The organism is Paenibacillus sp. ISL-20 (assembly GCF_018613005.1).
Classification (GTDB): Bacteria; Bacillota; Bacilli; order Paenibacillales; family Paenibacillaceae; genus Paenibacillus_AQ.
The window spans coordinates 1-57,671 of the sequence record NZ_JAGGRD010000004.1 but is presented as its reverse complement, the minus strand read 5'-3'; the positions used below and the strand labels follow the sequence as shown (position 1 = coordinate 57,671).

General features: G+C 48.8%; 38 protein-coding genes and 1 pseudogene (1 of these 39 running past the window's edge). 2 read left to right on the top strand and 37 right to left on the bottom strand.

Translation table 11 applies throughout. From position 1 onward, the window contains the following. From J7E85_RS03890 to J7E85_RS03735, 32 genes and pseudogenes are all read right to left on the bottom strand, one after another. On the bottom strand, positions 1–125 hold the 5' portion of the coding sequence (locus tag J7E85_RS03890; RefSeq protein ID WP_215155196.1) for an ECF transporter S component. The gene continues 499 nt to the left of window position 1, outside the view; only the first 125 of its 624 coding nucleotides appear in the window; the start codon lies at positions 123–125; its stop codon lies beyond the left edge, outside the window. Positions 126–139: 14 nt separating this feature from the next. Then, positions 140–2,275 (bottom strand): ADP-ribosylglycohydrolase family protein, encoded by a 2,136-nt coding sequence (locus J7E85_RS03885; RefSeq protein WP_215155188.1) that lies wholly within the window; start codon positions 2,273–2,275, stop codon positions 140–142. Between the two features lie 125 nt (positions 2,276–2,400). After that, a complete protein-coding gene (locus J7E85_RS03880; RefSeq protein ID WP_353049462.1) occupies positions 2,401–3,297 on the bottom strand; it encodes an AraC family transcriptional regulator in 897 nt (298 codons plus the stop codon). Positions 3,298–3,704: 407 nt separating this feature from the next. Then, positions 3,705–3,930: pseudogene (locus J7E85_RS35065) on the bottom strand (transposase); the annotation flags it as partial. A gap of 161 nt (positions 3,931–4,091) precedes the next feature. After that, complete coding sequence (locus tag J7E85_RS03870) at positions 4,092–4,478, bottom strand: YjdF family protein (RefSeq protein ID WP_215155174.1); 387 nt, start codon at positions 4,476–4,478, stop codon at positions 4,092–4,094. Between the two features lie 195 nt (positions 4,479–4,673). After that, a complete protein-coding gene (locus tag J7E85_RS34760) occupies positions 4,674–5,684 on the bottom strand; it encodes an SGNH/GDSL hydrolase family protein (protein ID WP_215155171.1) in 1,011 nt (336 codons plus the stop codon). After that, complete coding sequence (locus J7E85_RS03860) at positions 5,681–7,057, bottom strand: FAD-dependent oxidoreductase (protein WP_215155169.1); 1,377 nt, start codon at positions 7,055–7,057, stop codon at positions 5,681–5,683. The genes J7E85_RS34760 and J7E85_RS03860 overlap by 4 nt, the downstream gene beginning before the upstream one ends. A gap of 44 nt (positions 7,058–7,101) precedes the next feature. Further along, positions 7,102–8,112, bottom strand: coding sequence for a glycoside hydrolase family 130 protein (locus tag J7E85_RS03855; RefSeq protein WP_215155168.1), 1,011 nt, complete (start codon positions 8,110–8,112; stop codon positions 7,102–7,104). A 32-nt stretch (positions 8,113–8,144) separates the two neighbouring features. After that, positions 8,145–9,047 carry a carbohydrate ABC transporter permease gene (locus tag J7E85_RS03850; RefSeq protein ID WP_215155167.1) on the bottom strand — a complete coding sequence of 301 codons (903 nt, stop codon included), beginning with the start codon at positions 9,045–9,047 and terminating at the stop codon, positions 8,145–8,147. Between the two features lie 111 nt (positions 9,048–9,158). Continuing rightward, positions 9,159–10,058 carry a carbohydrate ABC transporter permease gene (locus J7E85_RS03845; RefSeq protein ID WP_215155166.1) on the bottom strand — a complete coding sequence of 300 codons (900 nt, stop codon included), beginning with the start codon at positions 10,056–10,058 and terminating at the stop codon, positions 9,159–9,161. A 173-nt stretch (positions 10,059–10,231) separates the two neighbouring features. Further along, positions 10,232–11,638: an ABC transporter substrate-binding protein gene (locus tag J7E85_RS03840; protein ID WP_215155161.1), complete on the bottom strand. Its 1,407-nt coding sequence runs from the start codon at positions 11,636–11,638 to the stop codon at positions 10,232–10,234. Positions 11,639–11,766: 128 nt separating this feature from the next. Beyond that, positions 11,767–13,392 carry a response regulator transcription factor gene (locus J7E85_RS03835; RefSeq protein WP_215155159.1) on the bottom strand — a complete coding sequence of 542 codons (1,626 nt, stop codon included), beginning with the start codon at positions 13,390–13,392 and terminating at the stop codon, positions 11,767–11,769. Next, positions 13,379–15,142 carry a cache domain-containing sensor histidine kinase gene (locus J7E85_RS03830; protein WP_353049461.1) on the bottom strand — a complete coding sequence of 588 codons (1,764 nt, stop codon included), beginning with the start codon at positions 15,140–15,142 and terminating at the stop codon, positions 13,379–13,381. Before J7E85_RS03830 ends, J7E85_RS03835 begins: the two co-directional genes overlap by 14 nt. Before the next feature lie 184 nt (positions 15,143–15,326). After that, the gene (locus J7E85_RS03825) at positions 15,327–18,401 is read right to left on the bottom strand and encodes a 3-keto-alpha-glucoside-1,2-lyase-like domain-containing protein (RefSeq protein WP_215155157.1); all 3,075 of its coding nucleotides are present in this window, start codon (positions 18,399–18,401) and stop codon (positions 15,327–15,329) included. Positions 18,402–18,828: 427 nt separating this feature from the next. Then, positions 18,829–20,346 (bottom strand): serine hydrolase domain-containing protein, encoded by a 1,518-nt coding sequence (locus J7E85_RS03820; protein WP_215155155.1) that lies wholly within the window; start codon positions 20,344–20,346, stop codon positions 18,829–18,831. Between the two features lie 612 nt (positions 20,347–20,958). Then, entirely contained in the window at positions 20,959–22,530 is a 1,572-nt protein-coding gene (locus J7E85_RS03815; RefSeq protein ID WP_215155153.1) for a response regulator transcription factor, read from the bottom strand. A gap of 76 nt (positions 22,531–22,606) precedes the next feature. Beyond that, the gene (locus J7E85_RS03810; protein WP_251035451.1) at positions 22,607–24,364 is read right to left on the bottom strand and encodes a sensor histidine kinase; all 1,758 of its coding nucleotides are present in this window, start codon (positions 24,362–24,364) and stop codon (positions 22,607–22,609) included. A gap of 167 nt (positions 24,365–24,531) precedes the next feature. Then, the gene (locus J7E85_RS03805; RefSeq protein ID WP_215155151.1) at positions 24,532–26,166 is read right to left on the bottom strand and encodes an extracellular solute-binding protein; all 1,635 of its coding nucleotides are present in this window, start codon (positions 26,164–26,166) and stop codon (positions 24,532–24,534) included. Between the two features lie 49 nt (positions 26,167–26,215). Beyond that, complete coding sequence (locus J7E85_RS03800) at positions 26,216–27,088, bottom strand: carbohydrate ABC transporter permease (RefSeq protein ID WP_215155149.1); 873 nt, start codon at positions 27,086–27,088, stop codon at positions 26,216–26,218. Positions 27,089–27,167: 79 nt separating this feature from the next. Next, positions 27,168–28,124, bottom strand: coding sequence for an ABC transporter permease (locus tag J7E85_RS03795; RefSeq protein ID WP_213647421.1), 957 nt, complete (start codon positions 28,122–28,124; stop codon positions 27,168–27,170). A gap of 224 nt (positions 28,125–28,348) precedes the next feature. Then, entirely contained in the window at positions 28,349–32,206 is a 3,858-nt protein-coding gene (locus tag J7E85_RS03790; protein WP_251035450.1) for a family 43 glycosylhydrolase, read from the bottom strand. A gap of 260 nt (positions 32,207–32,466) precedes the next feature. Continuing rightward, positions 32,467–34,152 carry a sensor histidine kinase gene (locus tag J7E85_RS03785; RefSeq protein ID WP_251035449.1) on the bottom strand — a complete coding sequence of 562 codons (1,686 nt, stop codon included), beginning with the start codon at positions 34,150–34,152 and terminating at the stop codon, positions 32,467–32,469. Positions 34,153–34,316: 164 nt separating this feature from the next. After that, entirely contained in the window at positions 34,317–35,759 is a 1,443-nt protein-coding gene (locus J7E85_RS03780; RefSeq protein ID WP_215155145.1) for a response regulator, read from the bottom strand. 106 nt (positions 35,760–35,865) lie between these two features. Further along, positions 35,866–37,422 (bottom strand): extracellular solute-binding protein, encoded by a 1,557-nt coding sequence (locus J7E85_RS03775; RefSeq protein WP_353049460.1) that lies wholly within the window; start codon positions 37,420–37,422, stop codon positions 35,866–35,868. Positions 37,423–37,553: 131 nt separating this feature from the next. Then, positions 37,554–38,450, bottom strand: a complete 897-nt coding sequence (locus J7E85_RS03770; protein ID WP_215155141.1) for a carbohydrate ABC transporter permease — start codon at positions 38,448–38,450, stop codon at positions 37,554–37,556. Next, positions 38,444–39,394, bottom strand: coding sequence for an ABC transporter permease (locus J7E85_RS03765; protein WP_215155139.1), 951 nt, complete (start codon positions 39,392–39,394; stop codon positions 38,444–38,446). The genes J7E85_RS03770 and J7E85_RS03765 overlap by 7 nt, the downstream gene beginning before the upstream one ends. A gap of 461 nt (positions 39,395–39,855) precedes the next feature. Then, on the bottom strand, positions 39,856–41,097 hold the full coding sequence (locus tag J7E85_RS03760) for a Gfo/Idh/MocA family protein (RefSeq protein ID WP_215155137.1): 1,242 nt from the start codon (positions 41,095–41,097) through the stop codon (positions 39,856–39,858). 76 nt (positions 41,098–41,173) lie between these two features. After that, the gene (locus J7E85_RS03755) at positions 41,174–41,995 is read right to left on the bottom strand and encodes a sugar phosphate isomerase/epimerase family protein (protein ID WP_215155135.1); all 822 of its coding nucleotides are present in this window, start codon (positions 41,993–41,995) and stop codon (positions 41,174–41,176) included. A gap of 38 nt (positions 41,996–42,033) precedes the next feature. Continuing rightward, a complete protein-coding gene (locus J7E85_RS03750; RefSeq protein WP_215155133.1) occupies positions 42,034–43,203 on the bottom strand; it encodes a dihydrodipicolinate synthase family protein in 1,170 nt (389 codons plus the stop codon). A gap of 15 nt (positions 43,204–43,218) precedes the next feature. Continuing rightward, the gene (locus J7E85_RS03745; RefSeq protein WP_215155131.1) at positions 43,219–44,370 is read right to left on the bottom strand and encodes a Gfo/Idh/MocA family protein; all 1,152 of its coding nucleotides are present in this window, start codon (positions 44,368–44,370) and stop codon (positions 43,219–43,221) included. Positions 44,371–44,629: 259 nt separating this feature from the next. Further along, entirely contained in the window at positions 44,630–45,466 is an 837-nt protein-coding gene (locus J7E85_RS03740) for a helix-turn-helix domain-containing protein (RefSeq protein ID WP_215155128.1), read from the bottom strand. A gap of 481 nt (positions 45,467–45,947) precedes the next feature. Next, positions 45,948–46,376, bottom strand: coding sequence for a MarR family winged helix-turn-helix transcriptional regulator (locus J7E85_RS03735; protein ID WP_215155126.1), 429 nt, complete (start codon positions 46,374–46,376; stop codon positions 45,948–45,950). 156 nt (positions 46,377–46,532) lie between these two features. Here J7E85_RS03735 and J7E85_RS03730 point away from each other — a divergent pair, with 156 nt between their 5' ends. Continuing rightward, positions 46,533–47,843, top strand: a complete 1,311-nt coding sequence (locus J7E85_RS03730; RefSeq protein WP_215155124.1) for an amidohydrolase family protein — start codon at positions 46,533–46,535, stop codon at positions 47,841–47,843. A gap of 345 nt (positions 47,844–48,188) precedes the next feature. On the opposite strand, the gene J7E85_RS03725 is transcribed toward J7E85_RS03730, so the two are convergent. Next, positions 48,189–49,535, bottom strand: a complete 1,347-nt coding sequence (locus J7E85_RS03725) for a lytic polysaccharide monooxygenase (protein ID WP_215155222.1) — start codon at positions 49,533–49,535, stop codon at positions 48,189–48,191. Between the two features lie 2,029 nt (positions 49,536–51,564). Continuing rightward, positions 51,565–53,334: a glycoside hydrolase family 2 protein gene (locus J7E85_RS03720; RefSeq protein ID WP_215155122.1), complete on the bottom strand. Its 1,770-nt coding sequence runs from the start codon at positions 53,332–53,334 to the stop codon at positions 51,565–51,567. 135 nt (positions 53,335–53,469) lie between these two features. On the opposite strand from J7E85_RS03720, the gene J7E85_RS03715 reads away from it, so the two are divergent. Continuing rightward, on the top strand, positions 53,470–54,261 hold the full coding sequence (locus tag J7E85_RS03715) for a helix-turn-helix domain-containing protein (protein ID WP_251035446.1): 792 nt from the start codon (positions 53,470–53,472) through the stop codon (positions 54,259–54,261). A 563-nt stretch (positions 54,262–54,824) separates the two neighbouring features. On the opposite strand, the gene J7E85_RS03710 is transcribed toward J7E85_RS03715, so the two are convergent. The 3 genes from J7E85_RS03710 to J7E85_RS03700 all read right to left on the bottom strand — a co-directional run bounded on the left by J7E85_RS03710 (position 54,825) and on the right by J7E85_RS03700 (position 57,282). Continuing rightward, entirely contained in the window at positions 54,825–55,256 is a 432-nt protein-coding gene (locus J7E85_RS03710; RefSeq protein ID WP_215155118.1) for a universal stress protein, read from the bottom strand. Between the two features lie 2 nt (positions 55,257–55,258). Then, a complete protein-coding gene (locus J7E85_RS03705; protein ID WP_215155116.1) occupies positions 55,259–56,494 on the bottom strand; it encodes a CynX/NimT family MFS transporter in 1,236 nt (411 codons plus the stop codon). Positions 56,495–56,715: 221 nt separating this feature from the next. Further along, a complete protein-coding gene (locus J7E85_RS03700) occupies positions 56,716–57,282 on the bottom strand; it encodes a helix-turn-helix domain-containing protein (RefSeq protein ID WP_215155114.1) in 567 nt (188 codons plus the stop codon). Positions 57,283–57,671: the final 389 nt, after the last annotated feature.

Sequence of the window (57,671 nt, the reverse complement as noted above, 5' to 3'; positions counted from 1 at the left end):
ACATCCAAATAAATCGGCATTTTCAAAATGGTCATTAACTGATAAGCCACAACATTAATCGCAACCCCAATAGGAATCATTGTAATCGCCAGCAGTGTAAAATCTTTTTTCAGACCCCGTTTCATAGTTGCCCTTCTTTCTATCGTTTATTGGGATGGATGTGGTAATCGACATAAGCGGTTCGGCTGCTGTCCATCGTTATGAATCCAACTTGACCGCTCATATACGGGTTCTCATGGTCGGTATAGTCCAGCAGAAGTTCTCCGTCTACAGAAATGGAATAACGATTTCCTGCTGCGATGACTGAAATCCGATAATCTGCACCGTGCTGCCAAATGAAAGGAGCCTCCTGCAAAGCACGCCAATTCGTTCCTTCTTTTTTCATCAGAGCCAGCTGGCCTTGCTTGAGCACCGCTGCATAACTTCGAGCTGCCCCCTGAACCCGGAACAGTATCCCGTGGGACGAGCCGATGACCGGACGAATTGCAGCCTCATACGTGTAATCCCTAAAATAATGGGCCCCTGTGTAGGCTTCTGCAGATTCTCCAGCCCCGCTTCCCGTTAGAAGCCCGTCCTCCAATGTCCATAAGCCGCGGAGATGGGTCAGCTGTCTGACCTCCTGACGTAATGTCGGCCATACCTCCAGCTCTTCGGAAGCAAAAGAAATGTCGATCTCAGGCTCGCCCCATAATTGAACATCATCGATATAAGCCGTTAATGACTTCGGTTGCCCAAAAATTTCAGCCAGCGGAATCCATTCCACGCCAACCTCCGACAATACGGCTCCCGGGATCCGCGGAACCTTCCAGGTTAGCGTCGTCCATTTCTCAACTGGCAATACCGTCCGCTCCCCATATACCCGGGTTCCATCCTGAAAGTTGTGCGCATAAAGACGTGCGGCGACCTGCTCCTCATCTCCCTGCGAAATGTACACACTCATGGAAACGCTTTGCCCTGGATAAAATACCGGTGTAAAGCTTGGGTCATAACGGCTGTCATTAAAATCCTCCGGTGTGTAATACGTCTTGAGATAGGTCCGGTAGCTCTCTCCCCCTACTAACGAGCTTATAGTCACCTGAAGAGAACGTTTTCCACTGAAGGCGATCCTGTCCGTATTTTTACATACCATCGTCACAGGCAATCCTTGCGGATAATGATTACGGAAGGCATGCGTGGAGCCCGGAAGCTCGAAATCAAAATGTGCGTATACCCCCGCCTCGTTCGGCAGTTCCAGTCCCAGAAAATACCGTCTGGAAATCGCAGCCGTCTGCCCGGCAACAGAAGCAATGTCCTGAATGTTTCGGGAACCTACGACACTGGAAGCGCATACAAAGTCGTTGATCGGTACTGTCCATTGCTCACCAATACCGGTTAATCCCGTCAAAACTCCCACGATGGCTCCTACATTGCCGACATTGCAATCTGTGTCCCATCCGCACATGTTGGTAATATTTATAGATTTGGAAAAATCGCCATCGCCATACAGCAACCCTAGAACAACTACGGCTGTATTCGGAATAATGTGGCATATGCCCGGATAACGATCATACCCGTAATGGCTTTGAATATAACGGAAGCATGCCCGCCAGTCCTGAGGATGCTCGTTATGAAAACGGATAATATCCTTGACAACCTCACTGTAACTGCTGTCTTCAGGAATCGCTGTGAGTGCCCGCTGAATGACTTCTTTTACCGAGGAAGACTCAAATGCTGCAGCACAACAGGCTGCCACAAATCGCCCTCCATAAATCCCGCTGCGGTCATGGGACACGGATGACATCTTCTCGGCCAGATCCGCTGCTGCCTCTGTGTCACCCGGGGCCAGAAAACCCCAGATATCACTAAAAATTTGACCGCCGATCTGCTCCGCCACCGCTTGCGAATTCTGCTCCTGTGAGCCCGATTGCGGAGCCGTCATTCCATGCTTCAAATTAAGGTAAGCGGTATGCTCTGTGGATATACCATAACCTCCCCACCAGAAAAAACCGTGGCCATCCGGAATGTAGTTCAACCATACCTTGGCCATGTCCTCTGCGGTGACTTTTTGATGAAGAGGCAAATCTGCCAAAGCGTTCATAAAAAAAAGCGGTCCATTAATGTCATCGTCAGCCGCAAAATTTTTAAAATCATATAAATAATCCGTGATCTCTCCAAAAGCCCTTTCAATCCGTTCATACGTCCAGTTTTCAATATTCGCGCCATGACGTACGCCAATCACTTTACCAAGCCATCCCGCATACACTCGTTCTATATAATCCGCATGGTAAGCAACCATCCCCAAGCCCTCCTTGATCTTAAAAGTTTCATATCCTGCTACTGTTCGGTGAATGGTGATTCCCATCACCATCATCCTTAGAATTTTGATAGTAAAGCCTGTGCCCTTATTATAAGTAAGCATTTTTATTTTGACTTCTCATTAGCGTCCCCTAACTTCTCAAAATCCTCACTTAAGCCGTTCATTTCACGATATTCTTTCGGAGATGTACCCGTATTCGCCTGAAAAGAACGATAAAACGAAGCCATGCTCTGGAATCCGCAGTCAAAGCAAATATTCGCGATCAGATCATCGGTGGTGACCAGCCGCTTTTTCACTTCACTCAGCCGAAGCTGCGCGAGATAATCCCGCAAACTTTTTCCTGTGTACTCTCGAAATAAACGGGATGTCCGGGCCTGCGACCAACCTACTGTCTGTGCTACATCCGCAAGTTGAATATTATTGCCAAAATGCCGGTGCACATATTCGAGCATCTGTCTCAGCTCCCGATACGAATGGTTCATTCGTCTCCACTGCTCGCCTGAAATGGAGCCGATATAATTTCTAAGCAGCATCACACTAACATCAATTAATATGCTGCGTGCCCTTGACAGGTAGCCTACATCCTGCTGTGATAGCTCTTCATGGATGGTCATGATGCGGGGCTGCAGCTGATGGGCAAGGCTCGTCTCCGCAGGAATGTGATTCTGAAATTTCTCGGACTGATAGCTATAGGGGAGAAGCAGCTTTTCATCTTCAAGGAGCAGTATACTGGGGTCAAAATTAATGAAGATAAACGTACTGGGATCGGTTTCATCGGATTGCGCGATGTGCAGCTCGGTCTGGTTTACAATGAAAATATCTCCCGGGCGCACGGTATAGCATTTCTGCTCAAAATAAAAAACGCCGCTGCCTGAAATGCAGCAGCCGATTTCCAGACTGGTATGCGTATGGAATGGCTCCAGCGTGTTTTCCGGTGTCCACTGGAACGCAACAATCGGAATATCATGGGGATAGTCAATATGTAATTTCAAGTTAGTCACCCTTTGGTTAAAGCTTATGTACGATTTTATTTAAACTATATCCATATAACTGTTATTTACATTTTCGTTATTGACGAAAGCCAGCAGCGCCTTATTTATTAACGCCAAGTTAATCACCCAATCATATAATATTTTACCGAATTATACCGTAGTTTTATGCTTTAGTGTGAGAAGAGTCTTAGACACTTTGTTCCACTAACCTGCCGTTAGTTTAATGAAAGAGCTGTCGAATTTTAATTGGATATGTGTCAAATTGGTAATCGGATCAAGTTCTTGTCCATTACGGTAATAGGTACAAGTTCTTGTCCTCGGCTCGGGACAAGAACTTGTACCGTTAAAGAAGCCGGTGAAATAGCGACTTTCAATGGGACAATCTTTTTGCCCTCCGACAGATATGGAGCAATAGCTAGCTTGTAGGCGCAAGCGATCATCGTCACCTTATAGTTGCCCTCTTTCCTTTTCTTGTCGTAATATCTTTTAGCCGTTCATTTATCTCTCCCTGAGCCCGCATTGTACCGCAACGTAAAGTTCTCGCCGCAAGCGTTTTGAGCCAAGTTTCGAGATGCGGCTGTTACTTGCGGTGAAATTGCCTGAGCTATGCACTCCTGGATCGTGCCGAGCGTAGGCCACAAGTAGTATTGACTAATATCTCCCATCTCTGCAAGCAGTGATGCTAATTTTTCTTATATCTCTGGGATTATTTATAGATCTGGCCGACTGTCCTATAGAGAATTAAGAAAAAAAGAAGCAAGTCTATAAGACGTGCTTCCTCTAAGACGCTACTTTGTATTTGACTATTTGCCCCTGTGCTTCTTCTTCGCCTTTTGAACTCTAAGTTGATATTTTCTTTCATTTTCTTCAAGAATTTGTTGACGATTATGCACTTTTTGTTGCAATTTCCTGGATTCGAGGTCCAGCTTTATTGCCTCCTGAGCATGGCTAGATAAACCTCGCTCGGCAATCTCCTGAGACGCCTGGCGAGCTAGTCTTTTCGGATTTACTCGAGTGTTTTTACTTCCTTTCGCATCCGTTCCTACCTTCGTAAGGTTCATCATTTTCTCGCTAACGAACTCTAATATTTCCGGATCCTTTGGCTCGTTACCAAAAAAATGACGACAAGCTTTTAGACGTCCCTGTTCTTTCGGTACAAGCACTTGTTCCGATAAAACAAAAAGCCGCATATTATGCGACTTATAAAGTGTTCAAGTTCTTTTCGTCAACCAAGTTAAAAAAGACAAAGACCTCAATGTTCCACCATGAAGTTGGGAAGAGGACTTCAACTTAAGTTGACAATATTGACGTTCGCTCTATCGTTTCTATTCTGGCGTCAAAAGGTCTGAGGCGTTCCCATTGGTCGTACCAAATATAGTAGAAATTCATCCCTGCACGTTTCTGTACACTGCCCGTAACGCAAATTCATGAAGATTGCGGAAACGCCGGCCTAGCAGCTCATACCCCTCGGCTCCAGGGTGCAGGCCATCCGTGAGAAAGGCTTCATCCTCCGGACCGAACCAGTTCAAGCCATCCTGATAGTACAACTGGCGATCACCCCGAGCCCTTAGTAGCTCCACGGTCTCGTGGATAAATTCTCGCATTATGGGTAGGGTGAAACCAAGCGAATTGAGCTGCGTTTCGCGGGCGGTGCCATAGATCGGAGAAATGACAAGCAGCGGGGTATCCCTGTGTTTGTCGCGTATCGACTCCAGCAGTCCAATCAGCAGCGGCTTGAACATGCGAGGGCTTAAAGTGCCTCCGCCATAGATGTTCACGCCCGCACATATCGAGATGAAATCGGCTGGCAAGTCGCGAATCAGCCGTCCGATCATCGGTTCCATGAGGCAGTTGCCGGAGAAGCCGAGATTAATTAAGCTGAAGCCACAGGCTTCGGCAGCAATGGCCGGCCAAGCACGGGAGGGGCTGGAAGCCCCGACGCACTGGGTGATGGAGCTGCCGTAAGTAATCCAGCGGGGCCGGGTATCCGGCAGCGGGATTCCGATAGCATGGGCGCCAATCCGCAGGCCGGTGACGGTCATTCCTATATTTTGCGGGAGCCAAATCTCCAAATCTTTGATTCCGATGGGAAGTCCGCGAAACAAGGCTTCTGTTGCTCCGACGGGCAGGTTGAGCGTCTGACATCGTTCTCCTCCTTCTACGCAATCCATGGCGACGTCGCCCGCAAGTGGTGCAAAAGATACTGCCACCTCGGTGGAGTCCGTGCGCAGCCGCAGACGAACACCAGCACATATCTCGGCTTTGCCATCAATTCCCGCAGGTGGATACAGTTCGTAATCCATGTAAGGAATACGCCAGGGCTTGATTCCATCCTCCCGGTGCTCGAGCGACACGGCACCGTGAAACCACTCATCCGTTAATGAAAGCTGCTTCACGGCGCATTCCCTTCCTTCTGCTTCTCAGTCGGAATGAAACCTTCTCCCAGCCATACATCCTGCTCCAGCAGCCGCTGCTGAAGCTCAGCTACGGAAATGCTGCGCGAGCCGGCGCCATCTCGCAGCGCCAATGCAGCCGCCGTTCCCGAGGCCTGGCCCATGGAGAAGCAGTTCGGCATCACACGCAGGGAGCCTTGCACCGCTCGGTCCGAGGATACGCAGCGTCCGGCAACCCAAAGGTTGTCGATGCCAATCGGCAGCATGATCCGGTATGGTACGCCGTGTGAAACCCCCGGCGGCAGGTGGTTAAAGGTCATTTCGCTTTTGCTGTTGGCGAGATGAATATCGATGTAGTATGCGTTGCGGGCAATGTCGTCCGGGAAGGAGCGAGCAGCAAGGAAATCATCGACCGTTAGGATATAGTCTCCTTCGATACGCCGCGTCTCCCGGATGCCGAGCTGCTCCCCACTCGCCACCATATGGGCGTGCTCAAAACCCGGCACGTAGCGGCGGAAGAACTGCAGCTGGCGTTCCGCCGTGCGACGCCCTTCAATCGCCCCCCGAGTCAAATCCTCGGCAAGGGTGCCGTCAACGCCGAATACATGGCCGAAGTTGACGCCAACCAGATAGTCGCTGACCCAAGCAAGGCCGGAGATCGACTTTCGGCCCTCCGGCAGCGCACCGTCCTCGATCGCCAGCTCCACCGTCTTGTGCAGTTGGCCCGTATCCCCGCTCTCCTCCAGGTACCGGCTGAACCTTGGACGGTCCACATTCGCAAGCAGATAGCACATGCTGCCGGGCTGAAGTTCGCCCGCTTCCCCGCCTTTCTGAAAAGGAACTCCTGCCAGAGAGGCAATATCCCCATCTCCCGAGCAATCGATAATATACCGGCAGGGGATGAAAGAACGTCCCGTCTTGTTTACGACAATGACACCTTCAACCTTCCGGCGGTCGTCAGACAGGATAACTTCGTAAACAAAGGTGTGATACAGCGGCGTCACGCCGCTTTCCAGAATGGCATCGTCATAAACCCGTTTCAGCACCTCGGGATCGATCGGGACCCAATCCAGCATCTCTTGATATTCCTCGCGGTACTGGGGAGCACATGCCTGCTTCATCCGTTCCATCAGTTGAAGGCCGAGACCACGGATAATCGGCTTTCGTTTATCCGTAAAGGGACAGAAAGCCGGAACGAGCGCAACCGTGCCCATGCCGCCAAGGAACCCTCTCTGCTCCACCAGCATCGTTTGCGCTCCCCCTCTTGCAGCGGCAATGGCCGCGGCGATTCCGGAAGCTCCTCCGCCGATGACCAGCACATCCACCTCGCGGGTAACCGGAATGCTGGCGGATGGCAAAGTAATATGTCCGTTCATAAAAACCTCCCCCATTCTGTATAGCTTTAAAATGTCATAATAGCTTATCTGACTGTGCCTTCCAGACAAAGATGCAGCAAATCATCTACATGCGCAGTCGCCAGGCATTCTACGGTATCGGCGGCGCCGTAGTAGATTTTGACTTCCCCGGTATCTTCCAGTATCATGCCCCCCGGAAAAATAACATGATTGCGGAAGCCTCCATTGGTTTCATAGGCAGCTTCCGGGACAAGCAGCGGCGTCTCCGCCCTGCCGATGATCCGGCTGGGATCGGCAAGATCCAACAGCAAAATGCCGGACGTATAGCGCTTCTCCCAACTGTTCTCCCAGCCGTTCTTGCCCCGGCTGCGGTCGATATCCACGGCATGGAACAGGGTTAGCCAGCCTTTGTCCGTTTTGATAGGCGGAGCGCCGGGGCCTACCTTGTCATTGGCATAGGATACATCTTCAACCGTCAGGAGCAGCTTGGAGTTGCCCCAGTATTTCAGGTCAGGCGAGTCGCTCATCCACATGTCAAAGCGGTCTATGCCGCCCCGGCTGTATACAGGCATCGGACGCTCCAGACGGACATACTTGCCCCCGATCAACTCCGGGAACAATACCATGTTGCGATTGTCCGGCAGCGACAGGCTCAACACCTCGAAGGAGCGGAAATCCTCGGTGACGGCGATGCCGCCGCGCAGCCCATGCTTGGTATCGACCGCAAAGCACATATAGCATTGTTCGCCGATTACCGTTAGACGCGGATCATACACGCGGATGACCTCTTCATCATGCCAGGACCAGCACGGTTCCGGCTGCACATCCCACTTTATGCCGTCATCGCTGAAGGCCAGACCAAGATTGGTTGTATGATGAGGGGCAACAGTCCCCTTATGTTCATCGCCGTAGTCATTACGGAAAACCATCACATATTTGCCTTTAAATTTGGCAACCCCGGCATTAAAAACCAACGCCGGACCGTAAGGCACATCACCCGGAGACAGAATCGGATTCGCGGAATGCCGGGCAATGACCGGGCTGGAAAACAAAGGTCCTACTGTAGAATCACTCATTTGCATCATGCTCCTTGTATATGAAATTGAATTTAACCTTTGACTGAACCCGCTGTCACCTGAATAAACGACTTGTTCGCCACAATATACGCGAGCAGCATCGGCAGGATAGACAGACATGCTCCCGCCATCATCAAATGGATCTGCATGGCCGCGGAAGAACCGTAACGGAGATTCGCCAGCCCGACGGTGAGCGTCTGCAACTGCGGATTCGTCATCGTGAACACCAGCGGCAGAATGTATTCGTTCCAGGCATGGCGGAAGGCAAACAGCCCGGCCACACCCAGCCCCGGTGTCAAGAGCGGCAGAATAATCCGGAAGAAGGTTCGGGCGAACCCGGAGCCGTCCACCATCGCCGCTTCATCAAGCTCGCGGGGAATCGCTTTGAAGAAACCCAGCAGCATAAAAAACGTGCTGGAATGAGCGCTGATCAGAATCAGGATCACTCCCCACAGCGTGGTATTCAGGTTCAGCGCGACCATCAAATCAAATTGCGGGCGCAGCACAATGGCGCCAACGGATATAAACATCATAGATGCCTGCGTCGTCACATACAGGGATTTGCCGGGAAAATTACGCCGGTCCACCACATAAGCCGCCATGGCAGCCACCAGCAGGGTGCCTACTGTAACCATAATGCTGACAAAAGCACTGTTCCAGGTATAGCGGGCAAAATTGGCCTGCTTCCAGGCTTCGGCATAATTGACGAACTGCAGCTTGGCCGGCAGCAGGCTGCCGCCGGTCATCATTTCGGCGCCAGTCTTGAGAGAACCGGACAATGTCATCAACAGGGGAAATAATGTCAGTATCGCCGTTATCAATAAAAACAGCCACATGATCGTACGGCCCACAATTCTGCCTGTGTGACCGGAAGCCGGACGGGCTGCGATTTTGCCGCGCCCGTCCGGCTGTTGGGGTAACACCTGTTCGTTCATTTGCTGATCCTCCTGCACGCCTGCAGTCGATCACGTTCAACCGATCTGCGGCGTTGTTGTCAAATCGAAAGGGCCTTCGCAAAATTGTAAAGTGGACTTTTTGAACAACCTTTAATACAACTTGTTCATTTTACGGCTCAATAAGAAATACAAGCCCGTGATCGCTCCGACAATAACAGCGGTTGCAAAGCCTACGGCGCTGCCGTATCCAAGCTGCTGCTCCACAGGCGAACCCGTGGATACCGGGAACAATAGTTTGTACAGATAGAGATACATGACCTCGGTTTTGCCGATCGGTCCGCCTTCCGTGATGAGCATAATGCTCTCATAGCCTTTCAGGGATGCGATAATCGCGAGCATTATGACCAACTGGGCAACCGGAGCCAGCATCGGGAGTGTGATGCTCCAGAACCGTCTTCCCGCGTTCGCCCCGTCCATGGCCGCACTCTCGTACAAATCCTGCGGAATGCTCTGCAGTCCGGCCAGAAACAGCAGCATATAGTTGCCGACTGCGCCCCATACCGCCACAATAATGACCGTAAGCATCGAATGCTTTGGCCCGAGCCAGTCGATCGGCTGCGAGACCAGGTGCAGCTTCATCAATACGGTGTTAACCATCCCATTATAAGAATTGAAGATTGTATAGAACACAACGGATATCACCGCGGTACTGATGATCGTCGGCATAAAATAGATTCCGCGCAGTAGATTTCCGCCTCGCAGCTTGCCGTTCAGGATGACCGCCAGCAGCAGGGACAATGGCAGCGTCAGCAGCAGCTTGCCTCCAGCATAGATAAAGGTATTGCCAACCGATTCCCAGAACAGCGCGTCGCGCATCAGCCGACGGAAATTGTCCAGACCAACGAACAGCGCATCGCCGTATCCGGCATAGTCATAAAACATATAGCGAAGCATCCATATCAAGGGGTAGATGCCCAGGGTTGCCGTCAAAATGATGCTCGGCGACAGAAACAGAGAATTCTCCCCCAGTCGTTTCCAATTAAAGCTCACGATTCGTTCCTCCTTCGGGGAAAGAAAAAGGGCATCTGCCAAGGTGAAACGGCTATCGCCGTTTCTTGGCAGCGATAGCCGTTTCATTCCGGAGAAATATAGAGAACGTATAGGCCGAAATCTTATACTTTCCTATATTTCATAAAAGTGCGCGGCAGCCCCATCCTTGCCTGTTATTCTCCCTGCGGTTTGGTTGGATCAAAGGCAGGGTTCGGCGTTACAGTGACCTCGCCTTTCTCCACCGCTTTGGTCAATGCGGCGTTATATCTTGTGTTCAAATCCTCCGTAATCGCTTTCACATCTTCATCGGTGAGAATGTATTTAAAGAAAGCGTCCGCATAGGTTGAACCCTCCGGAGTAACGTTTGGCGAAGCAGGCCAGAGCGAGTCGTGCTCCCCGACGAGGAAGCCTTCCATGCCATTAATCTCCGGATCTTTAGCCTGTTCCACAATGCTTGGTACAATGGCAATCCCGAAGCCTTTCTCATGATAGGTCTTCAGAACCTCGTCGCCGTACATATACTGCATGAATTTCCAAGCCGCTTCCTTATTGGCCGATTGGGCGCTGATGCCGAGCCACGTTCCGGCGGACACGATTTCGGAAGTTCCCTTGATCTGCCCGTCCAGCGTTGGAGCCAAGGCACCCCCCCAGTTGATTTCAGTCGGGAATTGATCCATGTACACGCCCGGCTCCGTCGAGAAGGAAAGATACATACCGATTTTGCCTGCGGCGAATTGGGCGCGCAGCGGGTCGATGTCTAGCGCTTCCGCGCCGGGAAGAATGCTTCCGTCTTTATACATTTGCTTGAAATATTCGATGACTTGCGAGTAAGGCTCGAAATCGAACTGGCCTGTCTTCAGATCAAAGCCAAGTCCCTGATGACCGCTCAAGGAAAGAATCTCCCGGACGGAACGGTCAAATGCTTGCTTCGGATTCTTAAAGTTCAGCGCGAAACCATAGATGCCTTCGGCTTTGCCGACTTCGGTAATTTTCTTGGCATCGTCCACCATTTCCTGCAGCGATTTCGGAGGATTCTCGATGGCCGCTTTGGCAAAAAGATCCTTGTTGTAGACCAGACGCATAGTGAGGCCGGTATTGGCGAGCGAGTACACCTTGCCGTCAAAACGGTTGACATCGTCGATCAGCAGGCTGTCGAACTTTGCTTTCAAGTCATCGGTAAGATACTCGTCAATCGGCGCGAGATAACCTTTTTTGACAAAACCGGACGTATTGGCGCTCTTTAGACGCAGCACATCCGGCGCCTGGTTGCTGGAAAATGCAATATCGACGCTTTGCGCGTAATTCTCGGACATGACCGTCAATTCCACCTGGATGTTATCGCCGTTTGTTTCATTGAACTTGTTGATCAATTCCTTGATATACTCCTGGTCATGACGGTCGTCAGTCCAGTATTTCAACTGTACGGGTTGGCCCGTCTCGGTTGATGGAGCTGCCGTGCCGCCGTCAGACTTTCCATTCGTCGTACCTCCATTGCCATTGTTGTTGTCATTCCCGCCGCAGCCTGTGATTCCGGCGGCCAGAATGAGGCTTAAGCCGAGACCTAACCATTTTTTTCGCATACATTCTACCCCTTTATTTGACGTATGTATTGTGAGCTCGTTTTTATTATAGATTCCCGTACTTAGAAAAGGAGTGAGGCAGATTCACTCTCGAGGGATAGAATTCTATGGTCTATACAGCACGTGCCTCACGCCTCGGGCCGGTCCATGTGATAGCCCGCCCTGAACTCCGACGGCGTCTGGCCGGTGATCTTCTTGAACATCTCGCTGAAATATCTGCGCTCCTCATACCCTACAGCCGCAGCCACCTCCTGCACTTGCGCACCCTCCACCAGCAGCAGCCTCGCTTTCTGAATGCGTTCCGAGGTGATATATTGTGTGACCGTCATCCCGATCACCTGCTTAAATAAGCTGGAAAAGTAGCTGGCGCTGAGATGCACATGAGCGGCGCATTCGCCGACAGTAATATCCTCGGACAATCGGCCCTTGATAAAGCCAATGGCTTTATAAATCACCTTCTGCCCTTCGGATAAGCTGTTCCGGCGCACCAGCTCGGCTCCCTCCATGCACAAGGCAAGCAGTTGACGCTGCAAAGAGGCCAGCGGCAGCCCCGCCGTCCCTTGCACTGCCCTGCATCTCTGAATCAGCGGCTGAATGTCCGGATACGGAACCATTTCGTAAAGAGTGCGGATCGCTGAAGCGGCCAGCTCATCGTACAGGCTGAGGAGATAATCCGGATTTTGCCGGGAGATCCGTTTCTGCAACGTATCCGAAATGGCGGACAGAATCGCGTCCGTCCGGACGGCGTTCCCGGAACGAAGGGCAAGCAGAAGCTCGTCCTTGTACTCCAGAGCCAGCGGCTCCTGGCTTCCGCTCTGGTGGATATCGTCATACATAATGGCCGCATTGCCTTCGGTGAACAGGTGATGGGAGAGCGCCCGATGAGCCTGGCGATAGGAATCCGGCAGCCCACTGATCTCCTCCACTCTACCGCCGACCCCGACCGAGACCGTGAACTTGGTATATCGTTCAATATTCCGGCAGCACTGCTCGGCAATTTCGATCGGACTGGACGGTCCTGTATCGTTCAGTACGGCCAGGTACTGGTCATGACGGACGCGAAAAAGAACGCTGCGCGCATAATGGGCAAGCGTCTCCTGCATAATATTCAACAGCGAGAACCGGATCAGCTCCATCTCCTGGATGGACTGCTGTGCAACCTGCTCCCGGAAACGGTCAATTTCAATCAGCATCACCACGAAGCCCCGCAGCTCCAACTCAATATTCAGAAACTCCCACCGTTCCGAGGCCTCTTCCCATGAAGTGCGGTGGCTTACGAGCAGCGTAAAGTATTCCTGCCGCAGCGCCGGCATACTCTCGCGGAGCTTGTTCTCCATTTCCCTCAGACTTAGCCGCTTGGACCTCTCTTCCATAATCTCCGCTTTGGCTCGCAGCACAGCCGATATCATTTCTTCTTCTGTGAAGGGCTTCACTACAAAATCAAACGCCCCCAGTTGCACCGCCTGCTGCGCATATTCAAAGTCGGCATAGCCGCTGATCAGAATGACCTTGCAGCTGGGGTTCACTTCCAGAACCAAACGCAGCATGCTCAGCCCGTCCATGATTGGCATTCGGATATCGGTTATAACCAGATCCGGCCGCAACCCGTTGATCAGCTTAAGCCCCTCTTCCCCATTGCCCGATACACCTGCGACCCGAATCCCCTGCTCTTCCCAGTTCATCGCCGTCAGTCCGTCCACCACGCTTTTAATATCGTCGATAATGCAGAGACTGATCGCCTCAGGATTGCTCATCCAAATGCTCCCCTTTCTTGGGCAAAGAAATCCGTATTTCGGTTCCGCGCGCTAGCGCACTATCCACATGAAATTCCGCACCATCCCCATAATAGAGCCGGAGCCGCCGAATCAGATTGGACACCGCATATCCCTTCTTCGATTCCCGCCAAAAGAGGGCGCGCACTTGGGTCTCGTCCATGCCGCTGCCGTTATCACGTACGGCAATCGTCCAGCGTTCCCCGTCCCCGGTAATTTCGATCTCGATCCGGCCGCCGTTCTTCAGGTCGCGGAAACCGTGCAAAATGCTGTTCTCCACCAGCGGCTGCAAAATGATACGCGGAATCGAAAGCGATGACACCTCCAGTTCGCGCACATGGATCTCATAAGAAAATAAGCCTTCATAGCAGCTTAACTGCAGCTCTAGATACTGGCGCACATGCTCAAGTTCTTTTAACAATGTCGTAATTTCCTGACCATTGTTCAGCCCAAGTTGGAACAGGCGGGAGAGCGACACGACCATTTGCTGCGACGGCTCGATCTGCTTCAAGTTCAACTTCCAGTAGATGGTGTTGAGCGTGTTGTACAGAAAATGCGGGTCCATCTGCGCCGACAGCGCCTTGATCTCTGCAGACCGCTTATGCGTCTGCGCCTCCGTGACCTCGTCAATCAATACCACGATCTGTTCCAGCATCCGGTTAAACCGGAACCCCACCTGACCCAGTTCATCTCCGCTGCCGCTCTCAAAGCGGGCGGTCAGATCGTTGTTCTCGACCCGCTTCATCACCTTCAGCAGCCCTTGCAGCGGCTTCAGCAAATAGCGTGCAAATGCGCCCGAGATCAGCGTGGTGACGGTAAAAGCAGCCAGTGTAACTCCGGCGATCAGCCATTTGACATACACCATGTCCTGGAGCACATCGGCCCGAGAACGGATGGTGGTCATTGTCCAATCCGCAATGCCGATACGGGCATAATTAAGCAGATAGGTTTGGCCGTCCAGTTCAAAGGGCTGACTTCCCTCCGAGCGGTTCATCATGCCACTCAAATTTCCCGTCGCCACCGCCTGCCTGACCAGCGGTTCCTTCACGGGGTAGACCGTCTCTCTATCAGCGTTCAGCAAGAAGCTGGACGCCCCTTCCGCGGTGTTCCCCTGCACCAGCTTTCGGAAGCCGTCCTCACGGATATTCACAACTATATAAACACCGCTGACCGGTGTGTCAAAGATCGGCTCCAGAATGAGCGAGATAACGCGTTCTTTGCCGGAGAAGAGCATATCCTCATGGCCTTCCACCCACAGGTTCTTTTTCTCCTGTTCGATGCGCGCATACAGAACGGTGTTCTCGAATGCGGTGAGCCGATTGCGGTTCATGGACGAAGGATAAAATTCGCCAATCGGCGTAAATACGTAGATCGATTGGATAAGCGGCTCGGCGATCCGCGCCTGTGAGAAAACGTTATCAAGATCGTTCAGATGCGTGTAATATCTGCTGGCATCCCCGGAGGCGGCATCCTTCAGCATGTCATAGAAAGGCTGGCTGATCATAAACGTCATCATAATCAGCATCAGTTTATCTAGCTTCTCATCCACAATCTGTGCGGATCTGACCACCGTGTCCTGCGTGAGCTTCAGTGCATTTTTTTCCAGCGTGGCAGCCGAGATATAATAAGACAACCCTCCGGTCATCAGGACAGAAAGCACAATGACGGCCAGAAAAGCGACCTTGAGTTTGTTGCGGAACGATTGCCTGCGGAGGTACTCCAAGCTTTTCACGCCTTCCGTTAAATTTCTATCCTTTGATTATGTCACTGCATCCCCTGTTCGACAATGCAAAAAAACGAAGCTGTCCCGAGCAGCCATGTCATGACTTTAGGGACAGCTCCTTCGTATGATCCCATGAACAGTGACCGACCTGTGGATCGGCTTTTTATGGACACAGTACGGGATGCCGTACTAGCTAGATCGGAGCAGGCTCCAGTACCACAGCATCATCAAAAGCTACGCCTGCCGAAGTGGTCCGGAATCCTATTTTCCCTGCTGTCAGTTCCGTTTCGGCATTGGTCCATTCCACTTTTAATTCTCCATCCACATAACCTTTCATTCTGTTCCCTTCAATGGAAGCCTTAAGCGTATACCACTGGTTCGCCTGAGCTGTGAACGGGGTACTGGACACAAGGGTCATGACGTTGTCCACGGATTTGTACAACTCCAACTTTTTAGCTGCTGAATGGATTCGGTACATATAAAAATTATCCGCATCCTGTACCCTGAAGATAATGCCTGCATTTGCATTGGTGATGGGCATTTTCACTTTGGCTTCATACGAATAATCCGTCCATGAATCGCCGGCGGTAATAAGCGCAGTGGCTGAATGATTCTGAGTCAAGACTTTCGTGCCGTCTGTTGCCACGTTCCAGGAACCTGAAGCAGACGCCCATCCTGCCGTGTTTCCATCTTCAAAATCATCACTGAATCGGATGATCGTAGGACCCGGATTCACGGGAGGTTCATTCACATCCGTGACATGGATCGTAAAGGTCTTCTCAATATACAATCCGCCTGAATCTGTGCTCCTCACCCGGATACTGTAGCTCTCCTTTGCTTCGTAATCAGGCGTTACAGCAAGAAACAACTTATTTTCCGATATGGTGAAGCTTCTATTGTCCGCATCCCCGTCTCCTGGTGTCAGCATATAAGCAAATGTTTCCTCCGCGTCAGGGTCGGTAGTGGAGAATGTTCCGACCATGCCTCCTGCAGTTGTGTTTTCAACAACACTGTTGTGTGAAAGGGCAATCTCCTCAGGCACTTTATTGATGAGGCTAACCACGGCATCGTCAAAATGGACACCCGCCGAGGTGGTCCGAAATCCGATCCCCCCAGCCGTCAATTCGGTGACAGGATTGGTCCATTCCATCTTTAATTCTCCATCCACGTAACAGGATATCGTGTTCCCTTGCATAACCGCCTTAACCTTATACCACTGCTTCTCAATAGCCGTGAACGGCGTACTGGTTACAAGCGTCAGTTGTCCATTTATGGATTTGTACAACTCTAGCTTTTGATTCGATGAATTGATTCGATACATATAATAGTTGTTTGCATCCTGCACCCTGAAGACAATGCCCGCGTTGGCATTGGTGACGGGTATTCGCATTTTCGCTTCAAACGCGTAATTCGTCCATGAACCCCCGCTATTAGCGGTAATCAGGGATGTGGTTGTCTGGTTTCCGCTGGACAACACTTTATTCGTGCCGACTGTCGGTACGGTCCAGCCGCCTGTCACTGACGTCCAACCCTCCGTATTTCCGTCTTCGAAATTGTCGCTGAATAGTGGCGGCTTGGAATTGGCAAAGACGATACCATTTACATTGTTATTAACGGTAACATTCAAGTCGTCCAGGGTTGTTGCCAGCTTGCCTCCAACATAAACATCTGTGAACGTGACGCCGTTAACCATTCCGCCTTTCGTGGCATTCCCGGAAATTCTGGATTTCTGAGTGCCGGTCTCGCGAACATTGATGTTCTTGACTACAACATTGCTTACATCGCCGGAAGTGCTGGTGGAAACTCCAAGCCAATAGTTCCCGAATTGATTGATACCGACGCGTTCGATGTCGATATTTTCAAACGTAATATTTTGGGCGTAACCTTCCTCCGGGAGAGTATTCAGTTGGTATCCATGATCAATAAGCAATGCTCGGGCGCTTTGATACACATACGAATTTCGGATGGTTACGCCGATTTGCGGCTGGGCTACGCCCATGCCAATCTTGAAAGCAGCACATCTTGTCCATGCAAAAGCGTCATCAAAGACCACATTTTCCAAATGTTCTAGCTCGCCCGGCCAGTCTTTAGACATCCCCGTCTGCAGCCAGGTTTTAGTGGAATAAGTGTCATCATCCGATATGGCTATCGAATGTTGAACAAGCACGTTCTGACTCTCGTTGATATCGATAACGTCATTCTCGATTTTGTATAAATCCTGGAATCCCTTGAGATTGTTTATGGTCACATTGTCGGAACGAACCACCATAAACGACCAGAAACCGCCATCCCGCAATATTAAGCCGTCAAAAGTAAAATTGGATGTTGCGATCGGAACGAGCAGGTTATTGAGGAACCCTTCATTTTTATTCGGAGCCGGCATCTTTCGCTCTCGCATCGCAATACCTTTTCCATCAATGGTTCCCCGTCCCCGAATCGTAATATTGCTGGAGTCTACGGCAGTACGAATAAAATACGTTCCATCCGCATTTCGTGAATCCTTGCGAAAATCAATCACGTAGTCTTCCCCTTTGCCCGTGCCGACAATGACGGCGCCCCCAGCCAGGTAAAAGGTTACGTTGCTTTTTAATGTCAGGTTCCCGCTTTTATAGACACCGGCCGGAACGAATACTACGCCGCCGCCGGCTTGATGGGCGTCATCGATCGCCTGCTGAATCGCGTCCGATGCCATCCATCTCCCCGTGTTATCGGCGTTGTATGGAGACTGTGTCACATTATAAATCCCGGCACCTGTGGACGGGGGAATATCCGTCTCCAAGGGATCTGCTGCGATGACAATCTTCTTCTTCTGGTCATTGATTTTCACGATCACATAGGTTGATGATGAAAGCGAGAACGTCAGCTTGTTCCCGTTAACCGTGCCTTCGATGCTTTTAGCCTGAGGACTGATGGAGAATGATGTAATCGGCTCATTGTTGGTAACTTCGATACGGACCGTGCCGGAAAAAGAAAATTGGGCATAGTCATAGTCAGCCAGATAACTGATTACAGGAATCGCTTCGTTATCTGCCTTCAATGAAAACACGCTGGATGCGGTATAGATGGATGGCATCGGGTAATTTTGTATCGTGGCCAGGGCAATGGCGCTCTGTGCCAAAGATACCGGATCGGCGGCATCCGTCACATCCAATGAAGAAATATAATAGCTATCAATTTCGGCAGCATGAGCAGTTCGGGGTAAAAATCCTGTGATCATAACAGCAAGCACTATCAACAGACTAACTGCTTTTCTTGTAATGGTAAGCATAAAAGCATAAATACCTCCTCAAGATCATTTAACTACCCACCGATAAAAAGGCAGCTCTGTTCGCCCCATTGTATCCTTGTTTACGGTCTTCTTGAAGGCGCTAACATTTTTTTGGAAGCAAGCAGCTCAATTTCTGATGTTCAATTCCCCCTCCATCAAAACTTTTCACTCACCATGGATTATAATCCCTGCCCATAAAAAAAGGAGTGGGGCAAGCCCACTCTCCAGGGATACATTTTAACTGTTCTCCATGCACGCAGGGCATGTTGAATTCCGAAACGGAGCAAGTTGGTTCTCGTTGGTGAAGACTATCAAAACCTAAATCAAGAAAACCATACGCTGTGTAAAAGTTTGACACAAAAATTTCCCATTCGGAGGTTCCCAAATGTTTACAACAAAATCGAAAATGCAAATTAAATAAGGTCTTTTAATCGGCCAATGTTCTCGTCACGCAGTCGTTCTTGTCATCATCTTGAGTTTTATAAGCCATAGTTTCATTGCCATATGCATCAAAATGAACAATTCGAATCACACCACTTGGATTTATATTGAAAACCACCCTCTCATCAATGTCCTTAGCTAAACATGTTATTGAATTCGCTTGATCTGATACAGGGTAAATTTCATACTTAAACCATGCTCCATGATTCTTCCGCATAAATAAATACAATTTGCAATCTTCATAGGTTACGATGATGGTCGAGTTTGGATTTATTCCATATTCCCGAAATACTTTACAGAATAATCCAACCGATATTTTAGGAATATCCATATCGATTAACTGAACCAAAGATTCTTGCATATTTCGCTCTAAATACTGATCTTGCTCTGTGAATAATCCATACTCATAAATACCCTCAAGTTGCTTCATTATAGATTCGTTAATGTGTATAGGGTTTGTAATTGCTAGTTCTTGCAGCTCTCCCCCATAAGCTATCTCAGCTAAGCACTGGCTAATACGTTGGACAGGCGTTAAATCAAAATTACTCAGTACGATAATAACAAGGTCATCGTTAACATAGCGGTTGAAATCAGACCCAAAACCATTCATACTTCCAAAATGCCCAATTCGTTTCCTTGGTTGATTATTAATGATCTGTTCATCAATAACCCAGCCATAACTTCCACAGTACGTAGTGTATTGGTCAAAGAGGATCTTAAGAGAATCTTTGTTGACCAAAGTATTGGTATAAAGGGCACGATCCCACAAATATAGATCTTCAACCGTAGAATACATTGCACCGGCACCGAGGTGAAGAGTCATATCTACATATTCAGTATGAATTTTCTCTTTGCACACGGAATAACCAGAAGCAAGATTTTTTATAATCGTCCTACAGTCCTCAACTCCTGTATTTTCCAAATGTAGAGGCAGGCAAATTTTTTCTTTTATATATTCTCCATAGGAAATCCCCGATATTTTTTCGATAATTGCACTCAGTAAAATATAAGGAGAGCTGCTGTACCTATGTTCTTCCCCCGGCGTAAATTCCAAAGGTATATCCTTTATCATCTGAATGGTCTCTTCAATTGTTGAATAAAGCCTTTGCGTTTGTTCCCAGTATCTAGGGAAGCCCGGATAATCTGGGATACCGGAAGAATTAGATAATAAATGATGTAATGAAATTAAAAGTCCGTTTGGATAATCTTCTAGGTGTTGACTAATGTAATCCTGAATATTCAGTTTCCCCTGTTCTTGAAGTTGTAATATTGCCATTGCAGTAAAAGCCTTCGTGAGTGAACCGAGACGAAATTTTGTTTTCGGTGAATTTGGGACATTATGTTCGAAATTTGCCATACCATAGCCTTCGCTTAATAGTATACGACCATGTTGAGCGACTAAAATAGCACCATTAAAATAGCCACGACTTACTAAAGCATCCATGTAACATTTTAATTTTAGGCTAGTTTCATTTTGGTTCACTTGATTTTGATTATTACTCATATTTTTATTTCCTCCTATTTCTTTACGATTTTAGAAGGAACGCAAGTATACGGGGAGTAGGAGACGAAATTTGGGAAATAAAGAAGCGGAATACCCTAAGGGTTCCGCTTCGGCTCATCAAAATAAATTGATGCCTTGCGTTCCCGTAATGGTCAAAATAGGCAGACGTATCCCTTGGTTAAAAATGAAGGATTTTCTGCACTAAATAAATTGATCGACCATTACAGGTAAGCTGGCATACAACGATTGCTCCTTCCAATATCTCCTATTTTAAAAATACATCCATATTATTCCTGAGTCAATAAGTTTATTTTTCCACTATCCTGCTGCTCGTTAGTTCAACGATCGAAGCGCTTTAAATTGATATGGCCTGATATCGCATTTACATTAAGTCCCGATTTGTTCTAGAAACCTCCCTCATCATTGAAGTGAACATTCATTCTAATTTTGGCTGAAAAATAGTGCCGCTCCCAAATACTCCCCATGGTTACGCCGGATTCATTCGAAGTCATTGGCATCGAGGTAGCCTGCAAGTCATTCTCCCGGAGAAGTCTGAGTAGCACTTTTTTGTGATTTTTTGTATTTGTCGAATATCGCGCTTCTCCTTTCGCATCAAAATCCATCCGCGACTCCCTGCGGCGGCTCTGCTGTCCGCTTGCGGTATTCCTTGGGCGAGAGCCCTGCTACTTTGTTAAACATATGCGTGAAGTAATTGGAATCGTTAAAACCGATGGCTTGGGCGATTTCGAAAATTTTCATATCGGTGCTTTTGAGCAGGATCTTCGCTTTCTGCACGCGCAGGTTTTGGATATAGCCGGTGACGCTTTCGCCAGTTTCTTTCTTGAACAGGTTGCTAAAGTAGCTGGGGTTGAGATGAACATGCGCCGCCACCTTAGCCAATCCGCATTCGTCCATATATTTCTCTTCGATAAACCGGATGGCTTGCTTGACCGGTTTATCTTTTTTGCCGGCAAGCCAGTTGTTATGGGAGAGTAGGAATTCATGGATGTATCCCTGCAGCCAAGCCACAATCTCTTCGGGCGTCTCGCATTTGTAGACGGAACCCCACTCGATGGAACGTGCGGCCATCCGCCATACAGGAAACTGTACTTGCACCAGCCGGAGAAGGGCCGTTGCCAGGAGCAGGGCTTCGATTTTAGCGGTTTGCAGGGGCATACTACTGATCCGCACCTCTTGATCTAGAAGCTCCTTGTTCAAACGGCCATTGTCTCCCGACATAAGCCAAGATACGATTTCCTTCTCCTTTTCGTAAAGTGCCGTCTGGTTAAGTAAAGATTCATAGGCAGTACTGCGCTCAGAGGCCGCCTCCCGGCCCAGCCCGCTGCAATACCGCTCGTAAGCCTGACGCAGGTCCTCCGCCATGCGGCATCGTCCTTGTCCGCAGCAGGCAAGCGCCAGTTTCAGATACTGCTGAATCGAATCGGTGAGGATCTGCAACCAGGAAGAAGGCATTTCCGGCCGGGAATCCGTCCTGTCCACCAATAAAGCCCATTCCGATGAACTCAAGGAAAAAAAACGGAAGCCTCCGCCATACCATTTATGCAAATGCTCCCTGACAATGTTGCCGAGAGCAAACTGCAATAGCGGCATATCCTGGGCGGAATAATGTTTTTCTGAGGAAATATAGGTAGGGATGCTAAGAAAGTAAAGCTCGCATTCCTTCATCCGTCCGAGCAAAGCCTCCACCTCTCCGTTGTTGCAGGACATGCCCATAATCGCTGAGCGAAGCTGGCTGTCCTCATGCTGGCGCTTCCAATCCTCCACCAGCCGCCCGGACTGATTCTCTTCGATCAGCCGTACATAGGTCCGATCGAGCATGTTTAATATATCCGCTTCTACGCAAGGTTTCGTGATAAAGTCCAGCACTCCAAACTTGAGGGCGGACTGGGCGTATGCAAAATCTTTGAATCCCGTGATGATCACAATCTTGGTCCCCCAGCCTCGAGCCTTGATTTCCTCGGCCAGTTCGAGCCCATCCATATGGGGCATGCGGATATCGGTTAACAACAAATCCGGGATGCATTGCTCCATCGAAGACAGAGCGGCCAGGCCATTTGCCGCTTCTCCCGCCACCACCCACTCGGCGGACCGTTTCCCGGCCAGCTTGAGCAATCCTTTGCGAAAATTCGGTTGATCCTCGGCGATAAACAGCTTGGCTTTCATCCATTTCCCTCCTAAAAGTTTTGTGAGCGTTACCTCATGATAAGCTTCGAGCAAATCTCGCTTCGAAAGCATAGGCTTAGTACTCTTGCGGGATCGTCTGAATGGGAAGCTTGATGTGAACGGTCGTTCCTTTTCCCTTGACGCTGGAAATCTCTACTCCGTAAGGAGCCCCATACACCAGTTCAATGCGTCGCAGCACGCTTTTAAAGCCAATTCCCGTTTTGTTGTTCTCAGACAGCGCATCCTCAGCTTCCTTCAAAGCATATAAAGTGCTGTCATCCATGCCGCAGCCGTTGTCAGCCACCTCGATATGCAGCGCTCCATCCCGTAAAGCCGCCTTCACCCTGAGCACCCGGTCTTCATCCATATTTCGGAAGGCATGCACAAAAACATTTTCCACCACCGGCAGCAGCAGGCATCTCATCATCCGCAGACCCAGAAGCGATTCTTCGGCCTGAATGATCGTTTCAATCTGGCCGGTAAACAATTCGGTCTGAATCTTTATGTAATTCCGTATCTGCTGCAGTTCTTCTCCCAGCGTCGTATCGGTCTTGACGGATTTAAGCGAATACTTCAGCATCTCCGAGATGGCGTTGATCAGTAGAGCCGCCTCCGCCTGGTCGTCGTTATACAGCTTCCAATACAGTTCATTGAACAGGTTATGCAGATAATGAGGGTTCAATTGCGCCTGAATGGCTTTTAATTCCGATTCCCGCTGGCTGATCTGGGCCAGATACACTTTGTTGATCAGAGTGCTTACTTGCTCCGCCATGCTGTTGAAGCTCTCACCGATGAACCCGAGCTCATCGCCGGAACGGACGCTAATCCGAGCCGAGAAATCCCCCGAACGCAATTTGCGCAGCCCCCGCAGCAAATCAGCCAGTGGCTTCAGCAAGGTTCTGGTAGAAATCGTAATCAGCAGTGCGCTAAGAAGCACGACGCCAATTCCGGCAATAACAAAGATATGGATGATGTCTTTGTTTTTGCGTTGAATTTCCTCCAGAGAAACTCCTCCATATAACGTGAAGCCTGCCGGTTCCAGACGATGGCGGACAAATAAATAGGTGACCCCACTCATCTTGACATATTGGGGATCGCCGGCTTCGATCAAGCGCATGAGTTGTTCCGTCTCCTCCTGATTCATATTGGCGTAGAGCAGTCCCTCCAGAGGTTCCAGCAGCAGTACCTTACCGTTGCCGTTCTTAGTAAGATCCCGCAGCACTTTGGACACCAGTCTTTCCTCCATGACCACCACCATGGTTCCGTACGGGATCAGCTTATCATTGAGCATCCGTCTGGCGGCAATTAGCACCGTCCGGCGTCCGCCGGGATCGACACTACTAGGCAGACTGGCCCGTCCCCAGACCAAGTTCCCCCGATGCGATTCCAGCTTGCCCATCAACATGGCCATTTCTTCAGGTCCGGGTTCCCCTGACGCCCCATTTTGGGAGCGAATAGCCAAATCTCCATTTTCATTGAACAGAAAGATGGAACGAATCGACGGCGTATCCACTTGCAGCGTGATCAGCTGCTCCTCCACGTACTTACGGTTCTTGTATTGCGTATAGAGATCCCCTCCGGGATCAAGGCTCTCTGTGACGAACATTTCTATAGAAGGGTTCAGTATAATGGATTGGGATACCCGGCTTACCTCTTGGAAGGTGAGTTCCAATCGGGCCAAAGCCTGTTCATTGGCAATGGAGAACTGCTTGCTGATCTCGTCCTCCATCAATTGGACATTTAAGCGGTAGACCAGCCACCCCGCTAATGCAAAGGCTAATGTGACCATACACGAGAGCAGTACAATCAGCTTCAACTTGAAGCTGCCCTTCATTTCTCCGGCAATTCTCCCCGGCCAACTTATCGGATTCAGTCTGGCTCCCTCCCCCCAAACGATGATGTAATCCGATTGTAATCCCTTTCATCCTGAATTAAAACAAAACTTGGCCCGGCTTCTACCGGACCAAGTCCTTATTCTATTCCCAGTGCTCCGTCCGAACTTTACTTTAGTTGGGAGCGGACCATTTCCAGTACATCATCGCCCAGGAAGGCCGTGTCTTTATTTTCTTGATACCACGTATTCATGTATTCCTCAATCTGCTTGCCGCCGCCTTTCTCCCAGGCTGCTTTAGCATCCGCAATAGCCTGCTCGGCCGTATATTTGGACCCGCCTATGATTCCTTTGACAATGATGTCGCTCACTTCTTTGTTCACGTTGGTACTGATAACCACCAAGTCGCTTGTCAGAACCGGCATATGCTCGTAGTGACTCAGAGCGGGATATTTGGCATCCGGATTGAGCAAGAACTGGTCCGCTTGCTTCATCATTTCCAGCCCCGCCTTCTGATCCGGATCCTCCACATTAAATGCCGATACGGAGGTCAAAAATTCATTTTGAGGAAGTGAATAGAACATCGTGTAGTCCGCGGCCCAATCCACTTCCTTCGTATTCTTGTCGGGATCAATCACGATGGGCGCACCGTCCGCTGACTTGTTCCAATGTTCTCCCTCCAGCCCCTTTCTCAATGTCAGCGCTGTATCCGGCTGGAGCATAAAGTTGATGTATTCCATCACAGCCTTGGGATTTTTGGCTGCGGCGTTAACCACGGTTGTCATCTGAATCGGGTTGGTCACGTGATGGGTAAACTGTCCCATAGGGGACTCAGGCTGCATCATCGGCGCAATTTCCGCATCCGGGACCATCTTTCTGATGGTCTTGATATCGGTGACCGTACTCTCAAACCAGTTGTTGATTTGCGGAGGAAGGAATACGCCTACCTTGCCATTCAAATAATCTTTCTTAGCTTTGGAGCCATTCGTGTCTGCCAGGTAATCCGGGTCGATCAGTCTTTCGTCGAACAATCTTTTCTTGAATTTCGTCGCCTCCAGCGTATTATCCCAGCTGCGGATGATTTTGTCGTCAGCCGAGATGGCCCAACCGCTCGAGCCGAACATGGAATCCACCATGCCTCCGGAGGTATAGCTTATATTCGTTCCGTACGTATCCTTCTTGCCGTTGCCGTCAGGATCTTGCTCTACAAAAGCCTTCAAGACTGTAATCAGCTCTTCGGTCGTCTTCGGCACCTCCAGGTTCAGTTTTTTCAACCAATCCACCCGGATAAACGCCACGCTTTGCAGATGGGGCTCGTTAATTTTGCCGATTTCGTAAAGCTTGCCATCCGGCTTGGTGCCCACCTCGCGCAGCTGGGGATACTTCTCCAGCAATTTTTCATATTCAGGGGCATACTGCAAATAATCGTCCAGTGGCAGCAGTTGCTTCTGCTGATATAGGGAATCCCGGAAGCCCGTATCATAATCATTGACCATATCCGGTGCGCTGCCGGATGCGAACATCACATTTAGCTTCTGAGTCGATTCCGACCGGAGCACGGGCACAAACTTGGCCTCCACCGGAGAATGTTCATTAATCCATTTGGTCCAGCGATTCTCCTCCACGGTTCCCTCCGCGGCCGGGATATTGCCTCTGTCATAGTTTGACACGGTAATGACGGGTTTATCTCCGCTTCCCTCCCCTTCTTTTGGCTGGCTGCAGCCGGCAGCCCCCACCGTCAACACGATAGCCAATACTGCGGATGACCAGACCCTTTTGTTCCACTTGGATGTTTGTTTTAACATTTACAAGCTCCTCTCGACCCATGATCTATAATGAATGGATGTGTTTCCGCTAACCTTTAATGGAACCAAGCATAATCCCTTGAACGAAATACTTTTGCAAAAACGGATATACCACCAGCATCGGCACCACCATCACCATTACACCTACCGCCTTCAGTTTCTCGGAGATTAACTCCTGCTGCTGCATGATATCCATCGCCATCATGTTGTCCATGCTCTGAATCTGCAGCATGCTCTGGACAATGACCGTGAGATTCTGCAGTTCCGTCGGATTGATGTAAAGAATGACATTCATGAACATGTTCCAGTAACCAACGCCGTAGAATAACGTCAATGTGGCCAGCATGGGCAGAGATAAAGGCAAAATAATGCGCAAAAGCAGATGCGTCTCTCCGCAGCCATCAATCTGAGCCGATTCCGTCACTTCACTCGGAATGTTTTCAAAGAAGCTTTTCATGATTAACATGTTATAGGTACTGATCAGCCCAACGAACCATAAGGACCAATACGTGTTCGTCAAATGCAGATTGTTCATCACCAGATAAGTAGGAATCATGCCGCCGCTGAACAACATCGTAAACAGCGCGGCCGTTGTGAGCGGCTTGCGGGCATACAGATAGCGGCGGGACAAAGGATACGCCGTCAGAACCGTAGTCAGCATGCTAAGCGCCGTTCCGCCCAATGTGATGATGACGCTGTTGCCAAACGCCCGTAAGGCTGGCGTGTTCTGAAAAAAATATTTGTAAGCGGTGAAATCAAGGCCCACCGGCCAGAACAAGACTTGTCCCAGATCCACTGCCTGCCCTTCGCTTATGGACAAAGCGATCAAATGCAGGAAAGGCAGGATGCAGGTGAGTGCAATGATAATTAAAACCGTGTGAACGAAGACCGAAAAAACCCTTCCGCTAGCCGACTCTCTCAATGCAGTTCCCCTCCCTAAAAGTTTTGTGAGCCTTGCTTTCCGGATAAGCTTCGTACAAAACTCGCTTCGGAAGCATGGGCTAGAATAATCCCTGGTCGAATTTCCTGGCCAGTGCGTTAGCCGACAACAGCAGCACCAAACCGACAATGGACTCGAATAGACCCATGGCCGTGGTCAGACTGAATTGGGCCTTCTGCAGCCCCACTTTGTACACATAGGTGCTGATGACCTCGGCTTTTTCCAGGACTGTGGGATTCTGCAAGTTGTAAACCTGATCGAACCCTACCTCCATCAAGCGACCCATGCCCAGGATCAGCAGAAGGATAATCGTAGGACGGAGGCCCGGCAGCGTAATATGCCAGATCTGTCTCAGCTTACCCGCACCGTCCAAGGCGGTGGATTCGTACAAGCTGGGATCAATGGACGAAAGGGCGGCGAGATAGATAATGGCACCGAACCCCATTTCCTTCCACATCCCGGAGCCGATAAAGATCGTAACCCAGGATTCGATGCGGTACAGAAACGGCACCGGCTCCATTCCCCATTGCTCCAGCAGCTTGTTTACGGTGCCGCCGTCGATCGAAAACAAGGTGAGAACCAGCCCTGCTACGATGACCCATGACAGAAAGTGGGGAAGATAAATAATCGTTTGAATCCAGCGCTTCAGCCATCTTTTTCGAACCTCATTCAGCGCGATGGCGATAATGATCGGCGCGGGAAAACCGAAGATCAGATTCAGAATACTTAAGGAGAGGGTATTCCAGATGATCTGCAGCGTAGCGTCGGACTGAAATAAAATCTTGAAATACTTGAGTCCCACCCAAGGGCTGGACAAAATGCCATCGCGGAAATTGTAATCCTTGAAAGCGATCACAAGCCCGCCCATAGGAAAATACCGGAATATCACGTAATACAGGATCCCCGGTACGAGCATGAGGAACAGCGGAATATTCTGCCGAAACCTCTTGGTCTCGTAAAAGGCTTGTTTGGCCATCGGCACACTGTCCGTTTCGGCGGTCGCAGGTGTTGTTGGCATGTTCTAACCTTCTTTCTTGGTTAATTGCTTTTCGATGATGTTTATACTGTATCTCAGTCCCTCCGGTGCATACCTTAAGAATCTCTAGGTTTTTCTATAGATTTTTTTGTTTTTCGCGTACAGAAAAAAAGGACGCGTATTCGCTCGCGTCCTTTTTTGGCGCTTCCCTTTCCCGTTTGCGTTAGCTTTTCATTTAGACGCCAGGGCTTGATACTTCCTTCTCATTATTGCCGGGACAGCAAGAAGCGTGCGTCCCTAAGTAAATAATTTGCCGCATCGTTCGATATGTGTTTTCCTTTTTGCGCCTGCACCTCGTTAACAAAACTGTTCAAATTGCCGTTCTCCAATTTTTTCTGCAGGCTATTGGCAATTCCGGCATTATCGATCTCCTTGCTCTCGGCAAAACGCGTCACTAATGCCTTTAGCGAATGGATATTTGCTACGGTATAGAACACAACGGTTTTATTGCCTGAGTTGCCGGCTAGATCAACTGAAGACACCACAAGCTCATGCCTTCCTAGCGGCAATGAAAAGAGTGGGATCGTGGTGCCGATCGGATAGGAATACGTATCCAGCGTCACCGTCGTCTTGCTGTTGTCGACCCCTGATGCCGTATCCAGCGTAGTCACTAAAGGGGTCAAATCCTCGCTATCTTCATAGGTGCCGCCATCTCCAGGAATGACAACTTCTATAGTCGGGTCTTTCGTATCCAGCTTAAAGCTGACGGCTTTCGCCATCTCCTCATTCCCTGCTGGATCAACCGAACGATAGGTAACTGTGTAAGTGCCGTCTTGGCTGAATGTGATTGGTGCCGTATAGGTTTGCCAAGTTGTCCCGCCGTCCAGACTGTAGTCGGTTTTTGCAACGCTATCCCGTGGAGCTTTTGCTGACAAACTTACCGTTACCGGATGCGTATACCAGCCATTTTGGCCATTCGGAACTTCTGGCGAAAGAGCCGCGGATGTGATCGGCGCAGTTTTCGATCCTCCCGTAACCATGACTTTGAAATCGTCGAAGTCAATTGAAGCGTTAGCGTAGCCGTCGATGCCGAACAGCTGGCCGGTCAACTTACTGCCGCCTGTATGGCGGAAGAGGAAGTCAGTGGCCATCGGAACAGGATCATCGTTAATATAAACGGTATAAGTCTTGGCGTCCCAGTTTGCCACCATTTTAATTTTGTACCATGTATTGTATGAAGTGTTCTTGACCGGCTTCTTGGCCCCCCCATTCTGTACGATGATTTTACCCGTATCAAAAGCTGTGACCATGGAATAATTGCCGGTGCCGCTGTCATTTCTCACCATGGCACCATTGGCGTACTGAAAGCTGTTGTTTAATCTGGCACGATATTCGATGACGATGCGCTGATCCGCTTCTGCCTTGACCTCGCCTGCAAACGGCAGGAACAAATTTGCCTTGCCCGCAACAGCGGTTGTGGTCAGTCGAAGGAACTTATTCCCGTCCTCTTCTTGCACAGTGGCAGTAGCGCCATTGGTTAGAGCTTCGATGGTAATGCCGTAAGGGTACTTGCCCGTCTCATCGCCGGAGAAATCCCTGTAGGCGTTATAGGTCACGCCATCCTCGGTAAGGTTAAGTGAGCCAAGCAGGGCTACTTCCGCTTCAGCAAGGCGATCCAGCGCCTCCTCAAACTGCTCTTCACGCAGATCAGGGTCTACAGACATCTCTTCCGCATGATCCAGCTCAGCCAAGAGAGCATTATACGCATCTTGACTATAGGTTCCCAACCCTTCGCCCAGCGGATAAGAGAAACCGACTATCCTGCTGCGCATGTTATCTACAATCTCATCAAGACCCCATCCCGGGATCACTTCTACGGAAACGGCAGCAGGAAACTTCTCGCCATTCAGTGTTAATATGACAGGCACCTGAATCGTGCCAAGTGAGTTAAAGTGTATTCCTTCCAGCTTCCAGCTGACCTCGGCGATGCTTATCTCACCCTTGTAATTGACGTCAACAACGCCGGGCAGCCTTGGTGTCACTCCGGAGGGAGTTTTTACTTGAGAAATAATCTGAGGAACCTGAGACGGATCGGGTGTTACTGTTAAGTTGAATTTTGCTTCCTTGCCGCCGTATACGGCTGTAATCACCGTATCCCCCGGCCCAGTGTCATATACCTGACCGGTGACCGTAACCTTGGCCACGTCTGGTTTGCTGCTGAAGTACGTGGCGTCAGCCGACACATCATGGACTTCATAGGTGTTGTAGCGAGCTGTTAACTGCAGTTGCCCTGTCAGCCCGCTGGTCAGGATGTTGTTCAATCCGCTGATGGCAATGGACTGCACAGACTTAGGTTCAGCGGCAACGGTAACCGTGGCTGTGGCCGTCTTTCCGTTATATGTCGCGGTGATCGTGGCGCTGCCTGCCTTGAGTCCTTTGACCCCCATCCCATCAATATCAGCGACCTCTTTGTTGGAAGAACTGAAGGAAACTCCGCTGTCCACAGGGGAATAGGTAGTGCCTGTTACCGTATACACGGGCAAACTGCGGCTTTCACCTAACCCCAGCGTGTACCCCGGAGAATCGAATAGAATTTCCGACGCAACATCAAGCTTGAATATATCCATGCTGTCAATTTCGGCAAGGTTGGCACCCGTCGAGAAACGGATGGTATTGTTGCCTTGTTTAAGATAGACTTTCACCGTGGAGGCTCCCCAACGATTCCAGCCGGAATAGACGATGTTCAAACGGGCGCCGGAACTGCCGTTAACCGACAAGATATGTGAAGCATCCACCCCATTCGATGAGCCGTTGGCATTGCGCACAGACAGCACATAAAATCCCGCCTCTGGCACGTTGACTGTAAACTGGGCATAATCATTGGCGTTCTTGATGTTGGCGATCTTCTTCCCGTCGGAAGCGGTACCTTCCCACCAAACGCCTGGGCCGGTTCCGCCGCTGGGATCTTTCACCAACAGGGCTGCTTCCGCCTCATAGCGCTGACGTGCCGGCTCCCCTGAAGGCTCGGCAATCGGTTTGTTTGGATCGACGGGCTCTCCCAGGTTTGGCGTTCCGTCTGCGTTCCAGATGAATTTCTGCGCTCGGACATTGCGGGTCCACCCTGATCCTGGCCAGCGGGCGGAATGGTAGATAATCCAGTCCTCACTGCCGTCGGGAGAAGTGGTGAGACTGTGGTGACCCGGGCCATAAACGCCGTTGGCGCTGGAGAAAATCGGATTGTCCTGTTTTACCCAGGAGCTGGGGTTCATCAAATCGTCGCCAATCTTGGCCGTGATCAGTCCGAGGCAGTAACTGTCTGTCCAGCTTCCGTTTGCGGAATAGACCAAGTTGATGGTGTTACCGCGTATATTGACTTGGGGACCTTCGTTGATCCTGCCCGGGGACGTTTCCCAATCATGGTCAGGCGTCGAAATCAATACCCGCTGCGAGCTGATGGTCCGTGGATCGCTCATTTCCGCTATATATAGATTTTGGAAACTCCCATCCGTTTCCTCCCATCCGGACCAGATGAAATAGTGTTTCTCATTTACAGTCAGCACAGTGCCGTCGATCGCCCAGCGGTCCGTGGAATCGGTTATTTTCCCTTTGAACTCCCAGGTTCCGGTCATCGGACTCTCACTGGCGTTCTCCAGCACATACATGCGGTGGTTTGCGTTGGTTCCGTTGTCAGCCGCGAAGTAAATATACCATTTGTATTTGCCATCGATATCTTTGTGATAGTGCATTTCGGGTGCCCAAACATTGGAACTGTACATTGTACCCTTAACCGGTGTCCAGGCTAGGCTCCTCTCGCCCGCTTCAATGCCGGTGATGGTCATCGATCTGCGGATCATGATGCCGCTGGCGTTGACAAAGACGTTGTAATAATAGCCGTCCGTATGCTTGTAAACCCAAGGGTCGGCTCCTACCTGCATAATCGTATTATAGAAATTTGACACCTTCGACACCGCCGTTGTCGACGCCGACATCGAATCTTTCGCATCGGGCATCGGCTCTACCGCCGCAGCCGCTCCGCTCCATTGCGGCAGCATCAGCAGCACCGCGAGACAAAGCAGCAGGTACCTGAATCTTTTCCTATCCCATAAAACCGCTTTCAACTTCATCCATCCCCCTGTCATTGATTTTTTTCAGCCATGTCCTCATTCTACTTTCAGAGAAAATTTAAAAAATGTACTATCTTAAATTGTTTTGGTAACCGTTTTAGAAAAAGTGTCTTGACCTTCGGATTATACTTAACCCTCTCAACGTCTGATTGATATTGCCGGGAATTCGAAGAAAAAAAGGACACAATCCCCAATTAAGGGATGTGTCCTGAAGAAAAACATTACATTGTAGGTAGTGTGTTCGACGTATCGACATAACCTTACTCTTCCGAAGGTTTGCTGTTGTTTAACAGCTTTGGAATCCTCACGGTCACTGTCGTCCCATGGCCGAGCTGGCTTTCTATGGCGATCCCGTAACCCTCTCCGAACAATAGCCGGAGCCTGTTATGGATATTGGATAGTCCAATGCTTGTAGCAGGTTGGCCATCTGGTGCAGGTTCAGGGGATGCCATGCTCAGCTTAGCCTGAAGGGAAGCCAATTGCTCCGGCTCCATGCCCTTCCCGGTATCCGTGATCTGGAAGCACACGTCCCCATGCGCACCTATGCTCCCGGTTACTTGAAGCCGGCCCCCTTGATCCATCCGTTCCAGCCCATGATAGACCGCATTCTCCACAATGGGTTGGAGAATCATCTTGGGGGTTTGCATCTCCAGGAGTCCCTCGTCCACATCGATGTCAATGATAAATTTATTCTCGTACCGGATGGCGATAATGTTCATATAAGCCTGAATACAGTCCAGTTCATCCCTTATCCGCACAAGATTATCTTTTTTTATACTGTACCGGAATATTTTGGACATGCAAGATGCAATTTGCGCGATCTCCCTGCTTCCGTATTCCAATCCGATGCTGCTGATGCAATTGAGCGTATTATAGAGAAAATGGGGGTTGATCTGGCTTTGCAGGGCAGAAAACTCCGCCTGCTTCTGACTCAGCTCAGATTCGTATAATCTGGCTTGGGTATTGATCATATCTCTTGCCATCTCTTCCCTTTCATTGATTACCCGGTTAATGTCGCAGGCCAGCATGCCTACTTCATTGGTAGACCGGACTTTAATGCGGAAGCCCATGTCCCGGCTCCCCACTCTCTTCATATCCAGAACAAGTCCCATCACCGGACGCATCAGATTGTTCATAAAGAAACTGCCCATGATAAGCATGCTTAGAATCATCCCAATCCCCACGATAATGCTGACTTTCCGTATAGGGTTCATGTCTGCAGTAAGCTCTTGCACCGGAATCATACTTACAACCCGCCACCCGTCTGCCTGCTCCAAATCCTTAACCTGGACAAGAATATCTTCCCCATCGATAGTTGTTTTGACCCCTTTAAGCAGGATGCCCTTATCCATAGACAGAACTTCCCTGAATAACGCACCTCGGGCATTGGAATTGGTGGAAGCAATCACCTCATCCCGGCTATTCAGAATGTACAAGGTAGAGTTGGGCGTTAATTCCGTATTTTCTACAAGCCCCTGCATTTTGTCCATATTGACCAAAACGGTACAGTAACCCGTTATTTGGGAGAAATAGATTCCCCCGATGGCCTCCACAATCGGCGCTATATAAAAGAACTGTTCCGTTCCTGTTCTGTCGTCTTTTAGAATCGAGGTGAACATCCCCTTGTCCCGCAGCGAAGGATCTTCCTTATACTTCTGGATAAAGGTATCATAACGATTGAGAAAAAAAATATCTCCGCTTGCTGATGCCAAACTGTAAAGCCGTCTTCCCCGAATATCATTAATTACAATTCCGTCCACGTACGAATTAAAGGATCCCATATATTCCATGAGATCCAATGCATTGGGACCGCTATTAAACGCCCTTTTGTAATCATCATCCACTACAGAAAATTCCTGAACCCGTCTGCTATTGACCGCAATGCTGGTGCTGACCCTGATATCACTAAATGCAGAATCAATTTTGCGGCGTGTTTGTTCTATCATCTGGTTACTGTAATGGGCGGCTCTCTTCTGGGTTAAATTAGAGAAACTATAATAATAATAAAATTCCATGACAGTAAATATGATGATTGAGAAAAAAAAGATAAGCCATATCTGATGCTTCAATTTCAGTTTACTGATCTTCATGGCCCGCCGCTCCGTTCATATCAACTTTTTCTGAATTTGGTGGGGGTCATCCCGCAATGCTTCTTGAACACTTTATTGAAATAATAATAATCGACATACCCGGCCTTAATGGCCACTTCTTCAATGGATAGATCCGTCCGCTTCAGGAGCTCACGGGCTTTCTTGATTCTCAGCTCCGACACATATTCAGAGAAGGTTTTGCCCAGATTTTTTCTGAATAATTGACAGCAATACACCTGGTTAATGAAGAATTGGGCAGATAAATCCTTCAAATACAATTTCTGCTCAAAATGATGGTTGATATAATTTATCATCCTGTTGAAGCAGGACTGGATGTCCCCTTCCTGCACAGAGCGGCTGTTTCCTATCCTGATAGAGTCGAGAACCTCATGTAAAAAGCTGCATAGCGACCCAAAGTGTTCAAATCGTTCCTTGATCTCGGAATAATTCAGGAATTCCAGTTCCATATCCTTCAATTCCTCAGAATATGCTTTTATAAGGATCCCGACGGCTTGATTCCACAGGTAGACAACCTCAAACATGCCAAGATGATGATCCCTGAAATATGCCTGCAGCCCTTTAATGTACGCTTCCACATCGTCAAATTGATTTCCCTGAAGGGTGTGGTGGATTTCATCGATATATGGCTTCACCAGATGAAGCTTCGGCTCGTAGTGAACGACGCCCCCAGCTTCTTCAAGAAAAACCTGGGAAGCGGACAGGTCTGCTTCTTTTATGAGCTTGCTCATGTGCTTTAGTTGATTAGAGATGCTGCTGACGCCCATAACATGGATGCCCGTCTTATTCAGAACCCGCTTATCCGAATGTCCTTCCAGACAATCCCTATGCTCCGTCATCAGGACAACTAGCATTTTTCGGGCTCCAGCTTCAACTTCCACAACATGAATAGGCTTTCCCTCCAAAGAAAGCAGGTTCCTAATATTTTTATGTTCTCCCTCGAAATAGATGGTCAACACCTGATAATAGTACACAGCTGCATCATCGGGAAGCGGTAGGAAGCTCTTTATCTCGTCCTCATTCGCCGAGGTCAGCGCATCCAGAAGGAGTTGGTTACGTGCTGTGCTTCTTCGGGAGAAGTGCATGGCCAGCTTCGCGATGAAGGGGTCAGCCTTATCGATATCCAAGGGTTTCAGGAAATAATCCAGCGCGCCATAGCGCAGCGCTTCCTGGGCATATTCAAATTCCGCATATCCGCTTACGATGACAAACTCAATGTCCAGCCCTTCTACTTTGGCTCTCTTCATCAGATCCAGTCCGGATATCTCTGGCATACGGATATCCGTAAATACCAAATCGGGTTCATTCGCTTTTATGGCATCCCATGCTGTGTAAGCGCTTTTAAATTGTCCGATAATTTCAAATCCATATTTATCCCAATCGAAGGCGTTGCGGATTCCTTTAATTGCCCACGGCTCATCATCTACAATCATGACCTTGTACATGGGTATCCTCCTGAACATATGGATTCCCCCGAATAATAGCAAAATTATTCGGGAACAGCAACGAAATAAGGATAAACCACAGACTGGTTTATCCTTATGCCATGGATTACTTGCTCTGTGCTTTGATATCTCTATAATTCTTTATATTCTCATCCTGAACAGCCTGACCGCCGGCGTCCATATATTCTTTCACCAGCTTGTCATACAAGGCGTCGAACTCTGCCGGCTTGGCAACGACCAGCCTGTCACTCATTTGCTTGTTCATGTCACCCAACGTTTTGCCGTACTTGATACTAGCTTCGTTCGAGACGCCGTAATAGAAGCCTGTATAACCATCCGTCGTATTGATCTTGTATGAATCGACAGCCAGTTTTTCATAGCTCTGATCTCCGGCTGCTAAGGCTGCTGCGTACGTTCGGACATTCTTTTCGGTATCGCCCAGCTCTGCACCGTTTACAATTAGAGTATAATCCATATTCAGATTGCTCGTTTGCATATTTTCGCCGGTTTGCGCAATCCCTTGCGGGATGCCGTTTACAAGCTTATGGTTGACGCCTTCCTCACCAAACTGAAGGAAGAACAACACCTCCGGATCAGCCATCCAGTTCAGATACTTTATGGCCAGCTCCGCATTCTTGCTGCTTTTCGGGATGAAGGAGAAAATCCCATTTTCATTGTACATCTCTTTCAGGTATTTCCCCTCATCGTTTTTGAAGGTATCTACAGCAACATAGTTGGCATCAGGTGCATTTTGCTTCAGTGGTTCACGAATTTTTTGTGAAAGTGGATAATCCCAGTTGGCAGCGTAGAAGCCTACCTTGCCATTGGTCACATCGGCATCCGCTTGTTTGGTTGTTTTATCCAGTGCAAAGTCGGGGCTGATCAGCTTTTCATTGTACAGTTTGTTCAGCCATTTATAAGCATCCTTGGTGCCGGGCTTCAGCCAATTGGTGGTGGTAACGAATTCCTCCTCCGACATCGGACCCCAGAACGAAGGGATCAGGTTGCCAAAGGTGTAGTTCATGCCGGAAGCCGCAGTTGCCCACGGAATGACACCATCCACATTACCCGGGTTCTTGTCTCGGAAAGATACGAGGGTATTATATAATTCATCCCGATTCGTTGGAGCAGGCATTCCCAGCTTATCCAGCCAATCCTTGCGGATAAACATGCCGTTCCAAGCAATCAGAGTCCGCTTGCCTGGGATCGAGATTTGTTTGCCCTCATATTTCCCGTAGGAAAGAACTTTCTCGCCCAGATAAGACTTTAATTGCTGGCCATGCTTCTCCAACAATTCATCCAGTGTATAGAGGCCTCCGCTTTTTGCGAAACGGGTTACGGTATTCCCGTCATAGGTGAAGGAAATATCAGGAGCTTCGTTGGCAGCCATCAACACATTCAGCTTGTCGACTTCTTGGGATCGGGGGACAGGAACAAACTTTACAATGGCGTTATTAGGCTTGCCGAATTTTTCATTGACATATTTGGTCCACGTGTTGTTGTTCAAGTCCGGTTGTCCCTGAATACCTCTGTCAAACACTTCCACTGTCAAGGTTACTGGGGAACCGGAGCCCGTTTCCGATGCGTTCGACCCTTTTGATACCGTCTCCCCATTGTTATGGCCTGCGCCACCACAGCCTGCCACTCCTACGGCTAGAAGCACTGTGCTAAATAGAATTGCTGCTTTCTTCTTTATGCCCTTATACACTTTAACCACCCTTTCGTTCTTGTGATTTATTCTCTTAAATCATCCGCCAGGCCGGGATCCCCCCTTCATCTTAATCTGTTTCCCCATCAACCCTTGATAGCCCCAGTCATCACACCATCCACGAAATACTTCTGCAGTTTAGGATAGATCAGCAAAATCGGAATAGTTGTAAACATGACACTTGCCGCTTTCAAAGACTCGGGGACAATATAGGAGCCGACACTTCCTTCTCCTCCTTGTTGGCTATCCAACTGCTGATTGACCGAAATGATCTGGTATAGCTTCATCTGCATAGGGTACAGCTCTTTTTTCGTAATGTAGAACAGGGCATCCTGGAATCCATTCCATCTGTCTACCGCATAGAAAAGGCTTAATGTGGCGATCGATGGCAACGAAAGGGGGAGCACAATCTTGATGAGAATGCCCAGATCCGAACACCCGTCAATGGCTGCCGATTCCTCCAGACTCTCCGGAAGATTGCTGAAGAAGGTTTTCAGGATGATCATATTAAACACGCTCATGGCACCCGGCAAAACCAGGCTCCAAACCGAATTCATCATGCCCAGGTTTTTAATCAGAATATAGGAGGGAATTAAACCGCCGCTGAAATACATGGTGAAAACCAACGCCGTCAAAATAAAGTTTCTTCCCTTCAGCCGCTTCTTCGTTAACGGATATGCTGCACATATGGTCAGGAACATGCATACCAAAGTGTAAAATATCGTAAGCACAATACTGTATCCAAGCGTATAAAGCATATCCATATCGCTCAATATGGTTTTGTACGTTTCTGCTGTGAAGTCTACTGGCCACAGTCCTACCTTTTGAGAAATAATCGCTTCGTTGGAACTGAAAGAAAGCGCAATCATGTACAGAAACGGTACGATACATGTGAAGGACAATGCCACGATAAATACAATGATGGCAATATCCGCTATAGTCATTTTTTTCATCTTGCCCCTATTGCTCGCCACCCTCACCATATCCCATCCTCGCCTAATTTTTTCGCAACAAAGTTTGCAGATAACAGCAGGATCAGGCCGACCACGGATTGGAACAATCCTACCGCCGTTGCCTGGGAGAAATCACCTGAACTAATACCAACTCTATACACGAAAGTACTGATAACATCAGAGTAATCGCTAACCAGTGAATTCCCCATCACAAAGGGACGGTCAAATCCGATAGAAACCATTCTGCCTATTTGGAGAATCAACAAAATATTGATGGTTGATTTAATGCCAGGCAGTGTAATATGCCACATTTTGCGAAGCCTGCTGCAGCCATCAATATCGGAGGCCTCATACAACTCCCTATTGATTCCGGTAATGGCCGCCAAATAAATGATGGTGCCCCATCCGATATTTTGCCATACGCCAACGGCAATATAAGTAATCAACCAAGGTGTTTTCCGCGACAGAAACTCGATTCTTTCCAAACCAAAGCTCGACAGGAAATTGTTGATCATGCCGCCGTTAGAAAACATCAGATAGACCATACCGCCAATAATAACCCAGGACAAAAAGTGGGGCAGATACAACACGGTCTGGGTCATTTTCTTGAATTTTGCTTGTCTTACTTCATTGAGCAAAATCGCCAGAAGAATGGGCGCTGGAAAACCCGCGATCAAGTCCAGAACATTCAGGAGCAGCGTATTCTTCAATGCACGGTAGAAGCTGTCCTGCTCAAAAATAAACCGGAACACATCCAGTCCTACCCATTCGCTCCCTCTAATTCCTTCAAAAATGTTGTAATCTTGGAATGCCATCACAAGGCCATAGATGGGTGCATACTTGAAAATCAGGATATACGCCATAGGCAGCAGCAAAAGAAAATATAACAGACCGTCTCTTTTGATATAGTACAGAAAGTTATTTTTCCTTTTTGTTGCGCCGTACTTTCGGGAGCTGTCTAAAACCGCTTTCATTTTTCCCATCCCTCCGACTGTAATAAGGAGCTCTCATGTTTATCATTTTACCTTCAGGATTAAATAAAAAAATGTACTCCCTTAAATCAATTTGGTAATAACTTAAAAAGGTAGTTGTATGTAAACTGTAGAGTGAGGAATTAGTCAGATAAAGCGATGGGAGTATTGGATTTGGTGGTTAATTTCCTTTTCCGTTGAGGCATTACAAACAAAATAAAGAACCAGAGACCATTTGGTCCTGATTCATTTAAATAGGTAGCATGCCCCCAAAAATACATAAAATGAATTTTTAATACATGTAACATTGCCGGCTTCCCCTCGCAACAAGAAACCCCATCTTTAACTGTTTTGGAATCCAAAAAACAGTGAAAAGTGGAGTTGCCTCGGGAAAATATTGATTTATGGTTTATCTTTAGATTAAACCTCGACATTGTATAAAGAAGAGCCCTGAAGGAACGCCTCTAATTGGTCGGTCTACCGTTATTTGTGCGCATATTGGCAGGCAGCTCGAATCGGCTGTAGCCCTCCATCCGGAACAGCCGGGTCGGCGTCGCCCAAGGAAGCGGATATTCACTGTACAGTTGCCGCTTCGCTGCCACGTCTCTCATCTTCTCGGACAAGCTGGGCAGCAAGCGCACCGTGGAATCTCCATCCTCCCGCTCGGTCACGAATCGGCCGGGAATGGCACGAACAGCGCGAGCCGACTCATAGGCGCCGTTGGATACCAGCACGAAGCTTCGGCTTGCCTTGAGCGGCGAGAAGAGTGGTTTCCCTGGGGTTTCAATCGCTTCCATCAGGTTCAGATACATGCTGCACATCAAATCGGTCGGACCAAACGCCAAATCCTCTTCGGCGTCCTGTGCGCGAATTGTCAGCTTGTTCTGGTAATTCCAATGCGCTTCCCCTCGCGTTCCGTACACGGCAATCGAAGGCACTTCGCTTACTTCGTGACAAAGCATGGCGTAAAAATGAACCCTCACACCGTTAGCCATAACGGCGCGAATACAGGAGACATCGTCCCCCTCGATGTCATTGACGTGGTAAAGCTCGGCCTGCACCGATTCCGGGTACAAGTCTGCGGCGCTTCCTCCGGCCGCCAGCAAGCTATGGTGCAGCAAGTGGGCGAACGGATTGTTGAACGTCCCGTCCAGCACATACTGGCCGTCGCTGACCAGTTTGCCAGCCCAGCGGGTTCGATCGTAGTAAGAGCGAAGCCGTTTCCACATGCCAATGCCGACCACATGCTCCACCTGCCCGAGCACACCGGAGCCGATCCTTTCCAGCAGCGTTCGGAACGCCTGGCCCGACGTATTCTGGAAGTTCACCTGGCACAAGCGCCCGGTCTCCATCTGCACCGCGATCATCTCGTCCAAGTCCTGGATCGTTACCGCCGGGGGCTTCTCCACCAGCACGTGAAAGCCCATCCGCATCACCTGGATGCACATCGGCTTGTGGGAGGAGATCGGCGTGACGATTACGACGAAATCGATATCTGGATGCAGCGTGAGCATCTGCACGTAGTCCATATAATGGACGGCCCCAAGCGCGGTCAGCTTGCCGTAAGACTCCTGATGAGCGCCGACATTCGGCTCCGCAAAAGCAGCAACCTGCAGGCTACCCTCTTCGACCAGCTTCTGCATGATATTCACATGTTCAGCGCCGAATCCCCCGATCCCGATCAGCGCGGTGCGATAAATCTTCACATTCCTTCCCTCCAAAGCTATGCCTTGACGTGCCGGGAACGATTCTCCCGGCCCGCCAAAGCTGCCAATTTATAATTCATACATGCTGCAAATAACGTTCCTTGATTAGCGTGAGCGCCTCGTCTCCCGGCATATCCCATACCTGCCGGTTGAAGATTTCCACCTCGATCGCCCCCACGTAACCGGCCGCTTCAACGGCATGACGCATCCGGCGCAACTCGATGACGCCGTCCCCAATCATCCCTCTGCCCATCAGCAGGTCGGGTACCGGCACGATCCAATCGGAGACGTGGAAGCCGAGTATACGCCCCTTGGCCCGCTCAATTTGCACGTACAGCTCGGGGTCACACCAGACGTGGAACGCATCGACGACGACGCCGACGTCTTGCGGGTCGTGCTGCTCTGCAAGCATGTTGGCTTGCGCCAGCGTATTGATGACGGAGCGTTCAGCGGCGTACATCGGATGCAAAGGCTCGATGCCGAGCTTGACTCCGTGCGAGCGGGCGAACGGCACAAGTTCCGCGATCGCTTCTTCGACCGTCTTGCGGGCGAAATCGATATCCCGGTCTGGCGCCGGTCCGCAAACGAGCACGAGCACATCGGTGCCGAGCTCGGCCGCTTCCTCGACAGCGCGGCGATTGTCGTCCATCCGCTCTTTGCGCGCAGGCGCGGTGGCCGCCGGAAAATAACCCCCACGGCACAGGCTGGAGACGCGCAGGCCCGCGTCCCGCACAAGCCGCTTGCTCTCGGCCAGGCCGGTCTCGGCCACTTTATGCCGCCACAGCGCGATCCAAGGCACTTCGGCGCGAACGCATGCTTCCACGGCCTCACGCATATTCAGCCGATCGGTCGTAATCTGGTTCAAGCTGAGTCTGTCTATGGAATGAAGCGGTTCCATACTGATCCCTCCCGGATTTCAAACATCTCTATAAATGATTACGGCCGAATACCCGCCAGCGCCAAGACAGGCTTCATCCGTTCGGCGGCAAGCTCCGGATCGGCCAATAGCCCGGCCCTGTCGGCAAGCACGAACAGCTCGGCCAAATGGACGATCGAGCGCGATCCCTCCGCTCCCCCGATCATGCGGAAATGCGGTTGACGGCCGTTCAAGTAGGCCATGAACACAATTCCCGTCTTGTAGGCGTACGTCGGCTTCTGGAAAATATGACGCGACAAGGCAACGGTAGGCTCCATAATCGCCTCATAACTGACCAGATCGCCTGCGTCTAGCGCATGAAGCGCCTGGGCGGCGGCCGGCGCGATCGCGTCGAATATGCCGAGCAGAGCATGGCTGTAGCCCTGCCCATCACCCTTGATCAGTTCTGGGTAGTTGAAGTCGTCGCCGGTGTACATCTTGACGCCTTCCGGCAGTAGCCGGCGCATCTTGATTTCTTTACCGGCATCGAGCAGCGAGATTTTAATCCCGTCGACCTTGTCCGCGTTTGCCCGAATGACGCGCAAACAAACGTCCATCGTCTCGTCCAGATCGTCCTTGCATCCCCAATAGCCGGCCAGAGCGGGATCGAACATGTCGCCAAGCCAATGCAGAATGACCGGCTGTTTCACCTGTCCCAAAATGCGCCCATACACCCGCTCGTAATCCTCGGGCCCTTTCGCGCAGGCGGCAAGCGCGCGGCTCGCCATCAGAATGACTTGACCGCCCTCGCCTTCGATGAAGCCGACTTGCTCTTCGTAGGCGGCTTCCACGTCGGCGATCGTGACCGACGGTCCCGGAAACAGATGGTCGGTTCCTGCGCCACAGGCGATTTTGCCGCCGACTGAGCGCGCTTCCGTGATCGAAGCGCGGATAAGCTCCTTCGAGCGGTTCCAATCGAGGCCCATGCCGCGCTGCGCGGTATCCATCGCTTCCGCCACGGCCAGACCGAGCGACCACAAATGGTGCCGGTAGGCGAGCGTCGAGTTCCAATCAATCTGCGAATGATGCAGCGGATCTGCGTCCGCAAACGGATCGCAGACGACATGGGCGGCCGAGAAGGCGATGCGGCCCGTAAACGGCTTGGCCGGCACGGAGAACGAGCCGGCTTTGCCCGGAGTATATTCATACAACGCTCCCCCTGCGCGGGGAAGTAGCAGCGATTGGGTCATCTGTACTCCCCTCCTTTACAGGCTCAGCTTCGGCACGTCGATCCAGCGGCGTTCCTGCCACGACTTCAAGCTGAGATCGGCAAGCTGGGTGCCCTTCGCGCCTTCGAGCAAATCCCACGGAAACGGCGTGTCGATGACGACATGCTTCAAGAACATTTCCCATTGCACCTTGAACGCGTTGTCGAACGACGTGTTGTCCGGGACCTGCACCCATTGGTCGTGGAACTGGAACGGATTCGGAATGTCCGGATTCCATACAGGCTTCGGCGTGTTGACCCGATGCTGCGTCTTGCAGTCGCGCAAGCCCGCCACGGCGCTGCCTTCGGTGCCGTCGACCGTAACCGTGAGCAGATCGTCTCGATCTACGCGCACCGCCCAGGACGAGTTAGCCTGCACGATAATGCCGCCTTCCAGCTCAAATATGGCGTACGCCGCATCGTCCGCCGTACAATCGTACGGAACGCCCTGCTCATCCAGACGTTTCGGAATATGTGTAGCGGCAAGACAGGAGACAGCCTTCACTTCCCCGAACAAATTCTCGAGAACGTAGCGCCAGTGTGCAAACATGTCGACGATAATGCCGCCGCCGTCTTCCTTGCGGTAGTTCCACGATGGCCGCTGACCCTGCTGCCAGTCGCCCTCGAACACCCAATAGCCGAACTCCATCCGCACGGACAAGATGCGTCCGAAGAAGCCCGAGTCGATCAAGCGCTTCAGCTTGAGCAATCCGGGTAAAAATAGCTTGTCTTGCACGACACCGTTTCTCACCCCCGCCTCGGCGGCGATGCGGGCCAGTTCGAGCGACCGTTCAAGATCGACGGCCGTCGGCTTCTCGCAATAAATATGCTTGCCCGCGGCAATCGCCTGCTTGATGCTTTCCGCGCGGCGCACCGTCGTCTGGCTGTCGAAATAAATTTCATTGTACGGATCGGCGAGGCATGCTTCAAGATCGGTGCTCCAACGTTCGACGCCGTGGGCGGCGGCCAGCGACTGCAGCTTGCTCTCCTGCCGACCGACCAGAATCGGGTCGGGCATGATGACGTCTCCGCCTGGTAGCGCGACGCCCCCCTGCTTGCGAATCGCAAGAATCGAACGGATTAAATGCTGGTTGGTTCCCATCCTTCCGGTAACGCCGTTCATAATAATGCCGATGTTGCGAACTGCCATCGTTCATTGCCCCCTTCGCTTCGTATATCCGTATTATAGTCGGTGCGGAATCGCTTTTCTTACGATTCCGGGAACACGATTCTCAATTTCAGAAGCGAATTGTTCGAGCGAAAAACAATATCCCCCGCGGGCGTTTAGCCAATGGGGGATGAAGGGGGGATTACGTTTCAATCAATCGGCCGGTCGGTCTGATCGCATTCTTGTTCGTTTGATCGCACGTTTGTGCGCTCGCTGGTCCTTTTGACGGAAGGCTTCCTGCCTACTCGGCTTGCGCGGGCGCGTTCAATTCCCGGTACGACTTCGGCGACAGTTTAGCGACGGCTTTGAATGACCGGTAAAACGTGGACACGGAGTCGTAACCGACCTCGAAGCAGATCGAAATAATGTCTTTGCCCGTTTCCGCCAGCAGCTTCTGGGCGACGCGGATGCGCACCTCGGTCAAATATTGCATTGGCGTCAAGTCGTACCGTTCCTTGAAGATGTTGTTCACGTGCCGCGTGCTGATGCCCAGCTTGGAGGCGATGTCCCCCGCGGTCAGCGGATCAAAATACTTCGAATCGATATAGCTTCGGATTTTCTCGGCGCGCAGCCTATTAGAGCTGGAGCCCGCTCCAACGGCCTCCGTTCCGGCCGAGCGAACCAGCAAGAGCAGCAGCTGAGACAGCTGTACTTTGAGCGAAAGCCGAACGAGCGGCGACAGCTCCCTGGACTGCTCGAACAGCATTTTCCTCAGCAGCTGCCGCAGCTCGCTCGCGGCAAACAATCCCGGCTTCATCAGACAGGAAGCCGGGAAATAGGCGTGGAGCAGTTGCGCCCTCATATCCGGATCGAGCACCACCTCATCAAACGCCAACACTAGCAAGGTCAGCCTGGAGTCAGACATGACCGAGTGGACGGAATACGGCACGATCAGCGCCGTATCGTCGACCGCCAGCTTCCGTACTTCCCCCCCCAGCCGGATAGCTCCTTCGCCCTCCAGCACAAACAGCAGCTGGTGCGTCTGGTGATAGTGCTCGGACACAAGATGTCCGCCCGTATGCTTCTGCTCGTATAAATCTATCGCATTCCTGGACAAGTCAATCCTTTTAATCGTCACGGTGAAGCCTCCGGTTTTTGAAGCGTTTCATTTATAGCCATTTTAGCGCGATCGGCGGCTTCTATACAACATTTTAGAATAAGCGCAGCCCAGACACCGCAAGTCCCCCCCCAGTTGCAGCTTTATTGCGGTCTTCAGGTCCATCTATCCATGCTGTTCGCTCCTTTTTTCGCGGCAAAAGAATAAAGGGCGATCATTAACGTCACATTCCTGCCTGTTAGCTTAATGAAACTGCATGGAAACATAGTTAGATATACTTATCTAATCGGTAATCGGTAGGCTCATGTTCTTGTCCTCGACTCGGGATAAGAACTTGTACCGATAAAGCAAAAAAGCCGCTAAACTAGCGGCTTCCAATGGGATAATATTCTTGTCCCTCGACACCCCTTGGCTTCTATATGTTTTTCCTCGTCGTAAGCGTATAAAATTGGGACAAGCATATTTTGAAAATGTCTCCATAATTTCATTGGAATCATCTTCTTTATATGCGCTCATTGATTTTGATCAACAATTTCTTTAAGACTTGCTTCTCCTCGTCGGTAAGGACTTGAACGATTTCTTCCTCCACCTTTTGGAATGAGTCTTGAAAGTCTTCAATCAGTTCAATCGCTTTTGGCAATGCATATATATTTTTTTGCCGTTCATTATTGGCCGGAATTTTGCGCTCGATGAACCCTTTTTGCTCTAGACCTTGAAGCATGCTTGTAATGCTGGCCCCACGTAGATGAAATCGATCTGCAAGGTCCTTTTGAATAATATGATTATTTTGATTCTCGTAAATATAGTCGATTACTTTTCCTTGTTGAGCGTTTAACCCCAGTTCTTTTATACTCTCATCCGCTCTTTTCTTTAACTTAAGACCGATAATCTGAAACAAATCCAGATAAGGCGTATCCTTTCGCGATTGCATGATCGTCCCTCCTGTGATTGTTAGAAATCTAATTGTAAGCAACTAAACTATACAGCGATCCTATAGTCTTGTCAAATGAATATTAGCTTATTGACAGTTAGTCTTCTAACAGTTATACTCCGAATTGTTGAACTCAAACACTTGGGAGGAATTCAAATGGAGAAGTTAACTCAAAATGATGCGTTAGAACAAGTTACGGCGATTACAAATGTAAATATCTTTGATGGAGATCAAATTATTGCACCCAGACATGTTGTCATTAAAGGGGAGTCCATTATTTCAGTGGGCGGAGACCTTCCGGCAGATGCAACGATTATCGATGGAGAAAATGCGACTCTAATGCCTGGTCTGATTGATGCACATGTCCACACCTCAATCGGCGGATTACGAGATGCCTTAAAATTCGGCGTTACAACAGAACTCGAAATGAACGGCGATTTTACTAAAAGAGGGCGCGAGATTCAGTTAAAAAATGTGAATGACATCGCAGACGTCCGTTCTGCTGGCACAGCCATCACCGCTCCGGGTGGACACCCAGATGAGTTACTGCCCGATGGAGATGAAATACCGGAATTCGTATTAAAGGAACTAGAGAAGTTATCGGCGGAAGACCGGGAAGCGATGTTGGCCGCATACGCTCACGATCACGAAGAAATACCGCAAGTGACGACGGTGGAAGAAGCGATTAAACATGTGCATACCCAAGTGCAGAATGGGGCCGACTATATTAAGATCATGATCGAAGAAGGAACGGTCATGGGAGCACCTGGCCTGCCTGTACTAAGCGACGAGATTCTAAAAACAGCCGTGACAGAAGCTCACAAGTTCGATAAGCTGGTCATCGCCCACGTATTGACGGCTCTTTCATCGCAAGAAGCCATCGATTTTGGAGTCGACGGTTTGGGCCACTTGTTTATCGACAGACCCGAGTACACGTCCGAGTTAGTGAAATCCATAGCGGATTCAGGCGCTTTTGTTACACCGTGCTTGGTGTTGAATTCATCGATTATTGGAAATCCGGCATCGGAATTGGCGAATGATCCGCGTGTTCATTCCAAATTAAGTCCGGATTGGATTGATATTTTGAACTCAAGCTTCAATACGTTCCCACAAGGCAATATGGAGAACAGTTTTAAGAATGTGATGGACCTTCATCGTGCCGGAGTTGATATACTGGTGGGGACGGATGTTGCGCCGGTTCCCGTTCCGAACCTTGGCGGTCTTGCTCATGGGGCCAGTGTCCACCACGAAATGCAGCTGCTGGTGAAGGCCGGGTTCACTCCGATCGAAGCTCTTCAGTCGGCTACTATCAAACCGGCCCGTTGCTTTGGTCTTCACGATCGCGGCCGTATTACCGAAGGTGCGCGCGCTGATCTAATTCTTGTAAACGGTGATCCGACCACTAATATTTCGGATACCTTGTCGATCAAATCCGTATGGTTCAATGGTTCGCAGCAACTAGGTTAATCAGATTCGATCTCACTGTATAAGGAAAGCTAAAACTCCATGCCAAAGCATGGAGTTTTAGTTGATTTTAATTGATTATTTTAAGTCGATGCTCATTGCTCATCGCAGGGAGCGGTTTGCACTTTGCCGCCCCCTTCTCGTTGACCCGAATGCATTTCGGGATGAGGCGTACGGCCCGGCAACAATTCCTTCATCCTATTCTCCCCCCCTTCTAGTCTTATATTTCGCACTTGTAGTATCAGTATGGTAGAGTATTGATGGAATCTATTCGATTGAATCAACCATGAAAAATAAGCCCGCCGCTCTTTGCAAGCGGCGGGCTTCCTGCTCTTCTAAAGCATGCGTTTACGGTTGTAGCTGCCAGAGCGCGGGCACGTTACTCGGCTCCCAACCCGGCAAGGAGGTATGGGGCTGGATGCATTTGTACACCTTGCCGTCATAGGATACAAGCGCATTGACCTCATAAGCGGTATTTGGCGCCCATGGCGTTGCACTCGGCCCGTCAGGCGTTGACACTGTCACGGCATTGCTGTCGCCAGATTCATTGTTCGACGGGTCGTAAGCACGGACCGTAAACGTATATTGCGAGTTTGGCGACAAACCGGTAATGACCTTCTCGGTTGCCGTTCCAGTGACGGTAGCGATCACCTTGCTGCCGTTGTAAATCCGGTAACCAGCGATGCCGGAATCATCTGTGGATGCATTCCACATCAACGTGACTGATGTCGACGTCGGGGTGCCCATCACATGCAGGCCGGTCGGGTTGGTCGGCGGCGTCACGTCAACCGGTAACTGCGTGGTCGTAAACTGGACACTGTTGCTGCTCGGCGATCGATTGCCGGAAGCGTCGAACGCCTTCACAACTATGTTATAAGTCGTGCCTGCCAATAGATTGGTGAGATTGGCGCTCGTCTGATTGGCAGGTATGGTGGCGATGACATTGACACCGTTGTACACCTCATAACCCGTGACGGCATTGTTGTCCGTCGAGGCCCCCCAAGTCAGCTTGGCCGTCGTTGTGCCAACGTTGCTGACGGCCAAATTAGTCGGCGCCGTAGGCGCAATGCTGTCGCCAGGACCGAATTGGGCATCGATGACGATGTACCAGGCATTTTGGGTATCCGCAATATCCCACACGCCGAGGATGACATTGTAACCGTCTCTTTGCGGCACGTTGCAGGTATGGGTTAACGTGGCCGGCGGCTGCTGGCCATTCCCGTTAATCGTGCAGAACGGAGTCAGATCAAACTGGGCGCGAGTCAACGGTGCATTGGGATTCCAATCCGGCTTGGTGATAAAATAACGGTAGCTTGTCGTGGCATGACGAGCGGTAAAAATCCAAGTGAAGTTGTTGGTGCCGCTCGTCATGTTCACCTTGTTCCAGCGCGTAGCTGATTGCTGGTCAAGCTGAGCGAAGCCGGCAAGGCCGGCGCTGGCGATTTTGCCGTCAGGGGGTCCGGCAGCAGGAAAACCTTTCGGCCCCTCCAGGCTCTGAGGCTCATAGATGATAGGGCCGCAGTTGGTATTCAATCCGTTTTTACACTGGATCGCGCGGCTGGCCGGATCATTAATATATCCGTGGCCTGACACGGTCTTCGAGAACGCGAACATACAAGCGAATACGAGCAGCAATCCGCCGCCAATCAGCATGAATCGCAGGATGAAACGGGAATCCGAACGGGTTTGAAACATCATCACATTACCTCCCATGATTTGGTTTGGTCATGATGTGCCTTTCGTTTTTCGACACCATCTTTGTCGCGATCTTTTGAGCTGCCTCCTCTCTTGAAAATGATCCTCCCAAAACTGTGCATAACCGTTAACGTGCGGGCATCCGCTCCTTTTTAAGCCGATTTATACAAACTCCTTAGAGCTTATATACTCGTACAAAGTCATGAAAAACAATACCTAATCACATTGTGAGAAGCGTAAAGACAAGCGGGTTAGAAATCTTCGTGGGAAGGGGAAATTAAACGTGAGCAACTCTGCTCTTCTATATAGAATCAGCTATGTAAACTGCTGATGAATGCTGACATTCATAGTGCGCAACGATGTAGAGATCAAAACCAAGTAGGTACGCTTATGGGTGAAGCCACGGAGGGGATAGTAATCATGTCTTAATATGGAGGAATCTATATATAGGCATAATCTAGTTTCGCCAAAATTGGAGTCGTGTTAGCGGAGTGTCATGAAGCCAATCGAAGTTGATTTATGGTTAAACAGAAATGAAAGATATATTACCAGTAATTGGTTGTATATAATTATTGAATAATAACCAAATCATGTCAAGGGTGTAATTTATCTACTCTTTGCTCCAGCTCCTGTGCAGGAGTTTAAATTTATCCTCATATTGCCCATTCTTCATACCGATTGGGTGAACGAAAAACTTGTGGCAAATCACCAATTTTCGCTGTAGCAATCGCTGTCTCGCCCTTAAGTCCATATTAACAAGACCAAGATCACCAATGTTAGACTGGGTACAGGAGCTTGATATAACTCTTTCCGTTTTTTTCGTTTTGCCATTTGATTCATCCCCTTAAATAATTTATTTCATGCCCTATACATCGTAAGAAACTCTATCTTTGTTTTTCGAGAAATTCTGCCTTCTTAGTAGTTTTCCTTCCTTTGTAACAGTCCAATAACTACTCTCACCCCGTACCTTTAATTTGTACCAACTACCCCCATTGCCAGCTACTCCACTATTTTGGACTCTATCCTTTTCAACTATAGCTGTGTCAAATTCGAACAATTCTAAATTAATGTATGTTGTGTCCACAGTTTCATGAGTTAGATATTTATCTAATCGGTAATCGGAACATGTTCTTGTCCTTTTCGGCAATCGGTACAAGTTCTTGTCCTTGACTCGGGACAAGAACTTGTACCGATAAAACAAAAAAAGTCGCTAATTTAGCGGCTTCTATGGGACTATGTTCTTGTCCCTCGACAGTTTTGTTACGTTAATAGTAACGTAATAAATAACTGAGAGTTGCGAGGCAGTGGCCGGTCCCCGAATGTAGATTCTTGGAAACCTCAGCGATATAACAACATTCATATGTACATGCTTTTTATTGTCATGATTCGTACGACCCTTACGTTAGCTGAACTACGATTTATATTTCTCCACAAAAAATCCTTATACGTCAGTTCTTTGTCTAGTGACTCCATTTTTAGTAATAACATAACCCACTGGTTACGAGTTCTGACAGCTTATCTACGGCTTGTTCCGTCATTTTATGACTTTTGGGACACCCTCTGTCGAACTATTCACCATCCCATACAACACTCTCCAACTTTCCACAACAAAATTTTTCGCCGTCACTTATGGTATGGTTCACTGTAATTAATCTTCAATTAAAATGCCCGTTACATCAATGAAAACGGCAGGTGATTGTTTGACCAGCTGCCTTTATACCATTATTCAACTATCATTCCCCGCCGTATTATGAGGTAAGTAGTTGACCACTTTTGTTTTGGTGGTGTATTTGTCAGTAGCCGGGGCAGATCGGTCGTTCCCCTGGGTCTGTACCTCGTCTCTAAAACTGATCGCCCCCTACTTGTAGAAATCATGTTTAAGCTGTCTTCAGTCGGGAATGATATCAAAAAGTCGTATAATTAGCAGCTTCGCAATCACCTTTGTTTTAGGGTGGACTGCTTGCCGTCATCATACTTTAGCTTTGTCTTCTCTTTATCTGTTTTGTTCACTTTTTTCTTCCTTGCTTCCCTACCCCAAATTAATCTCCCGGATCTTTTCCAGCGCCACTTTCGGTTTTCGGTCTTCGGTAAGCAGGCCGTTAACCTCATGCTGGACGTCCGTAATCTGCGTATAACAGTAGCCGGAAATAAACGGAATAGCTTTAATCGCTCCGGTTATGCTGCCGAATCGCTCCAGGAAAGCTTCCTCATTATCAACCAGATTGCCGTAACCCCAGCCATGCTCGCTCTTAAAAGCAATCCCTCCAAACTCGCTGATGATAATCGGTTGGCCTTTATAACTGTAGCCTTGGGCGAACGAAAATTTCCACTCGTTGTACGTACCGCTGCTACCCGTAATCGAGTCTTTATCCTTGTAGGTTTTGTACAAATCTTCGCCCCGCTCCACATAATCATGAAGAGTCAAAATATCAGAAATGGTGTGCTCCCATCCATCATTGGTAATGACTGGACGATAAGGATCGATAGATTTGGTCAAATAATAAATACCTTCCGTAAATTTTTGCTGCCGTTCGTCATGATTAATATTCTGAATGCCCCAAGATTCGTTAAAAGGCACCCAGGTAATAATGCAGGGATGATTGTATTGCTGCTGCACAACCTCAATCCATTCACTGGTAAAACGCTCCACAGCCTGATCGTTATATTCAAAAGCAGCCGCCATTTCGGACCAGACCAGCATACCTTTGACATCACACCAGTATAGGAACCGAGCGTCTTCAATTTTCATATGCTTGCGCAAACCGTTGTAGCCCATCTCGGCGATCGCCTCGATATCTTCGATCAGCGCTTCTTCGGACGGAGGCGTCAGATGACTTTCGCTCCAGTAGCCCTGATCCAGAATCAATCTTTGGTAAAGGGGAATATTGTTCAGCAGGATTTGGCCGTCTCTGATCGAGATTTTGCGCATGCCGAAATAAGAGCCCACCCGGTCAATCTCTCGTTCTCCTTCATACAGCACAAACTCCACATCAAACAGATTTGGATTGTCCGGAGACCACAAGTTTTGCAGCCAAGGTCCGTTAATGCTGCTCACCATGCCGGTTTCCGCCGTCAGCCAGGCTCTGTCCACCGAAAGGCTCAGTTTTCTTACCGTTTCGCCTTTAAAGGTAATTTCTGTCTCCAGCCGGAGATCATTTTTGTTTTTTGTACCGTTAAAACGGAAGTCAAACCGAATCATTTGGCGGTCAATGTCCGGTGTCATTTTCACCATATCCAAGCGGGTATCATGGACATGTTCGAGCCAGACGCTTTTCCAAATACCTGTTGTCTGCACATAAAACGAATCGTGATTCCGTCCGGACCAGCGCTGTTTGCCCCGAGGCTGTAGACAGCTATCGCTGTCTTCCACTTTCAGCACAATTTCATTTTCGGCGTCTTGCTTAAGCAGGTCGGTAATATCAAAGGAAAAGCGAGCATACGCCCCTTCATGCTCCCCCGCAAAACTACCGTTCACCCAACAGGAGGCTTTATAATCCACGCCTTCGAAATGCAGGATCGTTTGTTTCCCTTGCGCTTCTGGGGAAAGGGTCAGTTTTCTGCGATACCAGATCTGCTCATGGAATTTCTCCTCTCCGATCCCGCTCGCCTGGGTTTCATAGGTAAACGGAACGTTTATTTTTTGTGCGGTTGGAAAATGGTCCATAAAGCGTTCTGCAACACCGGCTTTCGCATCATCGAAACTGAAATCCCACTCCCCGTTCAGATCCAGCCACTGGCTCCGTACAAATTGGGGTCTCGGATAGTTTTTTATATAAAATTTCGTAGCTGCTGTGGGCATCTTAGCACCTATCCTCTCTCTGATCACTGAAGTATACTCTATATTTCCTATCACAGATTACTATCTTGTTTAGAGAAAGAAAATGATTTATCCTATCCAATGACTGATCTATTATCTTTTGGAGGAGTGGAATCATTGATACATCTAAAGCGATGTGGATATAATGTAATTCATCCGGAAGGCTTTACTGTTGACCGCCCGGACGGCTCTGGAGATTACGTTTTTTTATTCTTCCGGAGCAAAATGGAGCTTAAGATTCATTCGCAGGCTGTTTTTGTTGAACCTAATACCTTTATTATTTTTAACAAAAACAGCCCGTATTTCTACCGGGATGTCGAACAACCTCTGATTCATGACTGGTTCCACTTTGAAATGGAGGATGCAGATGCTTTTTTTGAACGGCTGGATCTCCCTCTAGATACCTTAATCAAAGCATACGACCCCTTCTATATTTCCAGAAAAGTGAACGATATTCATTGGGAGAATCTGCAAAACGGAACCTTCCAAAATGAGATCATCGATTATACCATTCGTTGCCTGTTCATGAAGCTTAGCGATATTCGAAATCATCTGGAGCCAAACCATCAGATTAGTAAATATTATGATCAGTTCCTGAACCTGAGAAATGATGTTTTCAGTTCTCCTTCTACCTGGTATACTGTCGAGTTCTTGGCGGATAAGATGAATATGAGTCGGTCTTATTTTCAGCATATGTACAAACAAATCTTTGGCATATCGGTAATTAACGATATCATCCTTAACAGAATAGGATATGCCTCCTATTTACTGAAGAACACATCGTATGCCATCAGCCATATTTCTGGAATTTGCGGTTATGAGAACGATGTACATTTTATGCGGCAATTCAAAAAATTCGTAGGACTAACTCCAAGTGAATACAGGGGAAGGTCTGATGGTGGGCAATAGATCTATATTTCCTTCTCCTCCCCTTTCTTTAGACTTGGTTGGCAGTCTGAAAACACAAAACAACTCCAAGAACGCTGCGCACTAATGATAGTTATCGAAACGATTGGAGCATTAATTATCTATCGTTGCTCAACGATGACAGCGAATATTTGAGTGAGTATTACGAGAATTATGGTGCCGAGGAAGAAATCAGGGTTTATGTCTGTAAAATGGACTACCCGAGGCATCACCAACCGAATATACGCCGGGACATTCGTCCTTCCCTGCGCTGTTGCTGAAGAGCGCAAGGTGGCATCCTTCTGATGGCGAGTGTTTCACCGGAGCTTTTGGTGCGCGGTGACGCAGGTCACGCTGGGTTTCCCGGATGGCGATGATCGTTGTGGAGCACCGTGTAGTAACAGGTCCTCCCTCCCGTGATCTTCAGCGTCAGCATTTGAGCAGCTAAAGGGATACAGAAACAGCGGCATTGAAGGACACAAATATCCTAGAATGCCGCTGTATGATTCATCTATAACGTTCCCCGTTAGTAAAACAATGCATCATTTCTGCAGTTCCCGAAGGAGTTAATGTACAATGAGGACTGGGCAACTTGATAACTGTGAAACCTTGTGGCTGACACTTCCAAGCATCATTTCTTTTATACCCCTTAGCCCACGGCTTCCGATAATAATAAGTTGCTGCTCGGTATCCCTTGCATAATTTAATATTTCATGTGCAGGATCTCCCTTAAGATGAACTGTTTCCGGATTGATCCCTGCAGATTTTAATTTAGATTTGGCTTGTTGCAACTGTTCCAAACTCGCTTTCCCCATTTCGTTCAATATTTCTTCCAAGAAATTCTCTGGTACATATGTCATGCCATTCGACACATATTCCTGGCTGACATTAACCAAGGTAACTTGAGTTTGTTTGTTTCGGGCTATTTCAATGGTTGCATCGAGGAGTTTGTTCGTTATTTCAGCTTTATCAATGGCCACAATAATTTTGTCAAACATATTTATCGTCCTTTCCGTTGCAGCTCGTAGCTATTTCGGCTGCCTACAAAACGGTTTCTTGCTGCTCCAATACCGACTAAAAAGAGTAAAACCGAAGCGCCAAGCAGAATGAAAAGTGGCAGGTTCCAACTATTTGTCGCATCATGCAGGTATCCTATAAGGGCAGGACCGATTGCGGCAAGAAGATATCCGATCGATTGCGCCATGCCAGACAGTTCCGCTGCTTGATGCGCATTTTCAGTACGTAACCCGAAAAACATCATGGACAAACTAAAGGCGAAACCTCCACCAATTCCGAGTATTATGATCCACAACAGAATGATATGGGAGCTTCCGTAAAGAAGTCCGAGCGTTCCTGTCAAAAGCAAAATGGTTGTGATGATCACTAACAAACGTTGGTTAGACATGCGCCCAGCAATAACGGGAACAATAAAGGTGAATGGAAGCATAGCTAACTGCATGATCGAGAGGTACCATCCTGATTGGCTGGAGTCAATTCCTTGCTGCTTTAAAATTTCAGGCAACCATGCGATCAACACATAGAAAACCATGGACTGTATACCCATAAACAAGGTTACTTGCCAGGCAAGCGGGGATCGCCAAACATTCACATCGTTGCTGGCCATCTGTTGACTCGTCGTGGCTGTTTGCTTCGTTTGATTTCTTAATTGGGGTAACCAACAGAGGATTGATACAAAGCTTAGAATCCCCCATATTTCCAATGCTCCCTGCCATTTTAGACCTGCGTTCACGGCTAGCGGTACACTGATTCCCGATGCGATTGCTCCACATAAATTCATTGAAATGGAGTAAACACCTGTCATGGAGCCAATATTATTTGGGAAATCCCTTTTGATTATACTTGGCAATAATACATTACATACGGCGATTGCGAATCCAAGAATTGCTGTCCCAATAAACAGATTAGCTGCGCCAGATAAAGAACGTATTACAATACCAACAGTCAGAAGGATTAGAGCGATCATTATGATACGTTCAACCCCATATCTTCGTCCTAATTTTGGTACGAGAGGCGATAATAAAGCAAAGGCAAGCAAGGGGACCGTTGTTATCAGACCTGCTAATGTATTTGAAATATGAACGTCATCCCTTATGAGACTCACTAAAGGACCAACTGAGGTTAAGGGAGTACGTAAATTAGCTGCAATAACAATAATGCCGAGAATGATCAGCCCTATAGAGGATGGTACGGCTTTTTTATTTTGTTTGTTCGGCATTCTTCATTTCTCCTTCTTAAATTCAGACATATTATTTCTTTCCTGCTGATTGAAAAAACTATGCTATAACATCCGCGCGAACAATAAAAGTATATTATAATATATTATTTTTAACAAGAAGTATTTCATAACATACCTGATCTCATCTAAAAACAAAAATACAACTCTGAATTCCCGTCATGGAATTCGGAGTTGTATTGAATAAGTGGAATTTTCGACTTTTAGAAACCATATTTTAAGGATATATGGAGCACTGTTTCGTTATTCGTATGATTGGTATAAGAGTGAGGAAAATCTGCACGAAAACTGATCGTATCATATTGATTCAATGTGTAAATCTCTCCATTGACTTGAATTTCAATGGAACCCGTCATTACTGTCGCAATTTCAGTTGTATTCACATGATGACCTTCAGGGTGATACGAGCTATTTGGCTGTAAGTAAGCCCGACACATTTCAATATCGTTGCTTGCGTTTTTAAAGACTGGTTCAATGATCCAATTTTTTTGATCATTAGAAAACCGCAGTCCTTCGCCTGCTCGATACAAACTAACAGGGTCTTCTGATTTGAACAAAGCCAATAACGGTAAAGATATACCTTTTGAAATTTTCCATATAATCGCCAAAGTTGGATTTGTCTCGCCACGTTCGATATTCCCCAGAGTAAGTTTGCTTACGCCCGTTAATTCCGCTAAGTCGTCTAAACTCATGTTTTTTTCTTTTCTGTACTTTTTCAAGGCACCGCCGATTTGTAATACAATTTGTTTTGATTCATCGACTTCATCCATTTGATATTCACCTCAACAAATAACTTTATAGCTAGTATATTGTTTATCTAGACTCTTTTCCATAAGATTAGTATTTGATGGTGGACTAAACTCCTATGCAATATTCTGACATCTATGTACTAATACGCCTGTTAGCGTAATCTGCTGGGAAGTTGGTACAGTGTAGTATTCTGTTACTCCAATATTTTTCTCATGAAGAAGTTCTTTAACGATATCTAGTGGTAACTTCTCAGTCTGCACCGCGTGTGTTGCAAAGGCATGACTAAAATACTTATCTAACTGGTAATCGGCTTATGTTCTTGTCTCTCAGCAATTTTCTTGTCCTCCGACATTTGTCGCTTCAGCCTAAATCAATTAAACTATCGCCTCCGTTAGCATTCCTGTAGAGC

What these genes read in the sequence shown, in the direction of transcription:
- J7E85_RS03745 (WP_215155131.1), bottom strand. Translation starts at nt 44,370, where the DNA reads ATGGCAGTTCGCAACATCGGCATTATTATGAACGGCGTTACCGGAAGG.
- J7E85_RS03820 (WP_215155155.1), bottom strand. Translation starts at nt 20,346, where the DNA reads ATGAGTAATAATCAAAATCAAGTGAACCAAAATGAAACTAGCCTAAAA.
- J7E85_RS03755 (WP_215155135.1), bottom strand. Translation starts at nt 41,995, where the DNA reads ATGGAACCGCTTCATTCCATAGACAGACTCAGCTTGAACCAGATTACG.
- J7E85_RS03785 (WP_251035449.1), bottom strand. Translation starts at nt 34,152, where the DNA reads ATGATAGAACAAACACGCCGCAAAATTGATTCTGCATTTAGTGATATC.
- J7E85_RS03725 (WP_215155222.1), bottom strand. Translation starts at nt 49,535, where the DNA reads ATGTTTCAAACCCGTTCGGATTCCCGTTTCATCCTGCGATTCATGCTG.
- J7E85_RS03735 (WP_215155126.1), bottom strand. Translation starts at nt 46,376, where the DNA reads ATGCAATCGCGAAAGGATACGCCTTATCTGGATTTGTTTCAGATTATC.
- J7E85_RS03770 (WP_215155141.1), bottom strand. Translation starts at nt 38,450, where the DNA reads ATGGTGAGGGTGGCGAGCAATAGGGGCAAGATGAAAAAAATGACTATA.
- J7E85_RS03750 (WP_215155133.1), bottom strand. Translation starts at nt 43,203, where the DNA reads ATGACCCAATCGCTGCTACTTCCCCGCGCAGGGGGAGCGTTGTATGAA.
- J7E85_RS03810 (WP_251035451.1), bottom strand. Translation starts at nt 24,364, where the DNA reads ATGAAGGGCAGCTTCAAGTTGAAGCTGATTGTACTGCTCTCGTGTATG.
- J7E85_RS03700 (WP_215155114.1), bottom strand. Translation starts at nt 57,282, where the DNA reads ATGGATGAAGTCGATGAATCAAAACAAATTGTATTACAAATCGGCGGT.
- J7E85_RS03870 (WP_215155174.1), bottom strand. Translation starts at nt 4,478, where the DNA reads ATGCGGCTTTTTGTTTTATCGGAACAAGTGCTTGTACCGAAAGAACAG.
- J7E85_RS03840 (WP_215155161.1), bottom strand. Translation starts at nt 11,638, where the DNA reads ATGCGAAAAAAATGGTTAGGTCTCGGCTTAAGCCTCATTCTGGCCGCC.
- J7E85_RS03825 (WP_215155157.1), bottom strand. Translation starts at nt 18,401, where the DNA reads ATGCTTACCATTACAAGAAAAGCAGTTAGTCTGTTGATAGTGCTTGCT.
- J7E85_RS03860 (WP_215155169.1), bottom strand. Translation starts at nt 7,057, where the DNA reads ATGAACGGACATATTACTTTGCCATCCGCCAGCATTCCGGTTACCCGC.
- J7E85_RS03885 (WP_215155188.1), bottom strand. Translation starts at nt 2,275, where the DNA reads ATGGTTGCTTACCATGCGGATTATATAGAACGAGTGTATGCGGGATGG.
- J7E85_RS03805 (WP_215155151.1), bottom strand. Translation starts at nt 26,166, where the DNA reads ATGTTAAAACAAACATCCAAGTGGAACAAAAGGGTCTGGTCATCCGCA.
- J7E85_RS03705 (WP_215155116.1), bottom strand. Translation starts at nt 56,494, where the DNA reads ATGCCGAACAAACAAAATAAAAAAGCCGTACCATCCTCTATAGGGCTG.
- J7E85_RS03815 (WP_215155153.1), bottom strand. Translation starts at nt 22,530, where the DNA reads ATGAAAGCCAAGCTGTTTATCGCCGAGGATCAACCGAATTTTCGCAAA.
- J7E85_RS03855 (WP_215155168.1), bottom strand. Translation starts at nt 8,112, where the DNA reads ATGAGTGATTCTACAGTAGGACCTTTGTTTTCCAGCCCGGTCATTGCC.
- J7E85_RS03835 (WP_215155159.1), bottom strand. Translation starts at nt 13,392, where the DNA reads ATGAGCAATCCTGAGGCGATCAGTCTCTGCATTATCGACGATATTAAA.
- J7E85_RS03720 (WP_215155122.1), bottom strand. Translation starts at nt 53,334, where the DNA reads ATGCCCACAGCAGCTACGAAATTTTATATAAAAAACTATCCGAGACCC.
- J7E85_RS03710 (WP_215155118.1), bottom strand. Translation starts at nt 55,256, where the DNA reads ATGTTTGACAAAATTATTGTGGCCATTGATAAAGCTGAAATAACGAAC.
- J7E85_RS03850 (WP_215155167.1), bottom strand. Translation starts at nt 9,047, where the DNA reads ATGAACGAACAGGTGTTACCCCAACAGCCGGACGGGCGCGGCAAAATC.
- J7E85_RS03795 (WP_213647421.1), bottom strand. Translation starts at nt 28,124, where the DNA reads ATGCCAACAACACCTGCGACCGCCGAAACGGACAGTGTGCCGATGGCC.
- J7E85_RS03780 (WP_215155145.1), bottom strand. Translation starts at nt 35,759, where the DNA reads ATGTACAAGGTCATGATTGTAGATGATGAGCCGTGGGCAATTAAAGGA.
- J7E85_RS03765 (WP_215155139.1), bottom strand. Translation starts at nt 39,394, where the DNA reads ATGAAAGCGGTTTTAGACAGCTCCCGAAAGTACGGCGCAACAAAAAGG.
- J7E85_RS03730 (WP_215155124.1), top strand. Translation starts at nt 46,533, where the DNA reads ATGGAGAAGTTAACTCAAAATGATGCGTTAGAACAAGTTACGGCGATT.
- J7E85_RS03790 (WP_251035450.1), bottom strand. Translation starts at nt 32,206, where the DNA reads ATGAAGTTGAAAGCGGTTTTATGGGATAGGAAAAGATTCAGGTACCTG.